General features: G+C 59.4%; 61 protein-coding genes, 2 tRNA genes and 1 other RNA gene (2 of these 64 only partly in view). 19 read left to right on the top strand and 45 right to left on the bottom strand.

The features are described 5' to 3' along the window. Positions 1–364 carry the final stretch of an MFS transporter gene (locus tag CV013_RS06655; protein WP_102154447.1) on the top strand. 1010 nt of this gene lie to the left of the window's left edge, so the window shows 364 of its 1374 coding nt (coding positions 1011–1374); its start codon lies off the left edge, out of view; the stop codon is at positions 362–364. 11 nt (positions 365–375) lie between these two features. Here CV013_RS06655 and CV013_RS06660 read toward each other — a convergent pair whose 3' ends face one another. After that, positions 376–585: a hypothetical protein gene (locus CV013_RS06660; RefSeq protein WP_102154448.1), complete on the bottom strand. Its 210-nt coding sequence runs from the start codon at positions 583–585 to the stop codon at positions 376–378. A gap of 108 nt (positions 586–693) precedes the next feature. Between CV013_RS06660 and CV013_RS06665 the strand changes: the two genes are divergently transcribed. Next, a complete protein-coding gene (locus CV013_RS06665; protein WP_223805261.1) occupies positions 694–2367 on the top strand; it encodes a thiamine pyrophosphate-binding protein in 1674 nt (557 codons plus the stop codon). Between the two features lie 66 nt (positions 2368–2433). On the opposite strand, the gene CV013_RS06670 is transcribed toward CV013_RS06665, so the two are convergent. Together CV013_RS06670 and CV013_RS06675 are read right to left on the bottom strand one after the other, a co-directional pair. Further along, positions 2434–2604, bottom strand: a complete 171-nt coding sequence (locus tag CV013_RS06670) for a CsbD family protein (protein WP_102154449.1) — start codon at positions 2602–2604, stop codon at positions 2434–2436. Between the two features lie 87 nt (positions 2605–2691). Further along, the gene (locus CV013_RS06675; protein ID WP_223805260.1) at positions 2692–3108 is read right to left on the bottom strand and encodes an EVE domain-containing protein; all 417 of its coding nucleotides are present in this window, start codon (positions 3106–3108) and stop codon (positions 2692–2694) included. A gap of 131 nt (positions 3109–3239) precedes the next feature. Between CV013_RS06675 and CV013_RS06680 the strand changes: the two genes are divergently transcribed. Genes CV013_RS06680 through CV013_RS06700 form a run of 5 tightly spaced genes read left to right on the top strand, consistent with a single transcriptional unit; the run spans position 3240 to position 8507 of the window. Further along, a complete protein-coding gene (locus tag CV013_RS06680) occupies positions 3240–4892 on the top strand; it encodes a putative bifunctional diguanylate cyclase/phosphodiesterase (protein ID WP_102154450.1) in 1653 nt (550 codons plus the stop codon). Between the two features lie 48 nt (positions 4893–4940). Continuing rightward, the gene (dapF, locus tag CV013_RS06685) at positions 4941–5753 is read left to right on the top strand and encodes a diaminopimelate epimerase (protein ID WP_102154451.1); all 813 of its coding nucleotides are present in this window, start codon (positions 4941–4943) and stop codon (positions 5751–5753) included. Continuing rightward, positions 5750–6928, top strand: coding sequence for a MiaB/RimO family radical SAM methylthiotransferase (locus tag CV013_RS06690; protein ID WP_102154452.1), 1179 nt, complete (start codon positions 5750–5752; stop codon positions 6926–6928). The genes dapF and CV013_RS06690 overlap by 4 nt, the downstream gene beginning before the upstream one ends. Continuing rightward, positions 6925–7857 carry a signal recognition particle-docking protein FtsY gene (ftsY, locus tag CV013_RS06695; RefSeq protein WP_102154453.1) on the top strand — a complete coding sequence of 311 codons (933 nt, stop codon included), beginning with the start codon at positions 6925–6927 and terminating at the stop codon, positions 7855–7857. The genes CV013_RS06690 and ftsY overlap by 4 nt, the downstream gene beginning before the upstream one ends. Beyond that, positions 7857–8507, top strand: coding sequence for an inner membrane-spanning protein YciB (locus CV013_RS06700; protein WP_102154454.1), 651 nt, complete (start codon positions 7857–7859; stop codon positions 8505–8507). Before ftsY ends, CV013_RS06700 begins: the two co-directional genes overlap by 1 nt. Positions 8508–8784: 277 nt before the next feature. Here the strand turns inward: CV013_RS06700 and CV013_RS06705 are convergent, their stop codons facing one another. The 9 genes from CV013_RS06705 to CV013_RS06745 all read right to left on the bottom strand — a co-directional run bounded on the left by CV013_RS06705 (position 8785) and on the right by CV013_RS06745 (position 17036). Next, positions 8785–10719: a potassium transporter Kup gene (locus CV013_RS06705; protein WP_408057022.1), complete on the bottom strand. Its 1935-nt coding sequence runs from the start codon at positions 10717–10719 to the stop codon at positions 8785–8787. A 109-nt stretch (positions 10720–10828) separates the two neighbouring features. Continuing rightward, entirely contained in the window at positions 10829–11470 is a 642-nt protein-coding gene (locus CV013_RS06710) for a tetratricopeptide repeat protein (protein WP_102154456.1), read from the bottom strand. Further along, the gene (locus tag CV013_RS06715; RefSeq protein WP_408057017.1) at positions 11467–11901 is read right to left on the bottom strand and encodes a cytochrome c-type biogenesis protein; all 435 of its coding nucleotides are present in this window, start codon (positions 11899–11901) and stop codon (positions 11467–11469) included. The genes CV013_RS06710 and CV013_RS06715 overlap by 4 nt, the downstream gene beginning before the upstream one ends. Then, complete coding sequence (locus CV013_RS06720; RefSeq protein WP_102154457.1) at positions 11898–12428, bottom strand: DsbE family thiol:disulfide interchange protein; 531 nt, start codon at positions 12426–12428, stop codon at positions 11898–11900. Before CV013_RS06720 ends, CV013_RS06715 begins: the two co-directional genes overlap by 4 nt. After that, positions 12425–14377, bottom strand: a complete 1953-nt coding sequence (locus CV013_RS06725) for a heme lyase CcmF/NrfE family subunit (RefSeq protein ID WP_102154458.1) — start codon at positions 14375–14377, stop codon at positions 12425–12427. Before CV013_RS06725 ends, CV013_RS06720 begins: the two co-directional genes overlap by 4 nt. Before the next feature lie 13 nt (positions 14378–14390). Further along, positions 14391–14870, bottom strand: a complete 480-nt coding sequence (ccmE, locus tag CV013_RS06730; protein WP_102154459.1) for a cytochrome c maturation protein CcmE — start codon at positions 14868–14870, stop codon at positions 14391–14393. A 136-nt stretch (positions 14871–15006) separates the two neighbouring features. Further along, complete coding sequence (gene ccmC / locus CV013_RS06735; RefSeq protein WP_102154460.1) at positions 15007–15753, bottom strand: heme ABC transporter permease CcmC; 747 nt, start codon at positions 15751–15753, stop codon at positions 15007–15009. 82 nt (positions 15754–15835) lie between these two features. Further along, complete coding sequence (locus tag CV013_RS06740; RefSeq protein WP_102154461.1) at positions 15836–16897, bottom strand: Leu/Phe/Val dehydrogenase; 1062 nt, start codon at positions 16895–16897, stop codon at positions 15836–15838. Positions 16898–16959: 62 nt separating this feature from the next. Then, a tRNA-His gene (locus tag CV013_RS06745) sits at positions 16960–17036 on the bottom strand. A gap of 180 nt (positions 17037–17216) precedes the next feature. Between CV013_RS06745 and CV013_RS06750 the strand changes: the two genes are divergently transcribed. Both CV013_RS06750 and CV013_RS06755 read left to right on the top strand, forming a co-directional pair. Further along, positions 17217–17849 carry a prolyl hydroxylase family protein gene (locus tag CV013_RS06750; protein WP_102154586.1) on the top strand — a complete coding sequence of 211 codons (633 nt, stop codon included), beginning with the start codon at positions 17217–17219 and terminating at the stop codon, positions 17847–17849. A gap of 70 nt (positions 17850–17919) precedes the next feature. Further along, positions 17920–18234, top strand: coding sequence for a TraR/DksA family transcriptional regulator (locus CV013_RS06755; RefSeq protein WP_102154462.1), 315 nt, complete (start codon positions 17920–17922; stop codon positions 18232–18234). 92 nt (positions 18235–18326) lie between these two features. Here the strand turns inward: CV013_RS06755 and rpmE are convergent, their stop codons facing one another. The 12 genes from rpmE to rpsB all read right to left on the bottom strand — a co-directional run bounded on the left by rpmE (position 18327) and on the right by rpsB (position 29601). Further along, positions 18327–18551, bottom strand: coding sequence for a 50S ribosomal protein L31 (rpmE, locus tag CV013_RS06760; protein WP_095011872.1), 225 nt, complete (start codon positions 18549–18551; stop codon positions 18327–18329). Positions 18552–18664: 113 nt separating this feature from the next. Continuing rightward, complete coding sequence (gene fabZ, locus CV013_RS06765; RefSeq protein ID WP_102154463.1) at positions 18665–19144, bottom strand: 3-hydroxyacyl-ACP dehydratase FabZ; 480 nt, start codon at positions 19142–19144, stop codon at positions 18665–18667. A gap of 19 nt (positions 19145–19163) precedes the next feature. Then, positions 19164–19835, bottom strand: coding sequence for an OmpH family outer membrane protein (locus tag CV013_RS06770; RefSeq protein ID WP_102154464.1), 672 nt, complete (start codon positions 19833–19835; stop codon positions 19164–19166). Then, complete coding sequence (gene bamA / locus CV013_RS06775; protein ID WP_102154465.1) at positions 19835–22519, bottom strand: outer membrane protein assembly factor BamA; 2685 nt, start codon at positions 22517–22519, stop codon at positions 19835–19837. Before bamA ends, CV013_RS06770 begins: the two co-directional genes overlap by 1 nt. Before the next feature lie 169 nt (positions 22520–22688). Beyond that, positions 22689–23819: an RIP metalloprotease RseP gene (gene rseP / locus CV013_RS06780; protein WP_102154466.1), complete on the bottom strand. Its 1131-nt coding sequence runs from the start codon at positions 23817–23819 to the stop codon at positions 22689–22691. A gap of 4 nt (positions 23820–23823) precedes the next feature. Then, complete coding sequence (locus CV013_RS06785) at positions 23824–24978, bottom strand: 1-deoxy-D-xylulose-5-phosphate reductoisomerase (protein WP_102154467.1); 1155 nt, start codon at positions 24976–24978, stop codon at positions 23824–23826. Beyond that, the gene (locus CV013_RS06790; RefSeq protein WP_102154468.1) at positions 24975–25697 is read right to left on the bottom strand and encodes a phosphatidate cytidylyltransferase; all 723 of its coding nucleotides are present in this window, start codon (positions 25695–25697) and stop codon (positions 24975–24977) included. Before CV013_RS06790 ends, CV013_RS06785 begins: the two co-directional genes overlap by 4 nt. Continuing rightward, positions 25684–26370, bottom strand: coding sequence for a polyprenyl diphosphate synthase (gene uppS, locus CV013_RS06795; protein WP_102154469.1), 687 nt, complete (start codon positions 26368–26370; stop codon positions 25684–25686). The genes CV013_RS06790 and uppS overlap by 14 nt, the downstream gene beginning before the upstream one ends. Positions 26371–26391: 21 nt before the next feature. Continuing rightward, positions 26392–26949, bottom strand: a complete 558-nt coding sequence (gene frr / locus CV013_RS06800; RefSeq protein WP_102154470.1) for a ribosome recycling factor — start codon at positions 26947–26949, stop codon at positions 26392–26394. Between the two features lie 2 nt (positions 26950–26951). Further along, the gene (gene pyrH, locus CV013_RS06805; protein WP_102154471.1) at positions 26952–27674 is read right to left on the bottom strand and encodes a UMP kinase; all 723 of its coding nucleotides are present in this window, start codon (positions 27672–27674) and stop codon (positions 26952–26954) included. 153 nt (positions 27675–27827) lie between these two features. After that, positions 27828–28754, bottom strand: a complete 927-nt coding sequence (gene tsf, locus CV013_RS06810; RefSeq protein WP_102154472.1) for a translation elongation factor Ts — start codon at positions 28752–28754, stop codon at positions 27828–27830. 91 nt (positions 28755–28845) lie between these two features. Beyond that, entirely contained in the window at positions 28846–29601 is a 756-nt protein-coding gene (rpsB, locus tag CV013_RS06815; protein WP_102154473.1) for a 30S ribosomal protein S2, read from the bottom strand. Between rpsB and CV013_RS15665 the strand changes: the two genes are divergently transcribed. The 3 genes from CV013_RS15665 (at position 29579) to CV013_RS06830 (ending at position 31210) form a co-directional block, all read left to right on the top strand. Continuing rightward, a complete protein-coding gene (locus tag CV013_RS15665; protein WP_123639926.1) occupies positions 29579–29875 on the top strand; it encodes a hypothetical protein in 297 nt (98 codons plus the stop codon). The genes rpsB and CV013_RS15665 overlap by 23 nt on opposite strands. 45 nt (positions 29876–29920) lie before the next feature. Further along, on the top strand, positions 29921–30691 hold the full coding sequence (locus CV013_RS06825; protein ID WP_102154475.1) for an SIMPL domain-containing protein: 771 nt from the start codon (positions 29921–29923) through the stop codon (positions 30689–30691). Between the two features lie 231 nt (positions 30692–30922). After that, a complete protein-coding gene (locus CV013_RS06830; RefSeq protein WP_102154476.1) occupies positions 30923–31210 on the top strand; it encodes a hypothetical protein in 288 nt (95 codons plus the stop codon). Here the strand turns inward: CV013_RS06830 and CV013_RS06835 are convergent. The 3 genes from CV013_RS06835 to CV013_RS06845 form a co-directional block, all read right to left on the bottom strand. Continuing rightward, positions 31176–31994, bottom strand: a complete 819-nt coding sequence (locus CV013_RS06835; RefSeq protein ID WP_102154477.1) for a CDP-alcohol phosphatidyltransferase family protein — start codon at positions 31992–31994, stop codon at positions 31176–31178. The two genes, CV013_RS06830 and CV013_RS06835, sit on opposite strands and share 35 nt — an antisense overlap. Beyond that, positions 31994–32743 carry a phosphatidylserine decarboxylase gene (locus tag CV013_RS06840; RefSeq protein WP_102154478.1) on the bottom strand — a complete coding sequence of 250 codons (750 nt, stop codon included), beginning with the start codon at positions 32741–32743 and terminating at the stop codon, positions 31994–31996. The genes CV013_RS06835 and CV013_RS06840 overlap by 1 nt, the downstream gene beginning before the upstream one ends. Before the next feature lie 65 nt (positions 32744–32808). Further along, a complete protein-coding gene (locus tag CV013_RS06845; protein ID WP_102154479.1) occupies positions 32809–33939 on the bottom strand; it encodes a beta-ketoacyl-ACP synthase III in 1131 nt (376 codons plus the stop codon). A gap of 325 nt (positions 33940–34264) precedes the next feature. Between CV013_RS06845 and CV013_RS06850 the strand changes: the two genes are divergently transcribed. Beyond that, positions 34265–34450 carry a hypothetical protein gene (locus tag CV013_RS06850; protein WP_102154480.1) on the top strand — a complete coding sequence of 62 codons (186 nt, stop codon included), beginning with the start codon at positions 34265–34267 and terminating at the stop codon, positions 34448–34450. A gap of 280 nt (positions 34451–34730) precedes the next feature. Here the strand turns inward: CV013_RS06850 and CV013_RS06855 are convergent. Continuing rightward, positions 34731–34816: transfer RNA gene (locus CV013_RS06855), tRNA-Tyr, on the bottom strand. A 156-nt stretch (positions 34817–34972) separates the two neighbouring features. On the opposite strand from CV013_RS06855, the gene rlmB reads away from it, so the two are divergent. Beyond that, positions 34973–35764, top strand: a complete 792-nt coding sequence (gene rlmB / locus CV013_RS06860; RefSeq protein ID WP_102154481.1) for a 23S rRNA (guanosine(2251)-2'-O)-methyltransferase RlmB — start codon at positions 34973–34975, stop codon at positions 35762–35764. 102 nt (positions 35765–35866) lie between these two features. Here rlmB and CV013_RS06865 read toward each other — a convergent pair whose 3' ends face one another. From CV013_RS06865 to CV013_RS06880, 4 genes are all read right to left on the bottom strand, one after another. Beyond that, a complete protein-coding gene (locus tag CV013_RS06865; RefSeq protein WP_102154482.1) occupies positions 35867–36139 on the bottom strand; it encodes an HU family DNA-binding protein in 273 nt (90 codons plus the stop codon). Positions 36140–36373: 234 nt separating this feature from the next. Continuing rightward, entirely contained in the window at positions 36374–38761 is a 2388-nt protein-coding gene (gene lon / locus CV013_RS06870; RefSeq protein WP_102154587.1) for an endopeptidase La, read from the bottom strand. A 297-nt stretch (positions 38762–39058) separates the two neighbouring features. Next, positions 39059–39400, bottom strand: coding sequence for a YbaB/EbfC family nucleoid-associated protein (locus CV013_RS06875; protein WP_102154483.1), 342 nt, complete (start codon positions 39398–39400; stop codon positions 39059–39061). Further along, entirely contained in the window at positions 39397–41235 is a 1839-nt protein-coding gene (locus CV013_RS06880) for a DNA polymerase III subunit gamma/tau (protein WP_102154484.1), read from the bottom strand. The genes CV013_RS06875 and CV013_RS06880 overlap by 4 nt, the downstream gene beginning before the upstream one ends. Positions 41236–41342: 107 nt before the next feature. On the opposite strand from CV013_RS06880, the gene CV013_RS06885 reads away from it, so the two are divergent. After that, positions 41343–41828, top strand: a complete 486-nt coding sequence (locus CV013_RS06885) for a DUF4188 domain-containing protein (RefSeq protein ID WP_102154485.1) — start codon at positions 41343–41345, stop codon at positions 41826–41828. 11 nt (positions 41829–41839) lie between these two features. Here CV013_RS06885 and ffs read toward each other — a convergent pair. The 5 genes from ffs to CV013_RS06910 form a co-directional block, all read right to left on the bottom strand. Next, positions 41840–41934: signal recognition particle sRNA small type (gene ffs, locus CV013_RS06890), an RNA gene on the bottom strand. A gap of 122 nt (positions 41935–42056) precedes the next feature. Continuing rightward, positions 42057–42335 carry an ETC complex I subunit gene (locus CV013_RS06895; RefSeq protein WP_102154486.1) on the bottom strand — a complete coding sequence of 93 codons (279 nt, stop codon included), beginning with the start codon at positions 42333–42335 and terminating at the stop codon, positions 42057–42059. A gap of 101 nt (positions 42336–42436) precedes the next feature. Further along, entirely contained in the window at positions 42437–44887 is a 2451-nt protein-coding gene (hrpB, locus tag CV013_RS06900) for an ATP-dependent helicase HrpB (RefSeq protein WP_102154487.1), read from the bottom strand. A 5-nt stretch (positions 44888–44892) separates the two neighbouring features. After that, a complete protein-coding gene (locus CV013_RS06905) occupies positions 44893–45111 on the bottom strand; it encodes a helix-turn-helix transcriptional regulator (protein ID WP_102154488.1) in 219 nt (72 codons plus the stop codon). Position 45112: 1 nt separating this feature from the next. Then, positions 45113–45529, bottom strand: a complete 417-nt coding sequence (locus tag CV013_RS06910; protein ID WP_223805259.1) for a hypothetical protein — start codon at positions 45527–45529, stop codon at positions 45113–45115. A 132-nt stretch (positions 45530–45661) separates the two neighbouring features. On the opposite strand from CV013_RS06910, the gene CV013_RS06915 reads away from it, so the two are divergent. Together CV013_RS06915 and CV013_RS06920 are read left to right on the top strand one after the other, a co-directional pair. Then, positions 45662–46174 carry a hypothetical protein gene (locus CV013_RS06915; protein ID WP_102154490.1) on the top strand — a complete coding sequence of 171 codons (513 nt, stop codon included), beginning with the start codon at positions 45662–45664 and terminating at the stop codon, positions 46172–46174. After that, positions 46158–46661 carry an ImmA/IrrE family metallo-endopeptidase gene (locus CV013_RS06920; RefSeq protein ID WP_102154491.1) on the top strand — a complete coding sequence of 168 codons (504 nt, stop codon included), beginning with the start codon at positions 46158–46160 and terminating at the stop codon, positions 46659–46661. The genes CV013_RS06915 and CV013_RS06920 overlap by 17 nt, the downstream gene beginning before the upstream one ends. 77 nt (positions 46662–46738) lie before the next feature. Here CV013_RS06920 and CV013_RS06925 read toward each other — a convergent pair whose 3' ends face one another. The 3 genes from CV013_RS06925 to CV013_RS06935 form a co-directional block, all read right to left on the bottom strand. Continuing rightward, positions 46739–47629 carry an IS1595 family transposase gene (locus CV013_RS06925; protein ID WP_102154588.1) on the bottom strand — a complete coding sequence of 297 codons (891 nt, stop codon included), beginning with the start codon at positions 47627–47629 and terminating at the stop codon, positions 46739–46741. A gap of 129 nt (positions 47630–47758) precedes the next feature. Continuing rightward, complete coding sequence (locus CV013_RS06930) at positions 47759–48388, bottom strand: peroxiredoxin (RefSeq protein ID WP_102154492.1); 630 nt, start codon at positions 48386–48388, stop codon at positions 47759–47761. 537 nt (positions 48389–48925) lie between these two features. Beyond that, positions 48926–49936, bottom strand: coding sequence for a polyprenyl synthetase family protein (locus tag CV013_RS06935; RefSeq protein ID WP_102154493.1), 1011 nt, complete (start codon positions 49934–49936; stop codon positions 48926–48928). 67 nt (positions 49937–50003) lie between these two features. On the opposite strand from CV013_RS06935, the gene CV013_RS06940 reads away from it, so the two are divergent. Then, positions 50004–50327 carry a chorismate mutase gene (locus CV013_RS06940; protein ID WP_102154494.1) on the top strand — a complete coding sequence of 108 codons (324 nt, stop codon included), beginning with the start codon at positions 50004–50006 and terminating at the stop codon, positions 50325–50327. An 88-nt stretch (positions 50328–50415) separates the two neighbouring features. Here the strand turns inward: CV013_RS06940 and CV013_RS06945 are convergent, their stop codons facing one another. The 5 genes from CV013_RS06945 to CV013_RS06970 form a co-directional block, all read right to left on the bottom strand. Further along, positions 50416–51237, bottom strand: a complete 822-nt coding sequence (locus CV013_RS06945; protein WP_123639925.1) for an SEL1-like repeat protein — start codon at positions 51235–51237, stop codon at positions 50416–50418. Positions 51238–51749: 512 nt separating this feature from the next. Continuing rightward, positions 51750–53234, bottom strand: a complete 1485-nt coding sequence (locus CV013_RS06955; protein ID WP_102154497.1) for a sensor histidine kinase — start codon at positions 53232–53234, stop codon at positions 51750–51752. Beyond that, on the bottom strand, positions 53167–53844 hold the full coding sequence (locus tag CV013_RS06960; RefSeq protein ID WP_102154498.1) for a response regulator transcription factor: 678 nt from the start codon (positions 53842–53844) through the stop codon (positions 53167–53169). The genes CV013_RS06955 and CV013_RS06960 overlap by 68 nt, the downstream gene beginning before the upstream one ends. Before the next feature lie 94 nt (positions 53845–53938). Next, on the bottom strand, positions 53939–54244 hold the full coding sequence (locus CV013_RS06965) for a PepSY domain-containing protein (protein ID WP_102154499.1): 306 nt from the start codon (positions 54242–54244) through the stop codon (positions 53939–53941). Between the two features lie 123 nt (positions 54245–54367). Further along, positions 54368–55093, bottom strand: a complete 726-nt coding sequence (locus CV013_RS06970) for an SIMPL domain-containing protein (protein ID WP_102154500.1) — start codon at positions 55091–55093, stop codon at positions 54368–54370. A gap of 99 nt (positions 55094–55192) precedes the next feature. Here CV013_RS06970 and CV013_RS06975 point away from each other — a divergent pair, with 99 nt between their 5' ends. Next, a protein-coding gene (locus CV013_RS06975; protein ID WP_102154501.1) for an ABC-F family ATP-binding cassette domain-containing protein crosses the window boundary here: on the top strand, positions 55193–55411 show its 5' end (the start). Its footprint extends 1596 nt past the window's final position; the window shows 219 of its 1815 coding nt (coding positions 1–219); its start codon is at positions 55193–55195; its stop codon lies off the right edge, out of view.

Raw genomic sequence — 55411 nt, forward strand, 5'->3', positions numbered from 1 at the left:
ATGGACTCCGGAACCGCCGGGCACACTGATGGACGTCCCCACCTTCGTCACCCATTCGATGGCAGTGCCACTGCTGCTGTGCCTGCTGGGCATTGCGATTGCCGGGGGCATGTTCGTGGTGCCGCTTTATGCGTTTCTGACCACTTTCGTCCCCAAGACTCAGACCGCGCGTACCATCGCGGCGAACAACATAGTCAATTCAGGAGCAATGGTGGTGGGATCGCTGCTGGCCACGGGCTTGAGCGCAGCCGGACTGGACATCCTGCACCATCTGCTGCTGGCCGCGGCGATGTGTATCTATTCGGCCTGGCTGGGCTGGAAACTGTACAAGGCGGAACAGCCGCCGATCGATGCAACGGCCTGAAGGCGACCCGCTTACATGAAGAAGACGAGCACCATCGCAAAACAGGCGAGATAGGTGGCTCCGAACGTGCTGACATCTCCGCGTGTCAGCGCCCAACTCTCAGTCCGGTTCAATCGCACCGGGTCCGGTTCGATTTGCCTGAAGACATGCGGTGGCAGGCTGGCCCGGAACGGGTGCCGTGCGAAATCGCTGGTCAGGACAAGAGAGCGCCGCTTCATCATGCTGTCTTAACTAAATGGTAACCATATCGCTCCCGTAAATTCAACGGTGTCGCGAGTTGGGACATTAGCCCGATTGCCCGACCCCGCACCCCTCGCTAAACCCGGATCATGATCACCAGCCAAACCTCCACCACCGCCGCCCGCCTGCTCGTCGATTGCCTGCGTGTGCAGGGATGCGACCGTGCCTTCACCGTTCCGGGGGAAAGCTTTCTGCAAGTGCTCGATGCGCTGCACGATTGCGAAGAGATCGATCTCGTCACCTGCCGTCAGGAAGGCGGCGTTACATTCATGGCCTGTGCCGATGGCACGATGACGGGGCGGCCCGGTGTGGCCTTCGTCACGCGCGGACCTGGGGCCACCAATGCCAGCATCGGGGTGCACGTGGCACATCAGGATTCGCAGCCGATGATCCTGTTCGTGGGCGACGTCGATCGTGGAATGCGTGATCGGGAGGGATTTCAGGAGGTCGACTTTCAGGCGTTCTTTGGCCCCATCTGCAAATGGGCCGCGCGGATCGACGATGCATCGCGCATCCCCGAATACATCGCCCGCGCATGGTCGGTCGCGATGTCGGGGCGCCCCGGCCCGGTCGTCCTCGCCTTACCCGAAGACATGTTGTGGGACGAAACAACCGCCACGCCCCGTCCAGCCGTCACGCGCCCCGCGCAGCCGCCCTGCCCGGATTCGCTACAGGCGCTCAATGCGCTGATTGGGGATGCCGCATCGCCGGTGGCAATCGTTGGCGGTGCAGGCTGGAATGCCAAGGCACGCGAATACTTCGCTCAGTGGGCCGAACGGATTGGCCTTCCCGTTGCAACGGCATTCCGGCGGCAGGATGCCATTCCGCCTTCCAGCCCGGTGTACGCAGGCAATCTTGGCTATGGCCCCAATCCCAAACTCGTCGAACGGGTAAAGAATGCAGACCTGATCGTCGCGGTCGGCGCACGATTGGGCGAAGCCACCACCGATGGTTACACCCTGCCGACGCCAGAACATCCCGGCCAGTTGCTTGTCCATATCCATCCCGATCCCAACGAACTGGGGCGCGTCTATCGCACCGATCTGGCGATCTGCGCCGATATGGCCGAATTCGCAGAAAGCGCGGCGCTGTGGGACGATGGCGATACGATCCCGTTCGATGCCGGGGCCGATGCTCACGCCGAATGGGTCGAATGGTCGACGCCCAAGCCGGGCGAATATGCGCTCGATCTCGCCAGCTGCGTGGGGTTCATGCGCGATCTGCTGCCCGGCGATACAGTGATCTGTAATGGCGCAGGCAACTTTTCCGGGTGGTGGCATCGGTATTGGCGATACGATGGCTTCCCCACGCAGCTCGCCCCCACGGCCGGTGCGATGGGCTATGGTGTGCCAGCCGCTGTTGCCGCCGCGCGTCGCTTGCCCGAACGCACTGTGGTCGCGTTGGCAGGCGATGGCGACTTCCTGATGAACGGGCAGGAGTTAGCGACTGCGATCCAGCACGAATGCGACATGCTGGTGATCCTCGTCGACAACGGCGCATACGGCACGATCCGCATGCATCAGGAGCGGGAGTTCCCCGGTCGCGTCTCCGGCACGGTACTGGCGAACCCCGACTTTGCCGCTCTGGCAAAGGCCTACGGCTGTTGGTCGGCGCGAGTCGAAACTACAGATGAGTTCAAATCGGCTCTCACCGAGGCAAAGGGCCTCAAAGGCGTGCGCTTGCTGCATTGCCTTATCGATGTGGAGCAACTGGCTGCCAGCGGCGCGACCGTTTCCGGGCTTCGCGCCAAGGCCAAAGCATAGGATCAGGGACATAGAAAAAGGGCCGCCCTGTTTCGGAGCGGCCCCATCCCAAACTGACAAGCGCAATCAGATCTTGTCGCCGAGCGCACCTTTCACTTTGCCCTTCACCTGTTGGGCTTCGCCCTTCAGTTCCTGAACGCGACCTTCGGCGCGGGTGTCGGGATTGCCGCTCTGCTGTTTGACGTTACCGATCGCTTCGTTGGCAATGCCTTTTGCCTTGTCTTTGAGTTCGCCCATGGCGTGCCTCCATCGTTGGTTCTGGCGACAGCACAATTGCCGTCGTTGCACCTCACCAACGGGCAACACGATCAGCAAGTTCCCACCTTAAGCACTTGCCATAGAAAGAATTTTTTCCCACTCGTCTGGCCGCAACTCGGCCACGGACAGGCGCGAAAGGCGGACCAATTCGGTCTCCTCAAGCGTTGGTTCCGACTTGATCTGTTTGAGCGTCACGGGGTTGGGTAATTTCTCAACCGGCTTCACTTTTACAGCCGCCCATTTGCCCTCCGGATCGGTCGGATCGGTGATCCCGGCAACGGAAATTTCGACGATCCCTACGATCTCTTTGCCAATGTTCGAATGATAGAAAAACGCCCGGTCGCCCACTTCCATTGCGGCGAGGTTGTTCTTCGCACGATGATTGCGAACGCCGTCCCATGTGCCTTCGCCCTCTGCAACGAGATCGTCCCAACTATAAGCATCGGGTTCGGACTTCATCAGCCAGTATCGGGCCACGCTCATTCCTTTCTAACATTCGCGCCTCCAAACCGCAGGAAACTGCTTTTCGGGCGCTTAACACTATTTTCAAACACATAAGCGATAGGTGCTCTTCCGCAACGCGAGGGTAGCACTTTGCACCCCGGAAGGAGTAAATGTCTCAGGTCGAGAATCAACCGGCCAATACAGTGGCCAGCACCGAACGCGACCCGGTCGCGCTGGGCATCGCAGTATCGGCAATCATTTTGTTTGTCGCCACTGGAGGCATGGTCCTGCCACAGGTCATCCGTTCATGGAACGGTGTCGGCACAGCGCCCGATCCGATGCTGGTATCGACGCTCCTGCTCAATATCGCTTTAGTTATTTTCGGATGGCGGCGATATTCGGAACTGACCGCCGAGATTTCCGAACGCCGCCAGGCCGAAACGCTTGCCCGACAGCTGGCAGAAATCGATCCGCTAACAGGCACACTCAACCGGCGCTCCATCGCCAAAGCAACCAATGAATTGATGGCCAGCACCGCCGCCGAAGGACGGGCACTGGCCTTCATCGTTCTCGATCTCGATAACTTCAAATCGATCAACGATTACAATGGGCACAAGGCAGGCGACCTCCTGCTCCAGACGACAGCGAAGCGCATCGAGGCATTGCTTCCTTCCAACGGCCTCACCGCCCGGCTCGGCGGGGATGAATTTGCGTGCATCGTCCCGTTCGATCCCAACAGTCCCGACCAGATCGATCAGGTGGCAACATTGCTGATCGAACGCACAGCGCAACCAATCGATTACGAAGGCGCCTCGTTAGAGATCACCGTTTCGGTCGGTTTGTCAGCCACGAGTGGCCCGCAAGCCCATCACAAGACTGCCGCCACTGCAGCGGACCTGCTGCACTACGCCGACATTGCGATGTTTCATGCCAAAAAACACGGCAAAAACCGTTACTTCTGGTTTGAGCCCGTGATGGAAACCGAACTGCGGTTTCGCGGCGAGATGGAGGTAGGCATTCGTCACGGGATAACCGCTGGCGAATTCGTGCCATATTATGAACAGCAGATCGATCTGGAAACCGGGAAGCTGGCCGGGTTCGAAATGCTGGCGCGCTGGAACTCTCCGACATTCGGGCTCGTGCGGCCTGACGTCTTCATCCCGATTGCGGAAGAAATCGGCCTGATTTCCCCGCTTAGTGAATCGCTCATCGAACAGGCGTTGCAAGATGCCAAAACGTGGGATCCCAGTCTGACCCTTTCGGTCAACATCTCCCCGGTGCAGTTACGCGATCCGTGGTTTTCCCAGCGCATTCTCAAGCTGTTGGTTAAGCACAACTTTCCCCCTCAGCGGCTCGATATCGAAATTACCGAAAGCTGCCTGCACGAAAATGTCGGGGTGGTGCGTTCGATGATTACCAGCCTGAAGAATCAGGGCGTCACCATCAGTCTGGACGATTTCGGCACGGGCTATTCGAGTTTGGCCCAGCTTCGCTCCCTCCCGTTCGACCGGATCAAGATCGACCGCAGCTTCGTAACCGAATTAAAGGACACGAATGCGAGCGCCAAAATCATCCGCGCGATCATTTCGCTGGGTGACGGACTGGAAATGCCGATTACTGCCGAAGGGATCGAGGATATCAACATTCTCAATACCCTAAAAGCAATGGGGCGGCTCAAAGGTCAGGGCTATCTGTACGGCAAGCCTGAAGATGCATCGAGCGTACATCAACGTCTTGAGCGCGAAAATCTTCTGTCCTGCAAGAAGCAACCCGAAAGCGCCGAGAGCGACAGCAGCACAGGCCCGCAACGTCGGGTTGTGTGATCCGTCCCACTGGACGGAGGGAGAAGGGACGCATAAATACGCGCAACGATGCGTATTCCTTTCACCAAAATGCACGGTCTGGGCAATGATTTCGTCGTGCTCGACGCGCGCATCGATGCCCTTCCCCCTATCGGCCCGGCCACCGCCGCCGCCATTTCCGACCGCCGTACCGGCATCGGTTGCGATCAGCTGATCGTACTTCAACCGTCCGACGTGGCCGATTTCCGGATGCGGATTTTCAATGCCGACGGCGGCGAAGTGGAGGCCTGCGGCAATGCCAGCAGAGCGGTCGCCTTACTGCATGGGGCCAAAGCCAGCGTCGAAACCGCGGGCGGCACCATTGCGATGGAACCAATGGATAACGGCGCCCGGATCGATATGGGCACGCCGCGCTTCGGGTGGGATGAGATTCCGCTCGCCTATGCGATGGATACGCTCGCTATGCCGGTCGCCTGGGAAAACCTCGAAAATCCCTGCGCGGTCAACGTCGGCAATCCGCATGTGATCTTCTTTGTCGAAGATGGCCCTTCGGTTCCGCTGGAACGTCTGGGGCCTGAAATCGAATGCGATGCGCTGTTTCCCGAACGGATCAACGTCAACGTCGCACAAGTGACCGGCCCCGCCTCGATCGATCTGCGGGTGTGGGAACGCGGCAGCGGTCTGACCCGCGCGTGCGGCACCGGTGCCTGTGCCACCGCCGTGGCGGCGATCCGTCGGGGCGTGGTCAGCGGGCGCCGGATCGCAGTCACCCTGCCGGGCGGCACCCTCGACATCGAATGGACCGAGGCAGGCCGTATCATGATGACCGGCCCGGCCACCACCAGCTTTATCGGCAGTTTCGAATGGACCGACTACGCATGAGCGCAGTCGAAGTCGTCTCGCTTGGCTGCCGCCTGAATCTTTCGGAAAGCGAGCGCATCCGCGCCTTGCTGGCGAACGAACCGCGTGAAACCGTGGTCGTCAATTCCTGCGCCGTCACCAGCGAAGCGGTGCGGCAAACACGTCAGGCAATCCGCCGTGCGCGCCGTGAGCGCCCCGATGCACGCCTGATCGTCACCGGTTGCGCGGCGGAAGTGGAGCGCGAGCAGATTGCCGCCATGCCAGAGGTGGACGGCCTGATCGCCAATGCCTCTAAGCTCGACGCACGGGCCTGGAATGCCCCCGCCGACACCACGCTCGCTCCGCGCCAGCACAGTCGCGCGTTTATCGCGGTGCAGAACGGGTGCGATCATGCCTGTACGTTCTGCGTGATCCCGCAAGGCCGTGGGCCCAGCCGGTCTCTCCCCGTTCCGCAAGTGCTGCGCCTGATCGAACACGATCTGACATCGGGCGCGCGCGAAGTCGTTCTGACCGGTGTGGATCTTACAAGTTGGGGGCACGATCTGCCGGATGCCCCCCGCCTTGGCACTCTGGTGCAGGCGATCCTCGATGCCTTTCCGCAAGTCCTGCGGCTGCGCCTGTCATCGGTCGATGGGGTGGAGATCGATCCACTGCTGGAAGAGCTGCTGGCGCAAGAGGCGCGCGTGATGCCGCATCTGCACCTGTCATTGCAGCACGGCGACGATCTGATCCTGAAACGGATGAAGCGCCGCCATTTGCGGGGGGACGCGGCGGCATTGGTCGAACGGTTGAAGGCGCAGCGACCGGACATTGCCATCGGCGCGGATCTGATCGCTGGCTTCCCCACCGAAACGGCGGCCCATCATGCGGCCAACCTTTCCATCGTGCGCGAACTGGATATCGTGCACGGGCATATATTTCCCTATTCCCCCCGCCCCGGCACCCCTGCGGCGCGAATGCCGCAAGTCGAACGGGCGGTGGTAAAAGAACGCGCGGCCGAACTGCGCGAAACAGTTGGTCTGGTCCGCAGTAAATGGCTTGCATCAAAGATCGGCAAATCAATAGAAGTCCTTGCCGAACGCGATGGATGCGGCCATGCGCCGGACTTCGCCCGGGTGCGTGTACCGCACGGCACCGCGCCCGATACCATCGCAACCGTCACCCCCACACGGGTTGAAGAAGGCCTTCTGGCATGAACGAACCCAGCTCCCCTTCGTGGACAGAGCGCGTGTTTGGCGGTTTCCGCAAAACATCCGAACGGCTGTCGAATAATCTGACGAGCGTGGTTGGCACGGCCAAACTCGACGATGCGACGCTCGACGATGTCGAAGATGCGCTGATCGTGTCCGACCTCGGCCCCGCCGCTGCGCGCCGTATCCGCGATCGGTTGGCGGAAAAGCGCTTCGGACTGGCAATCAGCGAACAGGAATTGCGCGAGGCGGTGGCCGAAGAAATCGCCGCGATCCTGCGCCCGGTGGCGAAACCGCTGGAAATCGTCGCTTTTCCCCGTCCGCAAGTCATTCTGGTGATCGGCGTCAATGGTAGCGGCAAAACCACCACAATCGCCAAGCTGGCCCACTGGCTACAGGAAGACGATTACGGCGTGATGCTGGCGGCGGGCGACACGTTCCGCGCGGCTGCCATCGGCCAGTTGGCCACATGGGCCGAACGCATCGGTGCGCCGATCGTTCGCGGACCAGAGGGCGGCGACCCGGCCTCCATCGTGTTCGACGGTGTGAAGGCGGCAACCGAACAGGGGATCGACGCGCTGATCGTCGACACTGCGGGCCGCTTGCAGAACAAGCGCGAATTAATGGACGAACTGGCCAAAATTCGCCGTGTGCTGGGCCGCCTGAATGCAGAGGCGCCGCATGACGTGATCCTCGTGCTCGACGCCACCAACGGCCAAAATGCATTGAACCAGATTGAAACATTCATGGAAGTTGCCGGTGTCACCGGACTTATTATGACTAAACTCGATGGCACTGCGCGCGGCGGTGTGCTGGTGGCTGCAGCCGAACAGTTTGGGCTGCCGATCCACGCCATTGGTGTAGGTGAAAAACTGGAGGACCTGCGTCCGTTCGATCCCGATCTGGTCGCACGCGTCATTGCTGGAGTGGCATGATGGCCGACCAACAACCTGAAAAGAAGCCTTCGGGCTGGCTGAACGTCGCGGTCGATTACGGGCCGCTGCTGGTGTTCCTGTCGGTCTATTGGTATTACGCTCCGGAAGATAAGGAAGACATGGTCGGCGTGTTGCTGGCTGTGATCCACAGCACCGGCGCGTTTATCGTTGCAGCGCTGGTGGCGCTGGCGCTGTCCAAATGGCTTACCGGCAAGATATCGCGAATGCTGATGTTGTCGACAGTTCTGATCGTCGGCTTCGGCAGCCTTACGATCCTGTTGCGCGATCCGGTCTATGTGCAGATCAAGCCGACGGTGTTGTATGTGTTTTTCGGCCTCGTCCTCATCGCAGGGTGGATGCGCGGCAAGGCCTTGCTGCAATGGCTGCTGGAGGCCGCATTCGAAGGGCTGGACGAACAGGGCTGGCTCAAGCTGAGCCGGAACTGGGGGGTGTTCTTCCTGTTTTTGGCTGCTCTCAATCAGGGGCTGGTTCATTTCCTCAGCTTTGGCGACTGGCTGTGGGCCAAGCTATGGGTCTTCATGCCGCTGACGTTCCTGTTCACGTTCAGCCAGATCCCGATGCTGCTGAAGCATGGTCTGGGCGCTGAAGGCGTGATGGAAGAGGAAGAGAACCCGCCGCCTGTGGGTTGATGTCCCATGTGGGGCGCAACTGGATGCGCCCTGCACTCCTCTGACACGGGACCGCAATTCCCCTCACCCGTCGCCCCGGACCTGATCCGGGGTCCAGCTTATCTTCCGGCACGGTGCGAGCAGAAGCGGGCCCCTGGCTCAAGGCCAGGAGGGTATTGCGAACGCGGGTATCAGCGTCGGTGTCCGGTTTATAAACCAGCCTGCAACCCCGCCCCCCTCTGTCGCTGGGAAGCCCAACCCGTGCCTCTCCACCGCACGAGAAAGCCAGCCGGGAAAGCTAGATTTCGACCTGACTGCCCAGTTCGACCACGCGATTGGTCGGCAGGCGGAAAAATTCCATCGCCGTCGCCGCATTACGCAGCATCCATGCGAAAATCTTTTCCCGCCAGATCGACATACCCGGATTCTTCGACGGCAGCAGCGTCTGTCGGCTGAGGAAGAAGCTGGTCTGCATCATATCGAACATACCGCCACACGCCTCGCACCCTTTCAGCGCGGCGGGCACATCGGTTTCTTCCATGAAGCCATAGTGCATCACCATGCGGAAGATGCCGTCGCCCACCTCGTTGATTTCGATCCGTTTGGATGGATCGACGAACGGCTTGCCCGCGATCTGCACGGTCAGGATCACCACGCGTTCGTGCAGCACCTTGTTGTGCTTGATATTATGCAGCAGCGCGCTGGGCACACCGCCAGTATTCGATGCCATGAAGATCGCCGTGCCCGGCACGCGCGTGGCGGAATTGCGTGCGCTTTTGGCGAAAATTTCTATCGGCAGCGCCACTTCACTCATCCGTTCGCGCATCAGCTTGCGACCGCGCGCCCATGTGGTGAGGAAGGTAAAGGCAATCGCGCCGACCAGCAGGGGGAACCAGCCGCCATCGGGCACCTTGGGCAGGTTCGCACCGAAGAACGCGCCATCGACCAGGAAGAACACCCCGGCGATCGGTATCGCCATCCACCATTTCCATTTCCATACCGCGATGAACAGCACCGCCATCAGGCAGGTATCGATCAGCATCGCCCCCGTCACCGCAATGCCATAGGCACTGGCGAGGTTGGAAGAATTGCGGAACGTCAGCACCAGCAGGATGACCGCGATCATCAGCACCCAGTTCACGAACGGAATGTAAATCTGGCCATGTTCGGTTTCGCTAGTGTGCAGGATCGAAAGGCGCGGCACGAAACCGAGCTGGATCGCCTGCTGCGTGACGGAGAACGCCCCCGAAATCACCGCCTGACTGGCGATGAATGTCGCACAAGTCGCCAGCAGCACCAGCGGCAGGCGGTACATATCGGGCGCCATCACGAAAAACGGGTTTTTGATCGCTTCCGCAGCGGCCGCCGCTTCCATATTCAGGATCATCGCCGCCTGCCCGAAATAGTTGAGCAGGAGGCACGGCATGACAAAGCCGAACCAGCTGATCCGCAGCGGCCCGCGCCCAAAGTGGCCCATGTCGGTATAGAGCGCTTCCGCCCCAGTTACCGCCAGCACCACCGAACCGAGCGCGAGGAAACCCAGCGTCTTGTCGGTCATGAAAAACTGCACAGCGTACCACGGGTTCAGCGCGGCGAGCACAGCAGGGTGATCGACGATATGGATGATTCCAAGGAACGCCAGCACCGAGAAATAAGTCAGCATCACCGGTGAAAACAGCTTGCCGATGGTCGTCGTCCCGCGTCGTTGCAGCAGGAACAGCGCGATCAGCAGGGTCAGCGCGATGGGGATGACGAATTCGCCCAGTCGCGCCTCTACCGTAGTAAGCCCTTCCACCGCCGACAGCACGGAAATCGCCGGCGTGATCATACTATCGCCGTAAAACAGCGCCGTCGCGAACACGCCCAGCATAACCGCGACCCAGCCATAGCTCGACCGGCCCAGTTTGTTGGAAATCAGCGCCACCAGCGCCAGCGTGCCGCCCTGCCCGTTATTGTCCGCGCGCATCAGCACGGTCACATATTGCAGCGACACCACGAATGTCATCGCCCAGAAAATCAGGCTGACGACACCCAGCAGGTGCAGCGTATCGAGTGTGAGCGGGTGTGGCCCCACAAACGTTTCGCGAAAGGCATAGATCGGGCTGGTGCCGATATCGCCAAACACGATACCGACAGCACCGACCGCCAGCTTGACCTTGGCACTGACCTTTCGATCACCGCTCTGGCCGCTGCCGTCTTCGCTGTCTGCGACCGCCTGACTCATCCGGGTAATACCCCTTCGCCGTTAACCGCGCGCCATGCATGCATGGCCAAAGGAGCGGCGCTTATCACCACTCCCATACGCTCGCAATGCAGCGACTCGGCAGCATTTTTTGGCCGGATCACTCCGTCGGCTTTCCACTGTTCATCCGCGCAATCAATGCATCGAGCATATCGAGCCTTTGTTGCAACTGTTCGCGCCATTCCGCATCGGCGGGTGCGCGGGCGATCATATCGGCCCACAGCGCACGCGCATCGGCCAGATCGCCGCCGCGAATCATCGCCACGCCAAGGAAGAACCCCGGCCCCGGACTGTCGGGTTCCAGCTTGCGCGCCTGAGCATAGGAATAGAGCGCCGCCGGGCTCAGCCGCCCATCGGCATGCTGTACCAATGCGTTGCCCAGCGCGATCCACGCCTCCGTATCGTTCGGATCGGCATCGACCCCCGATCGCAGGATGCCCGCCGCAGTGGCGAATTGCCCCTGACGGGCAAAGCCATCGGCCATCGTAACATAACTGCTGGGCGGGTTCGGCCCGAACAGCGAACGGCGCGCTTCCACCAGTGCGCCGCCGGTCTGGTCGGGGTCTTCCACGGCAGCGCGCGGCGATCCGCCAAATCCGGGCGAACCCTGCAAAGCATAACCCGCGAGGCCGAACACCAATGCCGCGGCAAACAGCGTCCATGCCGAACGCGGCAAGCGCAGTACGACAATCGCAAAACCCAGCGCCAGCACCGCCAGCAATATAATCGGCAGGTAAGTCATCCGCGCTTGCCCCCCAGCCGCCGCCACAGCACCGCAGCAGCGATCAGCAACAGTATCAGCGGCCCGGCAAACAGCGGCCAGGTCGTTTCGCTCACTTCAGGCTTGTAGCTGACGTAATCGCCATAACGGTCCATCAGCCAGCGGCGGATCGCTTCCGGGTTTTCGCCCGCCGCGATGCGCTGGCGCACTTCGCTCCGCATGTCGCCTGCCATCGAGGCATCCGAATCGGCAATCGACTGGCTCTGGCATTTCAGGCACCGCAAGGTTTCCATCAGCGCCTGCGCCTTGGCCTCCTGCGCCGGATCGTCGAGCTGGCGATAGGCATAGGGTGCAGGTGGCAGATCGTCCTGCGCCATCGCTGGCTGTGCCAGTGGCGCGAGATGAGCCAGCAGCGCCAGCGCAAACACCATCGCGGACAGCTTGCGAATCATCGTTTCGCCTCTTCCAGCTTGCTGAGCAGCAGCTGCACATCTTCAGGGCGCACGTCTCCGATATGCTGATACCGGATCACCCCGTTGCCATCGACCACGAAAGTTTCAGGCACACCCGAACTGCCGATGGATAGTTGCACTTTGCTCAGATCGTCGCGCCCGATGCGGGCATAAGGATTACCGTAACGATCCAGAAACGCGGCGACATCTTCCGGCCGGTCGCGAATCGCCACTCCCACGATTGTCGCCCCTGCTTCCTGCAAACGGGCCAGTTGCGGCGCCTCTGCCGCACAGGGGATGCACCAGCTGGCCCAGATATTCAGCAACTTGGGCTTACCATCCTTAAGATTGGCGGTCGACAAGGCGGGCCGGTCCCCGACAGCGGTGGGCAAATCGAACGAGGGCACTTCCTTGCCGATCATCGCGCTGTGCACGAAATCGTCTCTCGGCCGGGTAAGCTGCCATGCGGCAACCCCGACAAAGGCGACGAACACCGCCAGCGGCAGGAAATAACGCCAGTGTTTCACGCGCTCGCCTCCGACCGGCGCTCGACCGCCTTACGCATCACCCGCCGCCGCCGCAGATCGGTATAGACCCGGCCGATCAGCGCCAGTGCGCCGCCCAGTGCCACCATCATCCCACCGATCCAGATCAGCGTGACGAGCGGTTTCCACCACAGCCGCAACTGCCAGCGCCCTTCACCCGCTTCGCGCCCCAGCACCGCGTATAGCTGCCCGTTCCAGCGGGTAATCAATGCGCTTTCATTGGTTTCCTGTGGCGGGGACCAGAAATTGCGGGACTGCGGATCGATGGTCACCGGTTTGCCGCCGCGATAGCTGGCCTCCAGAACGCCTTCGAGTGCGGTCCAGTTCGGGCCGGCGACCGGATCGATCCGATCCAGCTTTACCGTCCACGGGCCAACTTGCGTGGTATCGCCCACTTTTACTGCGGCCAGTTTCTCCTGCGTGAATGCGGTTTCGCTGGCCATACCGAGCAGTGACACGCCGATGCCCAGGTGCGCGATCACCATGCCCCATGTCGCCAGCGGCAGCAGACGCAGCTTGCGCCCGCGCAACGGCATAACGCTGGCCACGATCACAACCACCGCCAGCGCGATGCCCAGAGTGGGCAACACAGCGATCCCCGCGAATGCGACCACTCCGGCCAGTGTCACCAGACCCAGCACCGCGATCAGGATCAGTTCGGGCCGGATCCGCTTCGCACTGTCATGCCTCCAGCGCAGCAGCGGGCCGACCGCCATCACCAACAGCATCGGCAGCGCGAAAATCGCGGACACCGGATTGAAATAAGGCGGCCCCACCGAAACCCGCACGTCGAACGCCTCCGTCAGCAGCGGATAGAGCGTGCCGAGCAGGACCACCCCCAGGATGGCCGAGAGCATCACGTTGTTGACCACCAGCGCGCCTTCGCGGCTGACCAGAGAGAAGCGTTCACCTTCGGTCACGCTGCCCGCCCGCATCGCGAACACCAGCAGCGCGCCGCCGATATAAATCGCCAGCAGAGCCAGCAGGAAGCTGCCACGTTCAGGATCGACCGCGAAGGCATGAACACTGGTGAGAATGCCTGAGCGGACGAGGAACGTGCCCACCATGCTCATCGAAAACGCCACAACGCCCAGCATGATGGTCCACGCCCGCAATGCGTCGCGCGCAGCCAGCACGCTGACCGAATGGAGCAATGCCGTCGCCGCCAGCCAGGGCATCAGGCTGGCGTTCTCGACCGGATCCCAGAACCACCAGCCGCCCCAGCCCAGTTCGTAATAGGCCCAGTAAGAACCTGCGGTGATTCCCACCGTCAGGAAAATCCACGCCCCCAGCACCCACGGGCGCATTGCACGGGCGAAGTCCGGCGTCACCTGCCGGGTGAGCAGTGCCCCCACGGCAAAGCTGAATGCCACCGACAAGCCGACATATCCAAAATACAACGTCGGCGGATGGAACGCGAGGCCGATGTCCTGTAACAACGGGTTCAGCCCCATCCCCTCCAGAGCGGGCGGGTCCAGCCGCTCAAACGGGTTCGAGCTGAACAGCAGGAAGGCATAGAACCCCAGTCCCACGAAAGCCTGCGCCGCCAGCGTCGCCATCATGGTGCGTTCCGGCAGCCGCCGCTCGATCAATGCGATCAGCGCACCCGCCATCGCCATCACCGTGACCCACAGCAGCATCGATCCTTCATGGTTGCCCCATGTTCCGGCGATCTTGAAGATCATCGGCTTCATCGAATGCGAATTCATCGCAACAAGCTTCACTGACAGGTCAGTTCGGGCAAATAACCAGGTGAGTATCAGGAAAGAAAGCGCACATAACACGCCCTGCATCGCCGCCGCAGGCCTAACTATCTGCGAAAATTCGGCTTTCTCCGCACTTTTTAAGGTGAAGATGGTGCCAAATACGAGTTGAAGCACAGCCAGCGCGGCTGCGAGCCAGAGCGCCGCAAGGCCAAGTTCTGCAATCACTTGAATGCCTTACTCATTTAGTGGTTTCTTCAATGGCCGCCTGCTTCTGCGCCGCGGTCATATCCTGCAATTCACGCGGAATATAGTTTTCGTCATGCTTGGCCAGCAGGGTGTCGGCTCTGAACGTACCGTTCGCCAGCATCCGGCCTTCGGCGACAACGCCCGACCCTTCCTGAAAGAGATCGGGGACTATCCCCTTGTACTCAACGGGAACTCTCGCATCGCCATCGCCGACGACGAAATCGATCGTCACGCCATCGGGCTTGGTCACCAGCGATCCCGCCTCGACCATCCCCCCCAACCGAACCGCCTGCCCTGCGGGTGGCGGATCGCTCACTATTTCACTGGGAACATAGAAGAAACTGGCCTGATTGCGAAGCGCCCAGGTGGCGATCAGGGCAGCCGCGACCAACACAATAACCGCCACAACAACCAGCGCAAGTCGTTGATGCTTCGCCTTTTTCAGCGGATGAGAAGTGGCTTCTTCGCTCATTTGCGTCGTACCTCCTCACGTCGCTTCTCAGCCCGTCGCATAGCCCGCCACGACCACCAGACGAGCGCAAAAGTCGCAATGATCGCAAGAGCATAAGAAGCGATCACGAAAGGCCACGGGTCCAGTCCGGCACGCATTACCAGTCTCCCTGCGCCGACCCGCGGTCGCTGTCGAGCGCTTTGCGCCGCAACCGCGCCTCGGCCTGCGCGTCAGCGAGTAAGGCTCGCATCCGCATAAGCACAACTGCTGAAAAAATAAGCGAAAACCCCAATGTCGCGGCAAGCAGAGGCCACAGGAATTCGGGTGCCATCGCAGATTTGCCCATGCTCAGGCTGGGCGGTTGGTGAATCGAATACCACCACAGAACCGAATAATGGATCACCGGCACGTTGATGACCCCTACAATCCCGAAAATCGCGGAAATTCGGCTAGATACGCCTTCCCGCGCGGTCGCTCCCGCCAGAGCGATATAGCCAAAATACAGGAACAGAAGGACCAGCATCGACGTCAGCCGCCCATCCCACTCCCACCAGGTGCCCCACGCAGGGCGCCCCCAAAGAGAGCCGGTCGCCAGACAGATAGCTGTAAACAATGCACCGGGAACCGCAGCGGCCCGCCCTGCGATGGCCGCCAGCGGATGGCGCCAGACGATTTCGGCGATGCTGGCCATCGCGATCACGCTCCACCCCGCCATGCCCAGCCATGCGGCCGGAACATGAACGAACAGGATGCGGACCGTCTCCCCCTGCAACCGCTCTGCCGGGGCCACAAACAGCCCATAAGTCAGTGAAGCACAAAGCAAAAGCGAGCCGAGCACCAGCAAGGCCGGTGTCAGCGGGCGCGCGATCGTCAGGAAGCGCTTGGGATTGGCGAAGCCGTGCATCGAATGAAGTCTGTCCTCGAGCGGATGCTTTGGCAGGCACTGCCCCTTACGACAAGGGGCACTTGCGCCCTATGTCAAAGGATCAGCGTCCGATCAGCTTTTGCGCCATGCGGTCCGCGACAACATCGGACGAAACTCCGGTGTTTTCGCTCTCCCGCCAAATTTCGCGCAGCCGCTCAGGAATTTGGGCGATTCGCGCATTGACCTCGGTCACATCGCAGGCGTGACCTTCGACACGCGCGAAATATTCGAGCGCAACCGATATGATCCCGCCTCCGTTGATGACATAATCCGGTGCGTAAAGGATACCCCGCTCGGCCAGCAACGCGCCGTGATGCGCGCGAGCGAGCTGATTGTTCGCCCCCCCCGCCACGATCGGGCACTCGAGCTTCGCAATACTCTCCTCATCGAGAATTGCGCCCAGAGCATTGGGGCTGAATACATCGCATGGCGTTGTCATGATCGCATCGGGTGCGACAGTTTCTGCGCCGATCTTATCGGCCAGCGCCTGCACCCGCACGCTATCGACATCGGCCAGGATCAGCCTGGCACCATCCTTTGCCAACAAGCGAGCGACCCCGCCCCCAACCGATCCGGTGCCCTGCAATGCCACGCGAACGCCCGCCATGCTGTCTTTGCCCAGCTTGTGCGCCACAGCAGCTTTGATGCCGAGGTAGATCCCCATCGCGGTGAATGGACCCGGATCGCCACCTGCCTGCCCTTCACCCACAGGAAGGCCTGATACGAACGATGTCCGCTGGCTCACCGCTACCATGTCCGCTTCGGTGATCCCCACGTCTTCGGCAGTAACATAACGGCCGTCCAACGCATCGACCGCATCGCCGAATGCAGCGATCAGTTCCGGTGACTTTGTGCGATCCTCGTCCGCCAGAATAACAGCCTTGCCACCGCCCATCGGCAGCCCGGCCATGGCGTTCTTGTAACTCATCCCGCGGCTTAACCGCAGAACATCGCGCAAAGCGGCTTTCGGCTCAGCATAGTGCCAAAACCGTGTTCCGCCGCCAGCGGGGCCAAGGTGGGTGGAGTGCAGCGCAATAATGGCAGTAAGCCCGGACTTCCGATCGCGAACAAGCTGAACCAGCTCGTGATCGTCATAATCGGGTTCAGTCCAGAAAGCGGTCATATCAGGCCCCTGCTCGTGCCATAGAAATCTGGCGCTGCGCGCCCGGCAACGAGGAGGGGAAATGGGGCGATCGAGGGGTCTCGAACCCCCGACCTCCGGTACCACAAACCGGCGCTCTAACCAACTGAGCTACGATCGCCATATGCCCCGGCCAATGCCGTAAAGCGGGCCACTTAGAGCCGTACACGGCCCCGTCAAGCGGGTTCCGGCACGGGCGTGCGCCTGTTGCATACGCGAAACGGTTTTGAAAGCAAAAACTGCGCCACGCCGCGCATCACGTAAGATTGTTTCGCCTGATGGTTTATTCTATCCTTCGCAGATGACCGCTCAGGGCGAATCTTCTGCTACAATTTTGCGAGCGAACGCGCCCGTCCAGATCATCCCCTCCCCCAAGCTGGAATTGTTCCAGTTGCGCGATTTTCTGCCGCTGGCGCTCTGCCATCGCCTGATTGAACTGATCGACGCCAATCGCCGCCCTTCCACAATCGCAGATGCCAATGGCGATGATTATTTCCGAACCAGCGAGACGTGCGATCTCGACCCCGACGAAGCTGCCGTACAAGATCTCGAATCGCGGCTGTATTCCCTCAACGCTATCGATCCGGCCTTTGGGGAACCTGTGCAGGGTCAACGCTATGCAGTGGGGCAGGAATTCAAAGCCCATACCGATTACTTCGAACCCAATGGGCCGGATTGGGAAAAATATTGTGCCGTCGCCGGACAGCGGACGTGGACATTCATGGTCTATCTCAACGATGTAACGGCAGGCGGCGGCACACGATTCGGCGCGATCAAAAAGACTGTTCAGCCCGAAGCCGGTAAATTGATGTGCTGGAATAATAGACGCGCCGACGGCCGCCCAAACCCGAATACCTTACATCATGGGATGAAAGTACGCGCTGGCACCAAGTATGTGATTACAAAGTGGTATCGCGAGAAGCCGTGGCTCTGAACTTGATGCAAATCAACAATTATGCCCGCTGCCGCTACCAAAAACCAAAACGAACCTGAGGGAGACACAAGTGCACAATTTTGTCGAATTGAAAGCGCAACTCGAAGATCGTCTTGCTACCCTCTTGAACCGGGTAGACGATATCGAAGACGATCTGCGCCACCCACTCGACGCCGATTCAGAAGAACAGGCCGTGGACCTGTCGGATGATGAAGCGCTGGAAGGTGTCGATTCTATATTGCGCGAAGAAATCGCTCAGGTGCGCGCTGCCCTCGCCCGGATCGAGAATGGCACATATGGCAAGTGCGCCGTTTGCGGTAAGCTAATTAGCCGCGCCCGGTTGCAAGCACGCCCGATCGCGACTCGCTGCATCGATCATGCGTGAATGCCACAGTAAGTAGCTGATAAACGAAAAAGGGCGGCCCCGTCGGACCGCCCTCCCCAATAGCCCGAAGGCCACTGAAACTATGGCAAGCGTTACTTCTTGAGGCTGAGACCGCCAAAACGCTTGTTGAATGCCGCCACACGACCGCCTTCCTGAATCTGCTGCTTACCGCCGGTCCACGCCGGGTGGCTGGTCGGGTCGATATCGAGCGTGAGCGTGTCGCCCTCGGCGCCCCATGTCGAGCGGGTCTGGAACTCGGTCCCGTCGGTCATCTTGACGGTGATCGTGTGATAGTCGGGATGCGTATCGGCCTTCATGGCATAAATCCTTGCTAGCTCGAGCCCGGTTCCGACCGGGCGCGCTGTGTGCGGGAAAGGCGGGCGCCTAGCGGCAAGGCCGCATATTTGCAAGCCCTTCCCCGTCTACCGGGTCATTCGGGGGGATCGGCAATCATCGCTGTGAATTCACATTCACAGGTCGTTTTTCCTTCAACGCTGGCGATACCTTTGAATTTATAGACCCGGCTACGCTTCTGGAGGAACGAAACATTCAAATCCAGCAAGCAGCCCGGTTCCACAGGAGCACGAAATTTCGCGCCATCGACGCCCATGAAGTAAACCAGCTTCCCGGTACCCGCCAGTTCGAGCGTTTCTATTCCGAGAATCGCCGCAGCCTGCGCCAGGGCTTCAATCTGAAGCACGCCCGGCATAATCGGCCGACCAGGGAAATGACCCTGAAAATACTCCTCGTTGAAACTCACCGCCTTCACCGCGTGAATTTCCTCGCCGAGAGTGATCGATCTTACCCGATCGACCAGCAAAAGAGGATAGCGATGAGGCAGCGCATTGAGGACGCGGCGGATATCGAAAGCAGTTTCGCTCGCGGTTTCAGGCGCGATTTCAGTACTCATTGTGCTGCCCCGTGATCCCTTAACGGCCCGTCGTGGCCGGCTGCTGTTGCTGCTGCTGGCCCTGTGCGGCCTGTTGCTGCGCCTGCTGTTCACGCACTTCGCGCGGCACCCAGCCCTGAGGCGGCACGAGTTGTGCAGTCGGCAGAAGGGTGTTGAGTTCGTTCAGCACATCTTGCGTGATATTGTAGGCACCATCGGCATAGATGATCGCACCCTGAGTTGGGTCGAGGATCAGAGAAACGCCTTTCTTCGAGGCAGCGTTCTTCACGGCCTGATCCAGCTTGTCTTCAATCTGCTCGGTCACATACGCCCGGCTCAGCGCGACCGGAGCCAGAATCTGCTGCAATTCCTGCTGACCGGATTGATTGATCTGCTGGATGGTCTGTGCCTGCTGCGCCAGAGCAGGATTCTTCGGATTCGCCTTCTGGTCAGTGTTGAACTTCGTCACCAGCGGGTTCAGCTGATCGGCGATCTGTTTGCGGCGCGCTTCGGCCTGATCGATCTGCGCCTTGTATGTGGTGCCGCGCTGCTGTTCAGCAGTCTTAAAAGCATTCGAGTTTGCAACAACGGCAGGCAGGCTGACGACACCGATCCCTTTGATCGTGTCAGCAGCGGCAGGTGCCGCGGCGATCGGGGCAATTGCAGCAGTGGCTACGCCAATGGCGAGAAGAGGCTTGAGAAGAGTTTTCATCAGAATTGAGTTCCTACGTTGAAGGAGAACGTCTTGGTATCATCGCCATCGACCTTTCTCAGGACTTTGGCGAGGTCGATCCGCAGCGGACCGAAGGGGGAATTCCAGTTCACGCCGATACCGATTGAAATGCGCGGGCTAGATGAATTGCCGAGGAAGACTTCGCGGAATGGCGAAATAGGCGACGTCATTTGAGCCGTATTGGGTGATCCATCAGGTGCCGTTGGACTGGTTACAGACGTCGTAGTTTTAGTGCCGTCAGTATTGGTCACAGTCTGGAGGTAAAGCTGATTGCCGTCAGAATCGCGCACCGGGAAGCTGCATCCATCGGGATAGCCACAGCTTTGCAACGCCGGGGTTCGCACACTCCAAAGCGCACCGATATCCATGAAGATCGAGGGGCGCAGGCCCATTTCCTTCATACCGCTGCCCAGCGGGATTTCCAACTCGGCCCGCCCGATGTAGTAGGCATTACCGCCCAGTGCATCATCGGACACCTTATCGCGATCGGTAACGACCGTCGTGCCCCCATTACCATCACTAATAATTGGCTGACGAAGCACACGTGGACCAATGCCCCGAATATCGAAACCGCGCATTTGAGGTTCGCCAAGGAAGAAACGGTCGGTCAGATTTACATCGTCTCCGTTCATTCCCTTGATTGCGCCACCTTCGGCAGAGAGCGAGAAAATAAAGCCACTGCCAAGAGGCCAGTAACGCGCCGCCTTACCACTAACACGAGCATAGTGGACCGAACCGCCTACCCCCGCATATTCACCAGTAAGCGATACACTGGTACCACGTGTGGGACGATAACCATTATCGAGGTTATTGTATCCCAACGTCAAGCCAACGATGGAGCTCGTACGCGTCCCTAGTGCTTCACAAAGATAACGGCCTGCCAGCAGCGGATCGCACTCGAACGCAGGCGGATTCTGCCGATCCGTAAAGAACCGATTCTTGTCCAGCGAAACGTCGTCATAATTGAAAGTATAACTACCAACCAGCGACATATATTCAGTCAGGGGAACACCAACCCGCAGCGAGGCCCCCGTTGTCGCCTGCTTAAAGGTCGTGTTACGATTACTACTAAGATAATTGAAGCTATTGTAGTCTTTTCTGTAAATATTTATGCCAGTCGAAATATTGCGATCAAACACATAAGGTTCGGTAAAGCTCAGATTGACACTGCGTGAATACCTCGACCAGTTGACCCCGGCACCTACCGTCTGACCGCGCCCGCGGAAGTTCCGCTGCTGGATCGAAGCGGCCAGGATAAAGCTCTCGATCGACGAGAAACCGGCTGACAACTGCAACTGTCCAGTCGGCTGTTCTTCAATGTTAGCTTCGAGCAGAATTTTGTCAGGAGCGCTTCCCTGCTTCTGGTCAATCTCGAAATTTTCCTGAAAATATCCGAGCGACTTAATACGCGCAGCCGAGCGCTTGACCTGCAGCGAGTTGAACGCATCACCTTCCGCAACACGGAATTCGCGACGTACAACCTTGTCTTGGGTCAGAGTGTTGCCGTTGACATCGACCCGCTCAACATAAACACGCGGTGCTTCCTTGATGACGTACGTGACGTCCATCGTCAGGTCGTCTTTATTACGGCGGAATTCGGGATCTACCTGGGCAAACGCATAGCCGAAAGTGCCGGCCAGTTCAGAAAACTGATCGACCATATCTTCGACTTGTTTGGCGTTATACCAATCGCCAGCGTGCATCGGCAGTCGCTTGGTCATCGCTTCGCTATCAAAATCGCGCAATTGGCTTTCGACCTTCACATCGCCGAACTTGTAGCGTTTTCCTTCTTCCACCACGTAAGTGATGATGAAGTCTTTCTTGTCCGGGGTCAGCTCCGCAACAGCGGAAACCACGCGAAAATCTGCATACCCGTTGGTAAGATAGAACTGGCGCAATTTCTGTTGATCGAACGCCAGACGATCGGGATCGTAGCTGGTTTTGGAGCTAAAGAAACGCGTGAAGCGCGTCTGCTTCGTCAACATTTCGCTACGCAACTCTCCGTCGGAGAACGCTTCGTTGCCGATAATGTTGATCTGGCGAACTTTGGACTTCGGCCCTTCGTTGATCTCGAACACGACGTCGACGCGATTCTGGCTCAACTGCACCATTTTCGGTTCGACCGAAGCTGCGAAGCGTCCTTGCCGCTTATACAGTTCGATGATGCGGGCCACATCGGCACGCACTTTCGATCGTGTGAATATCTGCCTCGGCGACAGTTTGATTTCCGGCAAAATCTTATCGTTCTTGATGCGTTTGTTGCCTTCAAGAATGATGCGGTTGATGACCGGGTTTTCCGTGATCTTGATAGTCACGATACCGTTATTGTTCTGAATGGAATAATCACTGAACAATTCGGTCGCGGCCAGATCCTTCAACGCCTGGTCGGCTGCTGCCGCTGAATATGGCTGCCCCACACGCAAACGAATATACGACAATATCGTATTGGGTTCGAGCCGTTCGGCCCCCACCACATTAATCTCCGTAATCGATTGCGTGGGCGCCGATTGATCAGCGGGGATCAAGGGGCCGTCCTGCGCCCCCACATCCTGTGCGTATGCCGCAGCGGGAATTCCGCCCAGCACCGTGCCACACATCAAAGCCAGCGCCAGCTTTCCAAAACCTGAGCCAACTCTTGAATCAGCCACTTCCCGTCCACTCATCAACGTGGAACTCCCGTCATAAAAATTGTGCGCGGCCAGTCCGCCCCCACTTCACCGAAATCTTGCGTCGGATGAACAGCGGAGTATCGCCGCCCTGTGCCCGATAGCGCGTTCTCGATCAAGCGAAGGAACAAGCCTATACCCGCGCATACTCCAGCATGACCCGTTACTAGCGTCCGAAAATCGGAAGCGAGATCAGATCGTTTATCGTCACGAACAGCATCAAGGCGAGCACCAGCGCCACACCGGCACGAAACGCGATTTCCTGTCCTCGGGCGTCCACTGGCTTCCGACGGACTGCTTCAACCGCGTAGAATGCCAGATGCCCTCCGTCGAGAGCAGGGATTGGCAACAGGTTGATGAATGCCAAATTAAGCGAGACGAATGCTACAAACGCCACAAACGCCTGCGGCCCAAGGCTCAGCTGCTCACCCGACCATTTAGCCATCTTCACCGGGCCGCCCAGTTCCTGGACAGAACGCTGACCACTAAAAATCTGGCCAATCCCAGTGACCATCATGCCAACCATACTGGCACTTTCTTTAACGGCGAGTCGGACAGCCACGAAAGGACCCGCCGGTCGGTAGGTCACCGGGCTGGAATAAATACCCAGACGACCAATCCGTGATTCATTGCCGAACCGATCGGTGACGACCGTTTCCGCGATTGTGACAGGGATCCGCACCAGATCACCATCGCGCTGGACGCCCAGAACAATGTTCTCTCCGGGATGCATCATCACTCGGTCAGTGATATCGCGAAATTGACTGACTGGGTCATCATCAATGCTGACAATCTTGTCACCCACACGCACACCGGCGGCCTGAGCCGCAGATTCCGGCGAGAACTGCTCAACCTTATTGGTCTGACCTGGATCCGCTTGCACCGGCTCCCCGACAACCATGAAAAAGCCGGCAAAGATCGCCAGTGCGACCAAGAGATTAGTAATCGGCCCGGCCGCCACAATCAGTGCACGATGCCTCAACGGAGCAAGCTGAAATGCACCGTTCCGTTCATCGGGACTCACCGCGGACAATGTCCGGGCATCGGGAATACTCGCCGGACTCATATCCCCCTTGAATTGGACATATCCTCCGAGGGGTAATAATGACAGCCGCCAACGCGTTCCGCTTCGGTCAGTAAATCCCAATACCTCGCGACCAAAGCCAACGGAGAAAACTTCGGCTTTCACCTCAAGCCAGCGCGCCACCAGATAATGACCAAATTCATGAACCGTTACCAAGGGCCCCAACAGCAGCAGGAAGCCAACAATATAGAGCCAGAAAGGCGGGCTAGACATCAATTCAGACGTGCTCCATCAATTCGTTCGCCCATACCCGCGCATTGGCATCGATCTCCAGTACTTCTTCCAGAGACGTCGGCCCGCGAGGTATCGAACGCTGCAAGGTTCTTTCAACTACTACGGTAATGTGGCTGAACGCAATCTTGCCAGCAAGGAAAGCCGCAACTGCTGCCTCATTCGCAGCATTGAGAACGGCGGGCGCGGCACCACCCGATTGCGCCGCTTCGCGCGCCAGCCTTGTCGCCGGAAAACGCTCTTCGTCCGGGGCAAAAAAACTCAATTCCCCAATCGCCGCCAAATCGAGCGATGCCATCGGCGTTTCCATCCGCTCTGGCCAGGCAAGGCAATTGGCGATCGGTACACGCATATCGCTTGGCCCAAGCTGCGCGAGCGTTGACCCATCGCGATACTCCACCATCGAATGGACCACGCTTTGCGGATGCACTAAAATGCGGAGTTGATCGAGTTCGACCGGGAACAGATGATATGCCTCGATGAATTCAAGGCCCTTATTCATCATCGTGGCCGAATCGATGGTGATCTTAGCGCCCATGTCCCAATTGGGATGGCGAAGGGCCTGTTCGCGCGTGGCGGTGGCCAGTTGATCCTGGCTCCATGCGCGGAAAGGACCGCCACTCGCAGTCAATGTAATCGATCGGATATCGACAAAACGATTTCCAGAAAGACACTGAAAAATAGCGTTGTGCTCGCTGTCGGTCGGCAAAACGGTCGCCTTGTGCCTCTCAACCGCGCTCATGAGAATGTCGCCTGCGGAAACCAATGCCTCCTTATTGGCCAGCGCAATTGTTCCACCGCGCGCAACAGCCGCCATTACCGGCGCCAACCCGGCACATCCGACAATCGCTGCCACAGTCATATCGACAGGTCGCGCAGAAGCCTCACACAATGCCGCCGCGCCGCCCGCGGTTGCGATACCAGTTCCAGAAAGCGCTTCACGCAATTGCGGCAGATGGCGCTCATCAGCAACGACCGCGATATCCGCATCAAATTCACGCGCCAGCGCAGCAAGCTCGGCAACGCGGCTGTTGGCAGTCAGCGCCACAACCTTCCACGCACCGCGATTTCGCCGAAGCAGATCCAGCGTCGAAGCTCCGATTGATCCCGTTGCTCCCAGAATCGAAATCGAACGAGTCACAGGAGATTCCGGGTGAGCGTCAACACGAAGAATACAGCAATCAATCCGTCGACTCGATCTAACACGCCGCCATGACCGGGTATAAGGCGCCCGGAATCCTTCAGCCCTGCGCGACGTTTCATCCAGCTTTCAAAAAAATCGCCGGCTTGGGCAAGTACAGCGACAACTGTGCCGAGAATCAGTGCGCCGACCACGCTTTTCCATCCGAAGACTCCCTCATTACTCACGAAATAGGAATCGGCCCAGTTATAGCCGACGACCAGATAGACAATCGACGCCCCCAATATTCCACCTGCCAGACCTGCCCATGTTTTTGATGGACTGATCCGCGGCGCTATTTTCGGGCCGCCAAGCGCCCGGCCCATGAAATAGGCCCCGACATCAACTGCGATAATCGGCACGATAAAGCCTGCAGCAAAGAAGATCGGCAGATAGAGGGCCCGAAGCTGCACCATGCCTAGTGCGGCCACGCCAATGTAAATCACACCGAAGAACACCCACAGCACTTCACTTGCAGGCGACCGACCGGCCCCTTTTACCAGACCATTCCACTCCCACAACGCAGCCAGCGCAACCAATGCGACGAACGCCAGCCAGACCCAGCTCCCCAGCATCAGGGCAATCCCGGCAATGACGACCATCACTATGGCTGAAACGACCCGCGCCCCGAGGTCGGCGTTTTTTGCCTGTGAGCCGACATTCGCTTCACCGTCCGCCATATCGACGCTCCCTCCCGGCAAATTCGTCGAGCGCATGCTGCAAGTCCTGCGGAGTAAAGTCCGGCCAAAGAGTATCGACGAACATCATTTCAGCATACGCCGACTGCCATAACAGGAAGTTAGAGAGGCGGACCTCTCCGCTCGTCCGGATAAGCAGATCGAGCGGAGGGAGTTGAGCGGTATCGAGATGGGCTGCGATACTCTCGGTCGTAATTTCACCCTCGTCCGCTGCCGATGCTGCCGCACGAGCAATTTCCTGTTGCGACCCATAATTGAGCGCCACTGCCAATGTGCGCGATCCGTTCGCAGTCCGCGCCAACGCATCTTCCAGCATTTCGACGATGTCGGGCGCCAGACTGCGCCAGTCACCGATAATATGCAGCCTGACATCGTTGGCGAGAAATTCGGGCAGGTCCGATCTGACGAACTTTCGCATCAGGTTCATCAAATCACCGACCTCTTCTTCAGGTCGTTTCCAGTTTTCGGAACTGAAAGCATACAGCGTCAGACACTCGATCGAAGTGTCTTTGAGCGAGCGCACCAGCTTGCGAACCGCTTCCACGCCGCGCTGGTGCCCGATGGCGCGCGGCAGATGCCGACGTTTTGCCCAGCGCCCATTACCATCCATAATGATGGCGACGTGGCGCGCTTCGGGTTTCTGGTCGGTGGTCATTGGGTGAAGATCATGCCGCAATCACTGCGTCATGATCTCCTTTTCCTTGTTAGCGGCCGCCGCATCGGTCTCAGCAACATATTTGTCAGTCAGCTTCTGAACTTCTTCTTCAGCCCGCTTGCGCTCGTCCTCAGAGATTTCCTTTTTCTTTTCGTCATCTTTGAGCGCTTCCATGCCATCGCGCCGAACGTTGCGAATCGCAACTTTGGCTTTTTCGGCATATTGCCCCGCCAGCTTGGCAAGATCGCGGCGACGCTCTTCCGTCAGATCGGGAATCGGCAGTCGAATAGTTTGCCCATCGATCATCGGGTTCAGCCCAAGGTTGGCATGGGCAATGCCCTTCTCAACCGCGGTCAGGTTTGACCTGTCCCACACCTGCACGCTTAACATCCGTGGTTCAGGTGCAGACACCGTCGCAACCTGATTGAGCGGCATCATCGCGCCGTACACTTCGCACACCACAGGATCGAGCAGTGCCACGTTGGCGCGCCCGGTCCGCAGGCCCGACAGATCGCTTTTCAATGATTCCACCGCGCCGTTCATACGGCGCTCGATATCGGCTTTATCGTACTTGGCCATTGTCAGGCTTCCTCTTGCACTATCGTCTGAACGCCCTTGCCTTGCAGCACTCGCGCAAGGTTGCCTTTCTCGCGGATCGAAAACACCACGATCGGGATGCCATTGTCGCGGCACAAAGCAACTGCGGACGCGTCCATAACTTTAAGATTATCTGCCAGCACCTTGCTATAACCGACAGTTTCAAAACGCTTTGCTTCGGGATCTTTCTTGGGATCGCAATTATAGACCCCATCGACACTGGTGCCCTTCAGCAATGCATCGCAACGCATTTCTGCCGCGCGGAGTGCCGCACCGGAATCGGTGGTGAAATATGGCGCGCCGACACCGGCAGCAAATATAACCACACGCCCTTTTTCGAGGTGACGTTCAGCCCGACGACGGATCACTGGCTCGCAAACCTGATCCATCTGGATCGCCGACTGTACGCGAGTGGGTACACCAAGCTGCTCCAAGGCGCTCTGCATGGCGAGCGCATTCATCACCGTTGCAAGCATGCCCATATAATCTGCTTGCGCGCGATCCATACCCTGTGCAGCCCCAGCCATTCCGCGAAAAATATTACCGCCACCGATAACAAGGCAGATTTCCAGACCGGTTTCCTTCGCCGCCTTCACTTCTTTCGCCAACTCACTGACGAACGAAGGATCGATCCCAAATTGCTGATCGCCCATCAGCACCTCACCCGAAAGTTTGAGGAGGACGCGCTTGATCTTGGGAAGAGGCATGGAAGCAGAGTCTCGCGAATGATCGGGTAAACGGTGCGTCCTTATAGGCCAGCACCTTCTTGCGGCAAGGGAGAAGGCTTCAAACCAAGCTCAAATGCAAAGGCCGCCCAATCCAGAAGAATCGAGCGGCCCACACATTATATCTTGAAAGGGTCAGCCAGCGACTGCGGCAGCCACTTCGGCGGCGAAATCGCTTTCTTCCTTTTCGATACCTTCTCCGAGCTGGAAGCGGACATAATCCTTGAGCACGATCGCGCTGCCGGCATCCTTGCCCGCTTTGGCAATGACATCGGCGATCGCGGTCTTGTTATCCATTACGAAGATCTGGCTGAGAAGAGCGTTCTCCTTAGCGAACTTCTTAATCGCACCGTCGACCATCTTTTCCTGCACTTCGGCAGGCTTGCCGCTTTCGGCAGCTTTTTCAGCAGCGATCTTGCGTTCGCGCTCGATCACTTCGGCGTCGAGGCCATCAGCATCGAGAGCCTGCGGGAAAGCGGCCGCAATGTGCATCGCAAGCTGCTTGCCGAGCGGTTCGAGAACATCGGCGGGCGCTTCGCTTTCCAGAGCGACCAGAACACCGATCTTGCCAAGCCCTTCACCGGCGGCATTGTGCATGTAAGGCACGATCACGCCGTTGGTGACGGAAACCGACTTCATGCGACGAACCTGCTGGTTTTCACCGATGGTCGCCACATTGTCAGTCAGCTTTTCAGCGACTGTGCCACCGTCAGGGTAAGCGGCAGCCTTCAGCGCTTCGACATCGTCGCTGGCCTGTTCCAGAGCGACCTGAGTAGTCTTACGCACGAAGTCCTGGAACTTGTCGTTCTTGGCGACGAAGTCGGTTTCCGAGTTGACTTCGACGGCAACACCCTTGGTGCCTTCGACCGCCACGCCGACGAGACCTTCCGCAGCGGTGCGGCTCGATTTCTTGGCAGCGGTTGCAAGACCCTTGGCGCGCAGTGCGTCGACAGCAGCTTCGATGTCGCCATTGGCTTCTTCGAGAGCCTTTTTGGCATCCATCATGCCCGCGCCGGTCTTTTCGCGCAGGGCTTTCACGTCAGCGGCAGTGAATGCAGCCATGTTCAATTCCTTCTTTGCAAATCAAAAGCGAGCACCGGGCCGAACCATTTCGATCCGCCCGGCGCCTCGATTCCGCGATAGGAAGCGCGTGTTACGCTTCTGCGGCGGCTTCTGCCGGCGGCGTATCCATCGCACCGAAATCGGCACCCGAGTCGGTCACGGCCGCACCTTTGCCTGCAGTTGCTGCTTCAGCAAAAGCATCGCAATACAGGCGCACAGCGCGACTTGCATCGTCGTTGCCCGGAACAGGGAACGCGATACCCGACGGATCGACGTTGGTGTCGAGCACGGCAATCACCGGGATGCCGAGTACGCCGGCTTCCTTGATCGCGAGATCTTCCTTGTTCGCATCAATCACGATCATGACATCGGGAATGCCGCCCATGTCACGAATGCCGCCAAGCGACATTTCCAGCTTGTCCCGCTCACGGGTGAGCTGAAGAACTTCTTTCTTGGTGAAGCCGCTCGTATCGCCCGAAAGCTGCTCTTCAAGAGTCTTGAGGCGCTTGATCGACTGCGAAATCGTCTTCCAGTTGGTGAGCATGCCGCCCAGCCAGCGGTGATTCACGAAATGCTGGCCACTGGCGCGAGCTGCGTGCGCGATCGGTTCCTGAGCCTGACGCTTGGTGCCGACAAACAGGACCTTGCCGCCCGAACGAACAGTGTCCTGCACGAAGTCGAGTGCACGCGCCATGAGCGGCACGGTCTGCGACAGGTCGATAATGTGAACGCCGTTCCGCGCGCCGAAAATATACGGCTTCATGCGCGGGTTCCAGCGGTGGGTCTGGTGGCCGAAGTGTGCGCCGGCCTCAATCAGTTGCTGCATGGTGACGGTAGGAGCCGCCATGGTCATTTCCTTTCCGGTTGTGCCTCTGGAAAGCTGGAACCTGTGCGGAGAGCCCGCTGCAGGCACCGGTATGTGCGCCTTCCATGTGGATTTGCCCCCAACCTGCCCGACCACGAATACGGTCGAACTGCCGGAAGACCGCGCGCCCTTACCGCTATGTTATACGAAAATCCAGCCCTCTTCGCATCCTGCACAAATGCCGCTGCCGGAGCAGCGTTCGAGCACGCACGGTCATGAACGGTTCATCGACATAAATGCACATCTCATCGCATGATGAGGCAGGATCAGTGGTCGCGCGCACCATAGCAGGGAGAATTAAATGGCTACTTCGAATGGGTTCCTCTCGGCAATCGCCAACAACAACCGGATCGCATTGCTCTGCGCCAGCGTGGTGCTGGCAGGCGGTATAACCATCGGCTCGGTATCGCTAGCGAACGGGATGGTGGCAATGAAGCGCGCCGATCGGGAGGTCACCGTCCGCGGTGTTGCTCAACGTAACGTAACCGCCAACCGCGCATCGTGGTCGGTCAATTATTCCGAGGCAGCTTACGATCTGTCGGAGGCTCTTTCCGCCGTCGACCGGGATTCCGTGACTATTCGCAAATATCTGGCGAAGCAGGGATTCGAGGATGCGATGACCAAACCGAGCAGCGCCAATATCTCTGTCACGGACGAATATCGTGACGGGAAATATACGGGTCGAAAGGTATATACGGTTCGCCGTACAATTTCCTTCACCACGTCAAAGGTGGCACAAGTTCAGGCGGTGCAGGCGAACAAGGACGAACTGGCTCAGGGCGGGCTGGTAGTGGATGACGTAAACGCCAGCTATGAATATACCGAGCTCGACAAGGTTAAGCCCGAAATGATCGCAGAGGCGACCAAGGATGCCCGTCGCGCAGCCGAGAAATTCGCCAACGATTCGGGATCGTCGGTTGGTGGCATCAAGAGCGCCACGCAGGGATATTTCTCCGTTTCGAGCAGGGAAGCTCCCAGCGGAGACGAAGAATATGGCAGTTCCGGCCAGACCGCGAGCAGCCCGGATCAGCGAGTTCGGGTCGTAACGACTATCGACTACTATCTCGACTAGCCCCCAACGATCTCTATTTGCGTGATTTTTCTGAGCGCGGCGAGAGAGAGACCTCTCGCCGCGCATTCACTGTATCGTAAAAAAATGAACGCCTGTCGCTCAAATCGCTTGACGACTGGAACAAAACAGGAACATATATCCACAACGGCGGAACGAAAGCCACTTTACTCTGTTATCGACACGTTATCCACAGGCTACCCGCAGCATTGTGGACCAGCAAGGAAAAACGCCATGATCGCCAGCTTGCTCACTATTCTGTTTGCTGCATCGGCCACGTTTGCCGCTCTCATCCTGATTGATGGGTTTTTGCGCGGGCGAAGTGCCTGGCATCGTTTGCATGCCGAATTAAAGACAGCAGACGCCTGGCAGGTTGCGGTTGTTCGACTGGAACAACAGGTTCAGATCGACCTGAACAATCAGAGTACACAACCTGTGCGAGCTATCATGGGAAATACCGGAAGAATGGTCCGGCGCGGCACACGTGTTATACGGCAGACTCAGCATCGCGCTGCCGCCTGATGCGGGCGTAGCGAAACACCGTGAATGGCATCAAGGCAAGATAGCCGGTGCAAATTGCAATCAGCGTCCACCACGGTTCCATCAGCAGGGCAGCGAATACCATCCCGACGACTGCGATAACTTCAAGACGCACATTTCGCCGCGGCCTTAATGAAGTCCAGCTCAAAGTTGCCATATTGGAAATCATCAAAAAAGCGATCAGCGCTGTCCATCCCGCCACGGCCACCGGGTGACGGAAATCCTCCAGACCGGTGGCCATCCATAAATATATCGGCAGAAAGGCCAGCCCTGCCCCAACCGGCGCTGGCACACCTGTTAGAAAGCCCGCCGATTTGTGCGGCTGCTCATCGACATCGATCATGGCGTTGAAGCGGGCCAGCCGCAATGCACAGCAAATGGCGAATGCAAGGCTGGCAAACCACCCAAGTCGCGGCAGGTCTTCCAGTGACCACAGAAATAGAATCAGCGCAGGCGCCATGCCGAAACTCAGCGAATCTGCCAGACTGTCCAGTTCTGCGCCGAAGCGTGATTGCGCCTTGAGCAAGCGTGCGATGCGCCCGTCGATCCCATCGAGCAGACCCGCCACGAGAACCGCCAGAATCGCTTCCTTCCACATCCCGGCGATTGCGAAACGAATACCGGTAAGCCCTGAACATAGAGCGGCAGCGGTGATCGCGTTCGGTACAACGGCACGCAAAGCCAAACCGGATGCCCGCCCCCCCCGCATCAGCGACATTTCATCCTCAGCCGCCTTCGGGCCAACGCGGGGACGATCGTCTCCCATTACTGGCTGACACCCTCGATCAGCGGCTGAGTACCAATATCGGCAAGCACAGTTTCACCCGCAATAACGGTTTGGCCCAAAACAACGCGAGGTGAAGTTCCGGTCGGAAGGTACACATCAACCCGGCTACCGAACCGAATCAAGCCCACACGTTGCCCCACGGCAATCATGTCGCCGGGCTTCACGAACGGTACAATTCTCCGTGCGACCAAGCCAGCAATCTGCGTAAAACCAATACTGACGCCGTCAGGCCGCTCGACCAAAAGATGCTGCCGCTCGTTCTCCTCACTCGCCTTGTCCAGGTCGGCATTCATGAACTTGCCTGGCATATAGACCATGCGCCGCACAGTACCGCCAATCGGTGACCGGTTAATGTGGACATCGAAGACGCTCATGAAAATCGACACGCGCGTGACCGGGCCTGCGGGAAGCCCTGTAGTGCCGCTGCCATCGTCACCCACCAGTTCCGCTGGAGGCTCCACCTGAGTGATCAACGACACCATACCATCGGCAGGGGAGACAATATATTTGTCATCCTGCGGCACGACCCTTTCAGGGTCGCGGAAAAAGGCAAGCACACCCAATGTCAAAAACGCCATCGGCCAGGCGATCGTTTCCCAGGCGAGAAACGCAGTCACCAAACTCGCGGCAGCGGTAATGAGGGCGAACTTGCGTCCTTCGGGATGGATCGAGGGCCATTGCCAACCCGCTTCACCCCGGCCCTGATTGTCGAGAATATCTCCGGCCATGCGACGTCACTTAGGCGGTGCGCGCGCCAGTCACAAGCGAAACCGGCGCAAACGCCGCCCTGCGATCAGTCAGTTTTTCTCACAAAGACCGTCCCAACGGAATAACCCGCGCCGAAACTACAGATCAGTCCGGTATCTCCGCCAACAAGGTCGGAATTGTGTTTGTGAAATGCGATAATCGATCCTGCGCTAGACGTATTTGCATAGGTATCGAGCACGGTCGGGCTTTCATCGCCATCAGCTTCGTGTCCCAGCACTCGGTGCGCGATCAACCTATTCATCCCGGCATTGGCCTGATGCAGCCAGAGGCGCCGCAACGAATGCGGATCGATCTGCAAGCGCTCCGTCTCTTGCAGGATCAGTGCCGAAACCATCGGAACCACTTCCTTGAACACCTTGCGTCCTTCCTGCACGAATAGCTTGTCTGGATCAGATGCCGTTTCAGGAGCGGCTCTGTTGAGAAAGCCAAAGTTGTTGCGGATGTTGTTCGAAAACACCGTTTTCAGCTTGGTGCCGAGAATTTCCCAATGGTTCTCCGGCGCGATGGCCGCGTCTTCCACCAGAACAGCCGTCGCCACATCGCCGAAAATGAAATGGCTGTCCCGATCGCGCCAATTAAGATGCCCGCTGGTAATTTCCGGGCTTACCACCAGAACACTGCGTGCATTTCCCGCGCGAACATAATCCGCAGCGGTCTGGATGCCGAACGTTGCCGACGAACAGGCAACATTCATATCGAACCCGAAACCGTCGATACCCAATGCCTGCTGAATCTCGATTGCCATTGCCGGATAGGGGCGCTGCATATTAGACGCAGCGCATAACACCGCATCGACATCGGCCGGGGCTCGCCCTGCAGCCTCCAACGCTTGTTGCGCCGCCTTAACGCCAATTTCCGCCATGATCGAAAGCTGTTCGTTATCGCGCTCCGCGATGCGAGGGCACATAATCTCCGGGTCGAGGATCGAAGCCTTGTCGATTACGTGCCGGGCCTTGATCCCACTCGCCTTTTCGATGAACTCAACCGAACTGGGCTGGAGCGGGTCAATATCTCCCATGCCAATAGCGGCGGCATGTGCTTCGTTATACCTAGCGACATATTCGTTGAAGCTCTCGACAAGTTCGGCGTTCGAGATGCTTTCCGGCGGAGTGTAGAGCCCGGTGGCAGCGATAACAGGTCGGTTTGTCCAGTTCATCCCGCGAGGGTTAGGCCTGCAAAAATCCCAGAGCAAGACCCTCTGCATGCCAGATAACAGGATCGCGAATCCACCCGTCAGATCCCCAAATCTGTCATTCAATCGCATCGTATCTGGTGAAAAATGGCACTTTTGGGGCAAGCCTGTCTTTTTTTTGCCCAAATTCCTATATCAACGGCATGTTGATTTTATTTAGTTTTTCCCACTTCCGGCAGATTTTTGGGTGACTGATCGCTAATTTTGCAATCGACAAATCGTGCGACTGTCGGCAAACCGGCGCCGCCTCGCAGCCTCTGCGTGCGAGTGAAGACAAGGGGATTACCTAATGAAGAAGTCGATTCTCGCAGTTTCGGGCCTTGCTCTGGCCCTGACCCTTTCGGCCTGTGGCAAGAAGGAAGAAGCTCCGGTTGATACCGCTTCGGCTGTCGCCAGCGACGTCGCCAGCGACACCGCGAGCGATGCCGCTTCGATGGCTCCGGCCAGCGATGCCGCCAGCGAAGCTGCCAAGTAAGTTCTATCCGACCGGTTACCTGTAGCGATTTGGCAAACAGGTAACCGGTCGATAGTTCGTCAGAAGCGCGACTGCCGAACTTTATTGCTGCACCATGCAATGACACGGTGCCAGCCAAGCGTATATACCTGCAATATTACGGCAATAATTAGATTTGCCGCCCCACCCCCGGAAAATCCGACAACTGAGATTCGCCCGCCTACCAATAGCGCGGACGTAAACCGGTGCGCTTGTGCGGGTCGCGCCCACCGCAAAGCCATTCGTCACTGCGATGAAGAAGTGGTGGACAGGGCTGGATTCGAACCAGCGTACGCTTGCGCGGGCAGATTTACAGTCTGCTGCCTTTAACCACTCGGCCACCTGTCCACACAGGGCATCGTTTCTGGCGATGAAAAAAGCCCCCGCATCGGGGGCTGCCAGCCGAGAGGCGCCCCAATGGCGAACCCTTGCTTGCCTGTCAATGGGGCGGGTGGCAGGAGGCGCGATAAGTTTCCACATCATCGCATCGTACAAGGAGAAAAAATGGCCAAGGGTGATCGAAAGCGCGCTATGCGTGGCCGCGCGGGCCGGATGCAGGGCGGGCGTGGATCGGGGCGCGCCGGTGCCGGGCAAGTTCGCCTGTGGGGCCGCCACGCTGTCGAAGCAGCGCTGATGAATCCCGAACGGCAACACCGCAAGCTGTGGGCCACGAGGGAGGGCATCGAGTCTCTTGACGGGGAGCTGCCAGCAGACTTCCCGGTTGAATATGCCGATGCCCATGACCTGGCTCGTCTGGTAGCCCGGGATGCGCCCCATCAGGGGCTCGTGCTTGAATGCGCGCCTTTGGAGGACGTATTTCTGGCCGATGTTATTGCTGAATCCGAAGGCCCTGTGCTGGTTCTCGATCAGGTGACCGATCCGCACAATGTTGGGGCAATACTGCGATCGGCAGCAGCCTTCAGTGCAGCGGCAATCGTTACACAGGATCGCCATGCACCGGGAGAGTCGGGCGTGTTGGCCAAATCGGCCTCGGGTGCATTGGAAATCGTGCCATGGGTCCGTGTCGTCAATCTGGCGCGGACGCTCGACGAACTGGCAGAAGCAGGCTTCTGGCGGATTGGGCTGGCAGGTGAAACAGACGCGACCTTAGCAGAAGCACTTCCAGCCGGACGAGTCGCTTTGGTGTTGGGCGCGGAAGGCGAAGGGATGCGTCAGAATATCGCCGCCCATTGCGACGCACTCGCCAGACTGCCAATTTCCGATGCAATGGAAAGCCTGAACGTGTCCAATGCTGCCGCCATCGCCCTTTACGCGGTCGCGGCGCGATCTACTTGAGGTAATGTTGCGCGCCATTGGCAAGTCGGCCCAATGGAACAAAAAAGGCGCAGCAACTCCATCGGAAGTTGCTGCGCCTCTATTCGCGAAGGAGAGGAACAGTTAGTTGACCGAATCCTTCAAACCCTTACCTGCCTTGAACTTAGGCTGATTAGAGGCCTTGATCGTCATAGGCTCCCCAGTGCGCGGATTGCGCCCGGTCGATGCCTTGCGGCGCGCCACAGTGAAAGTGCCAAATCCGACCAGACGGACCTCGTCGCCGTTCTTCAGAGCTTTGGTGATGGAATCGAATACCGCTTCGACTGCACTGGCCGCATCGCCTTTCGAAAGACCGGCAGTTTCCGCAACTGTGCCGATCAGATCATTCTTGTTCATCCGCTAAACCCCCAATGAATTTCCTGTCGCAGTACCGTCGCAATATCGACAGCAAAGGAATCGCTCACGCGAAGCCGCGAAGTTGAGAGATTTTTTGTCCGTGAGTCAAAGACAAATGGGCCTTTGATCTATTGTTCGTCTCACTTTACGCCCATTCAGACGATACAGGAATGGAGCAACCTCTGTCCCTCCCACGGATCGCCGGGAGCACATGCTGCGCTCCTCGGAGAGCGCTCAATGCGGTCGCGCAACTTCTCCGGATGATGGCACTGGCTGGCTGGCAAGATCATCCGCCTCACTCCAGTCGATCGATTCGAGTGGAGAAACCAATGCCAGCTCCAGCACCCGATCGACATGGGAAACCGGAATGATCTCCAGCCCGTCTGTGATGGTCTGCGGAATTTCCACCAGATCTTTCACATTCTCCTCGGGGATCAACACAGTTTTGATTCCGCCACGAAGCGCCGCAAGCAGCTTTTCCTTCAGCCCACCGATTGCCAGCACCCGGCCACGCAATGTGACCTCCCCAGTCATCGCTACATCTGGCCGCACCGCAACTCCGCTCAGCGTCGAAACGATTGAGGTGACCATGCCGACGCCCGCGCTCGGCCCGTCTTTGGGGACAGCGCCTTCGGGCAAGTGGATGTGGATATTGCGACGCTGGAATATCGACGGCTTAATGCCATAGGCAGGCGCGCGCGCCTTCACGAAGCTGAACGCAGCGGCAACGCTCTCGTTCATCACTTCGCCCAGTTTGCCGGTGGTTTTGATCTCACCCTTGCCCGGCGTGGTAACGCTTTCGATGGTCAGCAGTTCGCCGCCCACTTCGGTCCACGCCAGACCGGTGACTGCCCCGACCTGCGCCTCTTCTTCGCTCATACCGTGTTTGAACTTACGAACCCCGGCAAATTCACCAAGGTTGTCAGGCGTAACGATGACGCTTTCCGCTTTTTTCTCAATAATTTTGCGGAGACTTTTACGGGCCAGTCGCGCAATTTCGCGTTCCAGTGTACGCACGCCCGCCTCGCGAGTGTAGTAACGGATCAGATCGCGCATCGCGGCTTCCGTTACAGCGAACTCACCCTCTTTCAGGCCGTGCGCGTCGATCTGTTTGGGCAGCAGATGACGGGTGGCAATTTCCACCTTTTCATCTTCAGTGTAGCCTTCAAGACGGATAATCTCCATCCGATCGAGCAGCGGCTGCGGCAGATTGAGGCTATTGGCTGTCGTCACGAACATGATATCCGACAGGTCGAGATCGAGTTCCAGATAGTGATCCTGGAACTTGCTGTTCTGTTCCGGGTCAAGCACTTCGAGCAGCGCCGACGCCGGATCACCGCGGAAATCCTGCCCTAGTTTGTCGATTTCGTCGAGCAGGAACAGGGGATTGCTGGCCCCTGCCTTCTTGAGATTGGACACGATCTTGCCCGGCAGCGAGCCGATGTAGGTGCGCCTGTGGCCGCGGATTTCGGCTTCGTCGCGCACACCGCCCAGCGACTGACGGACAAATTCGCGCCCGGTTGCCTTGGCAATCGATTTGCCGAGCGAAGTCTTCCCGACACCCGGCGGGCCGACGAGGCACAGGATCGGCCCCTTCAGCTTATTGGTGCGCGCCTGAACCGCGAGGTATTCGATGATCCGGTCTTTCACCTTTTCCAAGGCATAGTGATCGGCATCGAGCACGGCCTGCGCCTTGCCAATATCCTTGTTGATCCGGCTCTTCTTACCCCACGGCAGACCGAGCAACACATCGAGATAGTTGCGGATTACGGTCGCTTCCGCGCTCATTGGCTGCATGGTCTTGAGCTTTTTCAGCTCGCTGTCTGCTTTCGCGCGGGCTTCCTTGCTCAACTTGGTTTTAGCGATCTTCTCGGTCAGCTCAGCAATTTCATCGCCATCTTCACCGTCGCCGCCACCCAGCTCGCTCTGAATCGCCTTCAGCTGTTCGTTGAGGTAATATTCGCGCTGAGTCTTTTCCATTTGCCGCTTCACACGACCGCGAATTTTGCGCTCCACCTGAAGGACAGACAGTTCGCCTTCCATGAAGGACATCACCATTCCGAGCCGTTTGAGCGGATCGCGTTCGGTCAAAACAGCTTGTTTGTCCGATACTTTGGCGCCGACCGCAGCAGCAATTGTGTCCGCCAGTTCCCCGGCGTCGTCAATCTCCGCCAGTTCCGCACCGGCACCTTCGCCAATCTTCTTGTTCAGTTTGGCATATTCGCCGAATTGTTCGACGACCTGTCGCATCATGGCCACGACTTCGCTGCCCGCCGCAGTTTCCGGCTCTGTAATGGCTACGTCCGCCAGATAATACCCGCCTTCGCGGCGTATAGACACCAATTCCGCGCGCGCGCCGCCTTCGACAAGCACGCGCACAGTGCCGTCGGGCATTTTAAGAAGTTGCAGCACCTGCGCCACCACGCCGACATCGTACAGATCGTCCTGAACGGGATCGTCGCAACCAGGTTCGAGCTGCGCGACAAGAACGATATCCTTGTCGCCCTCCATCGCCGCTTCCAGTGCAGCCACCGATTTATCGCGGCCAACGAACAGCGAAACCACTTGTCCGGGGAAGACAACAATATCGCGAAGAGGAAGGAGCGGGAAAGAATGAGTCATAAAAACAATCCATTTGCGATGTGGATTCGGGTCGGAACACATCGGTTTTGCAGGATATGGGTGCACCACCGGCCGCTCGCAATGGCGTAACAAGCCTTAGCTGTGGAAGTGGCGCTGTTGACCTGATGTTATGGAGGGCGCTCTCGCGGCCGCGCTGGTTTCACAGATCAGCGCGCTGAGCGGAATCATCGGCGCAACCGGCAGGGCCATCGCGCGCATTGTCATTGAGAACACTCCCGCCCCTGCCTCCCGAACCACCGTCGGGAAGGCAGGAGGCGCGAGCGGGGCGAAAGGGAGTCAGCCCATGCCCGGCAGGTTGAAACCGGGCGGCAGGCCCATACCCGACTGAATTTTCTGCATTTCATCGTTAGCCACACGATCCGCTTTACCGCGCGCATCGTTGAATGCAGCTGTCACGAGATCTTCCAGCATCCCTTTTTCTTCCAGCTTCATCAAGCTGTCGTCGATCGAGACACCCATGATGCGCCCTTTGGCCGAACAGCGGATTTTCACCAGCCCGCCACCGGCGGAACCTTCCACTTCGATTGCATCGAGTTTTGCCTGAGCATCGCCCATTTGCTGCTGTATCGTCTCAGCCGCCTTCTGTGCGGCCTGGATCATTTCTTCCATCGATTTCATGCGGATTTGCTCCAGTTTCGTGTGCCGTGCTCGTCATCTTCGAGCATCTCGGCATCGGGAAATGCGGCCAGAGTGGCCTGAACCAGCGGGTGCGCGCGCAAGCGTTCGGCGGCGGCGGCACGGGCTGCCTCGTCACGCTCGACCAGCGTCGGCTGCGCGCCAGCAGCCGCTTCGCCTTCAACACGCTCAACTTCCCAACGGCTGCCGGTCACATCGAACAGTGCCTGTCGCAGTTCGCTCGAGAGATCGTCCGTAAATCCAGCAGATTGCGTATAAATCAGCTTGCCGTGCCCGATCGCAACCGGGCGCACCTGCATCCGTACACGCGTACCGAGATGTAAGTGGCGGGCTTCGATCTGATCGACCAACTGCGCCCAATCGTATTGGGCAACCGGCGCGGTTGCTCCCGCGTCCCCAGCAGAAACCGCAGGAGCAGAGGCACTTATGCCGTTTGCGGCCAGCTCTTCCAGCTTCTTTACGAGCGAACCCGGATCGGGCATCTCGCCCGCATGAAGCGTGCGAAGCAGCGCCATTTGCGCCGCGACCAGCGGATCGGGCGCGGAACGCACCTCTTCGTATCCCTTGAGCAGCAATTGCCACAGGCGGTGGAGCTGGCCCGCAGCCAGCCGCCCTGCCCAGTCCTCAATCGCTGCGCGCTCTTCCGCCGTCGGGGCATCGGCCCCGCTGCCGCCGACCTGCTCCACAGTGATGCGGTTGGTCAGGTCCATCAGCCCGCGCATCAGCGCAAGTGGCTCAACTCCCAGCGCATATTGATCGGCCAGCGCCGCCATCAGACCTTTGGCGTCGCCTTCCAACATGCATGCGAACAAGCGTCGCTGCGCGCCCTTGTCGGCGAGACCGAGCATGTTACGCACCCGCTCCGCGGTGACTTTACCATCGGTATCGAGATCGGCGTGGGCAATTGCCTGATCGAGGATCGACAACCCATCCCGGACCGATCCTTCGGCGGCGGAAGCGATCATGTGCAGCGCCTCTGGCTCCGCCTCCACCCCTTCCTGACGGCACACGCTGGCAAAGTGATCCTGCAACAGCTCTGCCGGAATGCGCCGCAGGTCGAACCGCTGGGTACGGCTGAGGACAGTGACCGGCAGCTTCTCGACTTCGGTCGTCGCAAACAGAAACTTCACATGCGGCGGTGGTTCCTCAAGCGTTTTCAGCAACGCATTGAAGGCGTTACGCGACAGCATATGCACTTCGTCGATGATGTAGATCTTGTAGCGCGCCGACACCGCCGCATAGCGCACGGCCTCGATAATCTCGCGGACATCGTCGACCCCGGTGTTGCTGGCGGCATCCATTTCGATCACGTCGATATGGCGCCCTTCGGCAATTGCCTGGCACGGTTCGCATACGCCGCACGGATCGATAGTCGGCCCGCCGTTGCCATCGGGGCCTATACAATTCAATGCCTTGGCAATCAGGCGCGCAGTGGAGGTCTTGCCCACCCCGCGCACCCCGGTCATCAGAAACGCATGCGCCAGCCGGTCGCGTTTGATCGCATTGGCCAGCGTGCGGACCATCGGTTCCTGACCGATTAACTCACTGAAAGTTTGAGGCCGATACTTCCGCGCCAGCACGCGATAGGGCTGCGATGCCTCAGGCGGCGATAGTGCGGGCGACGGAGCGGGTGCGGTATCGCCAGCCGGAGACGATGTAGAAGGCGCGGAAGAAGCCGCCTTTTCAGGAGGTTGCACAGGAGCATCGCCAAATAGAGCGTTCTGCCCTGCCGCCTCCAGCTCAGTGGCAGACGGATTCGCCGCCTCTTCGTCGGTCTGCCACGGGAGGCCTTCGGTATCGTCCGGTGAATCACCCATGTTCGACTAGGTAGGCGTTCGGGCACCGCTTGTCATGCATGTGCGATGCATTTGTGTGTTATGGTGTTGCGGGCCACAAAGCGAGCAATCGAGGGGGAGAAAAGGTTATGAAAATCAATGCGGAACGCCTGACCGCCAGCCATAGCGACGCGGTGACGGTGTTCATCATCGGAATGCGGATCAACAGATTGTTTGCATTGAACAAATGGCTCCCTGTCGCGCGGTCTATGGGGCCGATGGTGGCGGAGCTGGCCGCCGATCCCGACAGTGGATTTCTGGGGGCGGAGACGATGCGGCAGGGATTTCGCACCGTATTGCTGGTACAATACTGGCGCGATTTCAATAGCTTGGAGAGCTATGCCCGCGACCGCGATCGCAAACACTGGCCCGCATGGACCGCGTTCAACAAGGCGGTCGGGTCTGATGGAACAGTCGGAATTTTCCACGAAACCTACGTAGTTTCAAAGGGATGCTACGAATCAATATACAACAACATGCCCGCGTGGGGCCTCGGCGCCGCGAGCGGGCTGGCCCCGGCAACCGGATCGCGCAACGCCGCGCGCAGCCGCATGAGCGCGGCCACAACCACCTGAAACAATTGAGGAAATAAGGAGCCGAGCGACCCGCTGCAATCTACCTGGGCTGCTTCCTTCCGGACCTGACCCGGTGAGCAAACGCGAACGTCCACCCGACTCCCGGCCCGGCATATGGCGGGGTTGGGCGCGGTTTTCAAGCCATTCGTAGCGCGCAAAAACAGGTGAAAAGGCGATAACGCGCCAAACCGCCAAAAACGCCCCTGGTTACTTTATGTAACGACGAGGTTACTTAAAGTTATCAGCATAAGCCTGAATTTTCAGGGTCTTATTCGGGGTCGCATGGACGCGGGCGGCGATGCCGTATTTTTCGGCATAGGCCACCGCCTCTTCCTTGCTGGCGAAGCGCAATTGCACTTGTGCCTGTGTATCGCCGCTGCCGGTCCAGCCCATCAGCGGATCGGCCTTGCGCGCTTCGGATTGCTCGAATTCGAGAATCCATTGATCGGTCAATGCCTTGCCAGATTGCATGGCGTTCTTCGGGCGTTGGTAGATGCTTGCAGACATAGACAATCCTTAGGCCACCTTTTCGCTCTGGAAAAGAGATTCACCACGAAAACACACACAGCCGCATCGATTTTACACTGAGCGCGCGCAAAACGCCGGATTCACTGCCGATTGAATGCATTTTTGGTTTTGAGGCTGGGTTTTTCGGTCCACGGCTGATCGGGCCAGCGATGTTTGGGATAGCGGCCCTTCATATCTTTCGCGACATCGGCCCAGCTTCCACGCCAGAATCCGGGCAGGTCGCGGGTGGCCTGAATCGGGCGCCCCGCCGGGCTGGTCAGTTTGAGCAGCAGCGGCGTGTCGCCAACCATCGGATGTGCCTCCAGCCCGAACAACGCCTGCACCCGCACTTCCACCGCCGGGGCGTCGTCGCCGGTGTAGTCGATGGCATGGCTGGTGCCGGCGGGCGAAGTGAATTCGCGCGGGGCCACCCGGTCGAGCCGCTGGCGCGCATCCCAGTCGAGCAGGCCGAGCAGAGCATCGGCCACCCGCCCTTTCGCCAGATCGAGATCGCGCCGCCCGTCGAGCAGCGGAGCCAGCCACAGCGGCGCTGTTTCGCGCAAGGTGGCATCGCTCAGCGCCTCCACCCCGGCATAGCGGGCACGGGCGCGCAGTGCGGGCGGGACGATTGCCGACAGGTCTTCCACCGCCTTTTCCACAAGCATATCGACAACTGCCGCCGGATCGGGTTGCGGGTCTGGCCCGCTGGCGAGCACGATCGCGCCCAGCCGCCGTTCCAACCGCGCCTCCACCCGCCCCTCCCCCGCATTCCAGTTGAGCACGGAGCGGCGCGCGATCCGATCCGCCAGCGCGCCCTCCACCTCCGCCGTGTCGAGCGCGATGGCAGCGGTGATCCGCGCGCCTTTCGCCTGCCCCTGCGCGTCACCGATGGCGAGCCATTCGGCGCGCGCCAGCGGGCTGGCCGGATCGAGCACGAAACCGCGCCCGCCCGCCGACAGCCAGTGTTCGCCCGATGCGCCGCGCCGCCGGGCAACGAAGTCGGGCCGCGCCAGCGCCAGATAGATGCCGGGATTGTCCGCTGCTCCGTCGCGCCGATCCACTCCACCGCCGCCTACGCCAACAATCCCCGCCGCCTTGCGCGCCCAGCCTTGCGCCAGCTTGCGCGAGGCGGCGGCCCGAGCACCGCGATCCGCGTTCCAGCGCGACAAACGAGCCAGCAGATCTTCCCCGCGCCCGCCCAGCCCGCGTTCCTGCAACAACAGAGCGATCTTCGCCGCATCGCCGCCACACCCGTCCCGCGCGCCCAGCAGCACCATCGCCGCTTCCACCGGGGCCATTGGCATTGCCGATAGCTGCTGCCCGAACGCCGTCAGCCGCCCGCCGTCGTCAATCGCGCCCAGCCCCATCAGCGCCCCCCGCGCCGCGGCCAGCGATGCATCGGGCGGCGGATCGAGCCAGGGGAGCGATGCGGGATCGGCGGTGCCCCATTTGGCCAGCGCCAGCACCAGCGGTGCCAGATCGGCAGTGAGCATCTCTGGCGGATCGAACGCGGGCCTGCCGGCATGGGCCGCCTCTTCCCACAAACGGTAAGCGACGCCCGGCCCCTGCCGCGCGGCGCGGCCTGCGCGCTGCGCTGCGGCGGCCTGACTGGCGCGGTGCGTAACTAGGTGTGTCGTCCCCGCCGCACGGTCGAATTCGGCACGGCGGGAGAGGCCGGAATCGACCACCACCGAAACCCCATCCAGCGTCAGCGAGGTTTCGGCAATCGCCGTCGCCAGCACGATCCGCCGCCGCCCATCGGGATCGCGCCGGATCGCCGCGCGCTGCTGCGCCGGATGCACTTGCCCGTGCAGCGGTAGGATCAGCGCATCGGGCAAGCGGGTATCGAGCCGTTCGCGCACCCGCTCTATTTCCCCCACACCGGGCAGGAAGGCGAGCACATCGCCGGTTTCGGCGCGCCATGCCGCCACTACCGCATCGGCCATCGCATCGTCGACCCGCACATCGGGGCGCGAGCCGAGCCATTCGATCCGCAAGGGATGGGCCTTGCCCGCACTTTCGATCACCGGGGCATCGGGGCCGAGCAACCCGGCAAACCGCGCCCCGTCGATAGTGGCGGACATCACCAGCACCCGCAGGTCTTCGCGCAGCACCGCCTGACTTTCCAGCGCCAGCGCCAGCCCCAGATCGCCATCCAGATGCCGTTCGTGCGCTTCGTCGAACAGCACAGCGGACACCCCGCTCAGTTCCGGGTCTTCCACCAGCCGGTTGACGAGGATCGCCTCTGTCACCACCAGCACGCGGGTGCGGGCCGATGTCCTGCTGTCCAGCCGGGTGAGATAGCCGACGGTTTCGCCCGCCTGTTCGCCCAGCAATTCGGCCATCCGTTCCGCTGCCGCCCGCGCGGCCACCCGGCGCGGGCTGGTCAGGATAATCTGCCCGCTGCACCAGTCCTCGCCCAGCAAAGCCGGTGCGACCGCCGTGGTTTTGCCCGCCCCCGGCGGCGCGATCAGCACCGCCCCGCTGTGCCCGCGCAGGGCCGCCAGCAGATCGGGCAACACATCATGGATCGGCAGGCGCGCAGCGGCCATCGCGATCAGTCCCCTTCCCAGCCGAACACGTCTTCCAGCCCCACGCCGAAATGGCGCGCGATGCGGAAACTGGTTTCGAGGCTGGGCGAATAGCGGCCCTGTTCGATAGCGATAATCGTCTGGCGCGTGACGCCCACGATATCGCCCAGCGCGGCCTGGCTCAGCCCGCCGTGTTCTTCGCGCAACTGGCGCACGCGGTTGGTGATCGGAGGGCGTTTCGACATATCAGACCATGCGGCGCAGCAGGTAAACCTGCGCCGCGTAATCGGCAAGCTGCGCCGCGATCAGCGCGAACATGGCATGGTGGAACAACATATTGCCGTTAGGTATCAACAGGTAAGCCCCGCCCGCCAGCACCACGCCCACGGCCAGCACAGTGCCCGACCAGCGCCCCGCCCGATCGGCCACCAGCCGCTCCCGCTCATCCGCACCCGAATTCGCCTCCCGCGGAGTGGCGATGGCCAGCATCACCTGCACCAGCACCGATGCGACCACCACCAGCAACACATAAGGCACCAGCGCCACCGTAACCGGCGCCCCCGGATCGGCCGCGACCGCATTAAAATAATACAGCCCCGACAACAGCATAACCGCCATCATGGCCCACGCAGACTTTTCCCTGAACGACATAGACGACGACATCGCGAATCTCCTGATCGATGTAAGATATTTTTTACATCAATGGCGCGGAGATGGGGCGATGTCAAATATTTTGGACATTATCCCCTTCGCATAGGTAATTGACTCTCAATGTAGCGCCGCTAGTTTACGACCATGACAAAGGGGTGGTGGACCGCATTCGCGTCGGTCAGTCTAGCGATCAATGGCCTTTTCATCGGCGGGTTTGTTTACCTGCTGTGGGCCTATGGACGAAATTTGAAAGCCATCGAAAACAGCCAATTCATGTGCTTGGCTGATCGCAAGGGCTTCGACAGCATCGCCGCCGCTGAAATGATTGGGCGGTTAGATCAGGTCACTTTCCTGCTGAGCATGGGAGGGCTTCTATTCGCTTTGTTCGCTTTCATGGGCTTTTGGATGATTAGGCGCGAGGTGCTGGACACCGCAGAGCGGGTGGCAGGGGAGGCTGCTAGGGAGGCGGCGCAAGTCTATTATGCAAAACAGCCGCAGCCAGAACAAAAAGATGACAAACAGGACAAATTGTCCTATATCTTAGGAAAGGTCTGGCCCTTCAATAAGCCGCCTCGGGGTAGGCAATTCGACCCCGCTCAGGTGTCAACGGAAGGGGCAGAGGAGCAACTAGGAGATAGCGATGAAAAGCCTAAGTGATGCTCTCGCTATCATTCGAGAGCACCAAAAGAAGTTGCCTATCCAAACAGTAGACCTGGCTCGCGACCTTGGTTTGCGGGTGTTCAAGGTGCCAAATTGGCCAAACGATCTTTCTGGAATGATCAGGAAGAACGATGAGAACGAAGGCGGTTTCGACATTTTTGTAAATGCGGCGCATCCGTATGTGCGGCGTCGTTTCACCATCGCTCATGAGATCGCTCACGCAGTTTTGCATCCCCAGCTTATTGGCAACGGGATCACTGATGATGCGCTCTATAGGTCTGGCCTCTCCAATACTGTGGAGGCGCAAGCCAATAGGTTAGCAGCCGACATTTTGATGCCGCGTGATCAGCTTAATGAGCTAATCAAATCGGGCATCACAGACATTGATGTGCTGTCAGGCAAGTTCGAAGTCTCTACGCAGGCAATGGCAATCCGCCTAAATGTTCCCCAGCACGATGCAGAGTCTCGACGTGAATTTGCGTGAGGCCATAGAGCAGGGCAAACTCGACCAGTTCATAGCCGAACATGGGGGCGAAACCGGCGACCGAGAGGCTTTTAAAGCTACTCTGCGCTCAATGGCCGGAAAGTCGAAAGAAGCTCCGGCAGCATCGCCTCCGGACGATTGCGACGATTGAAGCGATACTCGGCTTCCTTGGCATATTTCCAAAGGTGCTTGCCGCTCACATGAATGTGAGTGCCATTGATCGACCGCTTTAGTTGCGACCAGAAACCTTCGATGGTTTGGACGTGAGCGCCAGTGTCGCTGATATAGCTGCCAACATTGTGATTTACCCGGTCGTGGCGATAACCTTCCTCTCCTAGCTTTGCGTAGCTGTGGAGGTGGTCCGTATTAACCGTGGAGCCTTCGGCCACGTGTGCCTTGATAGCAGGGACCAGCGTAGCGCGCTTCACATCGGGAACTACGGTGGTCACGACATCGCCCCCGCGCTCTACCATGCCGAGAACGACAGTCTTGTTCGAAAGGTTGCGGCCCTGCTTGCCGGTGCGGGCAACGCCCCCGATTAGAGTTTCATCGATTTCGACCTCTTTGCCTTCACCGCCAATCGGTGTCTCTCCGTCAACATCGGCCATGTGCTTGCGGATAAGGTCAGCCATGCGCCATGCGGTCTTGTAAGTGACGCCTAGCTGGCGCTGCAATTCCTTCGCAGCCACGCCATTGCGCGTCGTGGTGAATAGGAAGATCGCATAGAACCACGATTGCAGCGGGGTGCGGGTCTTTTCGAACGGGGTGCCAACGGTCGGGTGAAGATGGTGGCCACACCATTGGCACGAATAAGCGCGCTCCGCTTTAATGCGATACCAGTTCGAAGAACGTTCGCAGGAAGGGCATTCGAAGCCCTGCCCAAACCGAACCTCAAAAAGATGGTTCAGGCACGTCTCATCATCAGGAAAACATTTGAAGAATTGGGAGATAGTTTGGGGCTTCGTCATGCCCATTTTATGCCATATCCGGTTACGTATGGCAAGGGGATAATGTCCAATATTTTGGACATCACCCCTTTGCTGGTCGCAAGGGGGTGATGCCCTTTTTAAGGTTGGATATTTGACGAGGCACGCAAGCTAGTCGATCTTGACCATCCGCAGGTATGGGCGAAGCGTGGTGAAGCCTTGCGGGAAGCGGGATTTTGCATCCTCGTCGGAGACCGACGGCGGAATGATGGCATCCTTGCCTTCGCGCCAGTCCGCCGGAGTTGCGACCCCATGCTTGTCACTGAATTGCAAGGCATCGATCGCCCGCAGGATTTCGTCGAAGTTGCGGCCAACACTCATCGGATAGGTCATCATAAGGCGGATCTTCTTGTCCGGATCGATGATGAAGACCGACCGAACAGCAGCCGTTTCGCTCTGGTCCGGGTGAATCATGTCGTACAACTTCGCGATTTTCAGATCGGCGTCCGCCACGATCGGGAACACGAGGTTGGTGTTCTGCGTGTCGTTGACGTCCTCGATCCACTTCACGTGCTCTTCGGCCGTGTCGGTTGAGAGGCCGAGAGGCTTGACGTTGCGTTTGTCGAATTCAGTGGCGAGCTGCGCGGTGCGGCCCATTTCAGTGGTGCATACGGGGGTAAAATCAGCCGGGTGGCTGAAGAAAAACACCCAACTGTCACCAGCCCAATTGTGAAGGTTAATTTCACCGTTCTGCGTATCTACGGTGAAGTCGGGGGCAATATCTCCGATATGTAAGCTCATATGAATTTCCTCGGTTGGGGTTGATGCAAGTGGTGTAGCCCGCCCTTCCGCAACTGGCCAATTCAAATAACCGATTTCTGTAAACGTCAAATTAAAAGGAGGCGAATGTCGCGCAAATCTGGCTTCTTCAGTAGCGAACCGCCCAACACATTTTCATATTATCTTTAATTGTGTGATGCAAGAAGTAGGATTGTCCAGATCTTGAGCGGCAGCCCGATATCACAGGCGACAAGGGCTATGACCCCGACACTATCCGCGCTGACCGCATAGACAGGACGAGCAATGCCGCCGCTGCGGGCAGACCACACGCCACGTGACAATTGATTATGGCCGGATATTCTACCGGCAGCGCGAACACCCAGCACAACACACATCAATACGATACCGGCATTGCTTGATTTGGAGCGCTTCCGCCCCACCCTCGCGCATCACACACGACAGACCATCCAGCCTTGTCCTGCGATCCGGCGTAACCGCCCGCCGTTTAGCGGGGCTTTCAGCGGTTCGGGCTTGCCGGTTCGCTTAAATGGGAAGCCCTCAATACCCTCGCGCGACGGCGAATTGGGCGGCTTCGGCCATTGCGGCGCGGGCGCGGTTTTCGGGGAAGATCGACAGGGCATCGATGGCGCGCTGCGCGAAATGGCGGGCGCGTTCGCGGGTGTCGGCCACGGCATCGTATCGGGCGATCAGGGCCACCGCCTCTTCCAGCGCGTCGTCGCCTTCGCGTTGCCCGCTGATCGCTGCTTTCCAGAACTTGCGTTCGGCATCGGTGCCGCGGGCATAGGCGAGGATCACCGGCAGGGTCATCTTGCCTTCGCGGAAATCGTCGCCCCGATCCTTGCCCATCGTGGCGGCATCGGAATCGTAATCGATGGCATCGTCCACCAGCTGAAACGCGATGCCCAGATTGCGGCCATAGTCATCCAGCGCCTGTTCCTTCGCATCGTCGCATTCGGCCACGACCGCGGCGATGCGGCTGGCGGCGGCGAACAGCGCGGCAGTTTTCGCGCCGATAATCGCCAGATAGCGTTCCTCGCTCGTTTCGATCTGGCGCTGCGCGGTGAGCTGATCGACCTCGCCCTCGGCAATGATCGCGCTGGCGCCGGAGAGGATTTTCAGCACTTTCAGGCTGCCGTCTTCCACCATCAGTTCGAACGCGCGGCTGAACAGGAAATCGCCCACCAGCACAGTGGCCGGATTGCCAAAGATGATGTTGGCCGCCGCCTTGCCCCGGCGCAGGTCGCTGCCGTCCACCACATCGTCGTGCAGCAGCGTGGCGGTGTGGATGAATTCGACCGATGCGGCCAGCTTGTGATGGCGATTGCCCTGATATCCCACCAGTTCCGCCCCGGCGAGCGTCAGCATCGGGCGCAGACGCTTGCCGCCGCCCGAAATCAGGTGCCCGGCCAGCGCGGGGATCAGGGGAATCTTGCTCTGCATCCGTTCGAGGATGACGGAATTGACCGCATTCATACCCGGCGTGGTCAGTGCCAGCATCGGTGCCAGCGAGGCGTCGGGACGCGGTAACGGAACGATCTCGGCGCTCATGGCGCCCCCATGCGTTGCACAGGCCCGCTTGGCAAGCGCGGAATCGCCGCTATCGTGCGCCGCGACTATGACCGATGCAACTTCACAACCAACGCCCGCGCCCACCCCGGCGCCCGATGCCACTCTGGCCGCGTACCGCAAATCGATCGACAATTTCGATGCCGCGCTGATTCACATTCTGGCCGAACGGTTTCGGATCACGCAGGCAGTGGGCGCTTACAAGGCGCAGCACGCCCTGCCCCCCGCCGATCCGGGGCGGGAAGATGCGCAGATCGCCCGCCTGCGCGCGCTGGCCGAAGACGCCCAGCTCGACCCCGAATTCAGCGAGAAATTCCTCCGCTTCATCATCGACGAAGTGATTCGCCACCACGAACGCGCGCGCGAGGGGTGATGGATGGGGTTGGCCAGTGGCGGCCGACTGTCCGCCTCTCTGGCAACAAAAAAATAACTAGCCGCCGTTCAACCCAGCAGTTTCCTGGTTATTCGACATAGTCCGCGGCGAGACGGAACATACGCACGACACTCAGGCGAAACGACTGGCGCGCGTCATACTCTTCGACAGAAGCCAGACGGGGCATGTCTTCGCACCTTGCCCGAAACTGCACCGTTTTTGCATCTTCGGCGCAGCGCGCAAGCCAGTTTGCCGACCGCTTCACCGCCCGCTGGTGTATCGCCTGCGCCCGATTGCATTGCGCTGGCATGTTGTCGCTGCACCCCATCGCAAAGGCGAGATAGGCGATATATTCGGGGCGCCAGTCCTCCTCGGGCACCCCCGCTGCATCCGCATCGGGAACATTGTTGCCAAGCAGTTCGCATCCGTTCCCATCGATAAACGGCTCGCCGCGCGGAAAGCATGCTTTCGCGAAATAACTGAATGCCCGATCGGGCCGGGGCGCCACCGACAGGCCCTTCTGATAGATGATGCCGAGATATTTACAGGCATATGGGGCGATGCCGACATCTGTCGATTCACACACCCGCTCCATCTTCTGCTTCGATTTGCCGTAATCGCGCAGCTTCGCATTCAGAAAATAGATTTTGCCCGCTTCATAGCAGCCGCCCACCTGAAAGCCCGCGGCGCAAGACGCGTCATATGCAGCAAGAGCGGCCTCAGCATTTCCACGTTCTTCCGCCCTGACGCCAGCTCGCCAGCAACTGTCGACATTCGCGTCCTTCGTGCACGGAGAGAGAGGCTGCACAGTCCTCAGCGCTTTGTCACTTTTCGTCGGCTGCGCGTCAGCGGGCCCCGAAACCACCGCCAGACCCATCACCATAATCAAGGCCGCCCAAATCGACCGCATGCCATTCTCCCAGTTGCGACAGGCGCACAGATATCGGCGCGCTTTCACCAGACATTCCGTGCGACCGCGCCAACAGAAAGTTTCCCATATACGCGTTGAGCCGCGCAAACACGCCCATATAAAAACGCGATGGCGATTTCCATTTCCAGATGAATCGCCGGGGTATGTAAAGCGGCCTCTCTCTGATTTAGGATCGGGCCCCAAATCACCGCTGCAGTTGCACCGGCCGTTCCCGTCGATCCGGTCGCAGTTGAATATCCTCTGTGCAAATGGACCTGATGGCAGGCATCTGCCACCATCCTGACGGTACTTTCGAATGTTGGCCTAAGTGTCGGATCGCTGGATGAGCGGACTCCGGGCCGCTGAACGCGCAAGCGACGCATTGCCTTGCTGCCAGCCATTGGGCCGCGTCCTGCGCCGCCTCGCGCTATTCAGGCGATACCCGCCCGATATGCAGAAACGGTTTTCAGAAGCCGATCCCCGCAACCGGGGACTGAACCATCCTCACCCCTTCACGACGCACGTGGCAGAGCAAGCTGCACCAGCAGGCCGCCCAGATCGGCGCTTTCGCCCAGTGTGACTTTGCCGCCGTAAATCGCCACTACGTCGCGCACGATGGCGAGGCCCAGCCCGGTGCCCGGTTTATCGGTGTCGAGCCGCGCGCCTCGACCGAATATGCGCGAGCGGTCGGCTTCGGGAATGCCGGCGCCGTCGTCTTCCACCCAGATGGTGCACAGCTTCTTGTCGGCTGGCTCTGCATCGACTGTCACGAACACACTGCCACCGCCGTATTTCGCGGCATTTTCCACCAGATTGCCGAGCAGTTCGTCCAGATCCTGCCGCTCGATCGCCACTGTCGCCGCGCGGTTGCCCGCCAGATCGAAGCGGACATCGGGATATAGCCGCTCCACCGCGCGCTGCACCGCTGCCGCGCTTTCGTGCACCGGGGTATGCGCGTGGCCCACCGCGCGCCGCCCCACTGCGCGGGCGCGGGCAAGGTGGTGATCGACATGGCGGCGCATCGTGCCGGATTCGCGGATCACGGTATCGGCCAGATCGGGCGCCTTGGCCGTGGCGGCATTGTTGATGACAGTGAGCGGCGTTTTCAGCGCATGCGCCAGATTGCCCGCATGGGTGCGCGCCTCTTCCGCCTGCTTTTCCGAATGGGCGAGCAAAGCGTTCAGCTCATCCACCAGCGGCTGAACCTCCAGCGGCAGCGGATCGGTCACGCGGTTGGTGCCGGTGGTTCGCATATGCTGGATCGCCAGTCGCACCCGCCGCAGCGGATTGAGCCCGTACCAGATCTGCATAGCCGCCATCATAATCAGGCCGAGGCCGAGGATTACGAAACTCCAGATCAGGATAGAGCGGATCTTGGCCAGTTGCGCGTCCACCTCACCGCGGCTGGCGGCGACAGCGAACCACCACTTCGTCTTGCTGCCCGGCAACACGACAGAGCGTTCGGCAATCCGCAGCGGTTCGCCTTCGAACTGGTCGGAATTGTAGATGTGAATGTTGGTGTCGGTATAGCTGGTATCGACCTTCAGCGTGCGATCCCACAGGCTGCGGCTGGGATAGGCCTCGTGCCCCTTACCGCTGATCTGCCAGTACAGCCCGCTGTTGGGTTCCATAAACCGCTGATCGCCGAGCGGGCGGCTGAAATAGACTTCGCCCAGATTGTCGATCTCGGTCGATGCAATCATCGCGGTCAGCATATAATTGAGCTGATCGTCGAAGTTCTTTTCGACCATGTCGGTCAGCGTGCGATCGAGCGCGAAGCCACCGCCCAGCAGCAGGATGGTGATCCACCCTGCCGCGATCAGCATCATCCGGGTCGCCAGACTGCCGGTGTGGCGTTTGTACACGCCAGTGGCCGCCGGTGCGCCGACCGCCGCGTCTCCCGTTACGCTGTCCGCCGTTGGCGGAGCGTCAGGCGCGCGGCTGGTCTGCGGGATCGTCGAGGCTGTAGCCGAGTCCACGGATCGTCGTGATGACATCTGCACCCAGTTTCTTGCGGATGCGGGTAACGAAAACCTCGATCGTATTCGAATCGCGGTCGAAATCCTGATCGTAGATATGTTCGATCAATTCGGTGCGGCTGACCACCTTGCCCTTGTGATGCATGAGGTAGCTGAGCAACTTGTATTCCTGCGCGGTCAGCTTGACCGGCTCGCCCGCCAGAGTGACCCGGCCCGAACGGGTATCGAGCCGCACCTGCCCGGCGGTCAGTTCCGAACTGGTATTGCCACTCGCCCGGCGGATCAGTGCGCGCAGGCGGGCGATCAGTTCTTCGGTCTGGAATGGCTTGGCCAGATAATCGTCGGCCCCGGCATCGAGCCCGGCGACCTTATCCGACCATGAATCGCGCGCGGTCAGCACCAGCACGGGGAAATCGCGCCCTTCCTTGCGCCACATGCCCAGCACGGTCAGCCCGTCGATCTCCGGCAGGCCCAGATCGAGCACGACCGCGTCGTAATCCTCCGTCGAACCGAGAAAGTGGCCATCTTCCCCGTCGGTCGAAAGGTCCACGGCATAGCCGTTTTGTTCAAGGGTCGATTTAAGCTGCTGGCCGAGTGTCGGTTCGTCCTCGACGATCAGGATACGCATATCTGGCTTGTCCCCGGTAAAATCATGCCACGGATGTGGGCTATCGGCGTCAACGCGTCAACTCGATGGGGTTTCCCACTGTCCGCTATCCTGTTCACCGCGAGCGGTTCAGCACACGCCCCGTGCGCGCATCGACATCGACGAACACCACGTGGCCATCCCTGATGAACTTCAGGCGATAGGCCAGCGCCGTCGAATCGTAGGAGAAACCCAGATATTCGTATCCGCGCATCTGCGGCAGAATGCGCGCCTCTATATCGCGCGACCGCATGATATTGCCGGCCCGCATTTCCTTGCGCGCGGCTCCCTGATCGGTTCGCTGGGCAATGGCAGGCGCCCCCGTTGCGACAAGAGCAAGCAAGGCGACTGCGGAGAGACAGGCAGATACGATCGGTTTCATGGTGCCTAACTGCCTGCCACAGAGCCATTGAACAAGGTGTGAATGTCAGCCTGCCCGATGGTTCAGGCATCGAAGCGATGCGGGTACAGGCGAGCCAAGGCCTGCCTGCACCCGATTGCCCTGTTATCGTGTCATCTCAAAGCTGGCCGATACCGTTACCGATGTGCCGACAAGGCCGGGCTCGACCGGTGTCGGAGATCCCGATGCATCCTGAGCAACCGCCATCTCTTTCATCATCGGCATCGGGCGATTGTTCATTACCGCCTCGCCCACCTGCAGCAACCGAACACCGGAATAGCCGGCCCACTGGGCATATTCCTGCGCCTGCTTCTGTAATTCAGCGAAAGCCGCCTTGCGCGCCTGCGCCTTGGCAGCGGCATCGTCTTCAATCGAAAAATCCGGTCCGCTGATATCGTTGGCCCCGGCTGCGACCAGCGCATCGAGCACCGGCCCGGCGCGCTTCACATCGCGCAACGTCACATTGACGCGGTTCGACGCGCGATAGCCTTTGAACACCTGCTGACGTTTGACCTGATCGTAATCGTAATCGGCATTCAGTCCGATGCCCGCCGTCTGGATATCTTTGGCATCGATGCCCAGCGACTTGATCCGTTTGACGACTGCATCCATCGCCGTGGCATTCGCCTGCATCGCGGCGACAGCGGTCGGCGCGTTGCTGTTCACACCAGCGCCGATCTGCACGATGTCGGGCTTTGACTGAACGGATTTGGTGACGGACAGGTCGACCACCGGCCCTTGTGCCTGCACTTGCACATCGGCAGCGCTGGCCTGCGAAGCAACGGCGGCGGCACCCAATGCCATTGCGGCGGGAAGCAACATGCGATTCATCGATAATTCTCCTTTTCCCTCTCTCTCCTGCACATTGGGGATTACGCGCCAGTGAACCGGCTTGTTCCGCACCCTTCGCACCGCTAGTGCGCGCAGCATATGGCATTACCTCCGATTTTGAGCTGGGAAGGGCTCGGGCTGCAACAGGGCGGCCGCTGGCTGTTCGGTGGCCCCGGCACCGATGGGATCGATCTGCACATCGGCCCGCGCGACCGGCTGGCGCTGATCGGCCGCAATGGCGCAGGCAAGACCACGCTGTTCCGCCTGATCGACAACCGGATCGAAGCCGACCGCGGCATTCGCAAGGTCAAACCCGGC

Origin of the sequence: Tsuneonella flava, from assembly GCF_002870965.1 — a bacterium.
In the GTDB taxonomy this organism is placed as follows: Bacteria; Pseudomonadota; Alphaproteobacteria; order Sphingomonadales; family Sphingomonadaceae; genus Tsuneonella; species Tsuneonella flava.

Bases quoted from the DNA above. Each gene is read 5' to 3' on its own strand.
- CV013_RS06660 (WP_102154448.1), bottom strand. From the start codon at position 585: ATGATGAAGCGGCGCTCTCTTGTCCTGACCAGCGATTTCGCACGGCAC.
- CV013_RS06665 (WP_223805261.1), top strand. From the start codon at position 694: ATGATCACCAGCCAAACCTCCACCACCGCCGCCCGCCTGCTCGTCGAT.
- CV013_RS06670 (WP_102154449.1), bottom strand. From the start codon at position 2,604: ATGGGCGAACTCAAAGACAAGGCAAAAGGCATTGCCAACGAAGCGATC.
- CV013_RS06675 (WP_223805260.1), bottom strand. From the start codon at position 3,108: ATGAGCGTGGCCCGATACTGGCTGATGAAGTCCGAACCCGATGCTTAT.
- CV013_RS06680 (WP_102154450.1), top strand. From the start codon at position 3,240: ATGTCTCAGGTCGAGAATCAACCGGCCAATACAGTGGCCAGCACCGAA.
- dapF (WP_102154451.1), top strand. From the start codon at position 4,941: ATGCGTATTCCTTTCACCAAAATGCACGGTCTGGGCAATGATTTCGTC.
- CV013_RS06690 (WP_102154452.1), top strand. From the start codon at position 5,750: ATGAGCGCAGTCGAAGTCGTCTCGCTTGGCTGCCGCCTGAATCTTTCG.
- ftsY (WP_102154453.1), top strand. From the start codon at position 6,925: ATGAACGAACCCAGCTCCCCTTCGTGGACAGAGCGCGTGTTTGGCGGT.
- CV013_RS06700 (WP_102154454.1), top strand. From the start codon at position 7,857: ATGGCCGACCAACAACCTGAAAAGAAGCCTTCGGGCTGGCTGAACGTC.
- CV013_RS06710 (WP_102154456.1), bottom strand. From the start codon at position 11,470: ATGACTTACCTGCCGATTATATTGCTGGCGGTGCTGGCGCTGGGTTTT.
- CV013_RS06715 (WP_408057017.1), bottom strand. From the start codon at position 11,901: ATGATTCGCAAGCTGTCCGCGATGGTGTTTGCGCTGGCGCTGCTGGCT.
- ccmE (WP_102154459.1), bottom strand. From the start codon at position 14,870: ATGAGCGAAGAAGCCACTTCTCATCCGCTGAAAAAGGCGAAGCATCAA.
- ccmC (WP_102154460.1), bottom strand. From the start codon at position 15,753: ATGCACGGCTTCGCCAATCCCAAGCGCTTCCTGACGATCGCGCGCCCG.
- CV013_RS06740 (WP_102154461.1), bottom strand. From the start codon at position 16,897: ATGACCGCTTTCTGGACTGAACCCGATTATGACGATCACGAGCTGGTT.
- CV013_RS06750 (WP_102154586.1), top strand. From the start codon at position 17,217: ATGACCGCTCAGGGCGAATCTTCTGCTACAATTTTGCGAGCGAACGCG.
- rpmE (WP_095011872.1), bottom strand. From the start codon at position 18,551: ATGAAGGCCGATACGCATCCCGACTATCACACGATCACCGTCAAGATG.
- fabZ (WP_102154463.1), bottom strand. From the start codon at position 19,144: ATGAGTACTGAAATCGCGCCTGAAACCGCGAGCGAAACTGCTTTCGAT.
- CV013_RS06770 (WP_102154464.1), bottom strand. From the start codon at position 19,835: ATGAAAACTCTTCTCAAGCCTCTTCTCGCCATTGGCGTAGCCACTGCT.
- bamA (WP_102154465.1), bottom strand. From the start codon at position 22,519: ATGAGTGGACGGGAAGTGGCTGATTCAAGAGTTGGCTCAGGTTTTGGA.
- rseP (WP_102154466.1), bottom strand. From the start codon at position 23,819: ATGTCTAGCCCGCCTTTCTGGCTCTATATTGTTGGCTTCCTGCTGCTG.
- CV013_RS06790 (WP_102154468.1), bottom strand. From the start codon at position 25,697: ATGGCGGACGGTGAAGCGAATGTCGGCTCACAGGCAAAAAACGCCGAC.
- uppS (WP_102154469.1), bottom strand. From the start codon at position 26,370: ATGACCACCGACCAGAAACCCGAAGCGCGCCACGTCGCCATCATTATG.
- frr (WP_102154470.1), bottom strand. From the start codon at position 26,949: ATGGCCAAGTACGATAAAGCCGATATCGAGCGCCGTATGAACGGCGCG.
- pyrH (WP_102154471.1), bottom strand. From the start codon at position 27,674: ATGCCTCTTCCCAAGATCAAGCGCGTCCTCCTCAAACTTTCGGGTGAG.
- tsf (WP_102154472.1), bottom strand. From the start codon at position 28,754: ATGGCTGCATTCACTGCCGCTGACGTGAAAGCCCTGCGCGAAAAGACC.
- CV013_RS15665 (WP_123639926.1), top strand. From the start codon at position 29,579: ATGGTGACGGTAGGAGCCGCCATGGTCATTTCCTTTCCGGTTGTGCCT.
- rpsB (WP_102154473.1), bottom strand. From the start codon at position 29,601: ATGGCGGCTCCTACCGTCACCATGCAGCAACTGATTGAGGCCGGCGCA.
- CV013_RS06825 (WP_102154475.1), top strand. From the start codon at position 29,921: ATGGCTACTTCGAATGGGTTCCTCTCGGCAATCGCCAACAACAACCGG.
- CV013_RS06830 (WP_102154476.1), top strand. From the start codon at position 30,923: ATGATCGCCAGCTTGCTCACTATTCTGTTTGCTGCATCGGCCACGTTT.
- CV013_RS06835 (WP_102154477.1), bottom strand. From the start codon at position 31,994: ATGGGAGACGATCGTCCCCGCGTTGGCCCGAAGGCGGCTGAGGATGAA.
- CV013_RS06840 (WP_102154478.1), bottom strand. From the start codon at position 32,743: ATGGCCGGAGATATTCTCGACAATCAGGGCCGGGGTGAAGCGGGTTGG.
- CV013_RS06845 (WP_102154479.1), bottom strand. From the start codon at position 33,939: ATGAACTGGACAAACCGACCTGTTATCGCTGCCACCGGGCTCTACACT.
- CV013_RS06850 (WP_102154480.1), top strand. From the start codon at position 34,265: ATGAAGAAGTCGATTCTCGCAGTTTCGGGCCTTGCTCTGGCCCTGACC.
- rlmB (WP_102154481.1), top strand. From the start codon at position 34,973: ATGGCCAAGGGTGATCGAAAGCGCGCTATGCGTGGCCGCGCGGGCCGG.
- CV013_RS06865 (WP_102154482.1), bottom strand. From the start codon at position 36,139: ATGAACAAGAATGATCTGATCGGCACAGTTGCGGAAACTGCCGGTCTT.
- lon (WP_102154587.1), bottom strand. From the start codon at position 38,761: ATGACTCATTCTTTCCCGCTCCTTCCTCTTCGCGATATTGTTGTCTTC.
- CV013_RS06875 (WP_102154483.1), bottom strand. From the start codon at position 39,400: ATGAAATCGATGGAAGAAATGATCCAGGCCGCACAGAAGGCGGCTGAG.
- CV013_RS06880 (WP_102154484.1), bottom strand. From the start codon at position 41,235: ATGGGTGATTCACCGGACGATACCGAAGGCCTCCCGTGGCAGACCGAC.
- CV013_RS06885 (WP_102154485.1), top strand. From the start codon at position 41,343: ATGAAAATCAATGCGGAACGCCTGACCGCCAGCCATAGCGACGCGGTG.
- CV013_RS06895 (WP_102154486.1), bottom strand. From the start codon at position 42,335: ATGTCTGCAAGCATCTACCAACGCCCGAAGAACGCCATGCAATCTGGC.
- hrpB (WP_102154487.1), bottom strand. From the start codon at position 44,887: ATGGCCGCTGCGCGCCTGCCGATCCATGATGTGTTGCCCGATCTGCTG.
- CV013_RS06905 (WP_102154488.1), bottom strand. From the start codon at position 45,111: ATGTCGAAACGCCCTCCGATCACCAACCGCGTGCGCCAGTTGCGCGAA.
- CV013_RS06910 (WP_223805259.1), bottom strand. From the start codon at position 45,529: ATGTCGTCGTCTATGTCGTTCAGGGAAAAGTCTGCGTGGGCCATGATG.
- CV013_RS06915 (WP_102154490.1), top strand. From the start codon at position 45,662: ATGACAAAGGGGTGGTGGACCGCATTCGCGTCGGTCAGTCTAGCGATC.
- CV013_RS06920 (WP_102154491.1), top strand. From the start codon at position 46,158: ATGAAAAGCCTAAGTGATGCTCTCGCTATCATTCGAGAGCACCAAAAG.
- CV013_RS06925 (WP_102154588.1), bottom strand. From the start codon at position 47,629: ATGACGAAGCCCCAAACTATCTCCCAATTCTTCAAATGTTTTCCTGAT.
- CV013_RS06930 (WP_102154492.1), bottom strand. From the start codon at position 48,388: ATGAGCTTACATATCGGAGATATTGCCCCCGACTTCACCGTAGATACG.
- CV013_RS06935 (WP_102154493.1), bottom strand. From the start codon at position 49,936: ATGAGCGCCGAGATCGTTCCGTTACCGCGTCCCGACGCCTCGCTGGCA.
- CV013_RS06940 (WP_102154494.1), top strand. From the start codon at position 50,004: ATGACCGATGCAACTTCACAACCAACGCCCGCGCCCACCCCGGCGCCC.
- CV013_RS06945 (WP_123639925.1), bottom strand. From the start codon at position 51,237: ATGCGGTCGATTTGGGCGGCCTTGATTATGGTGATGGGTCTGGCGGTG.
- CV013_RS06955 (WP_102154497.1), bottom strand. From the start codon at position 53,234: ATGTCATCACGACGATCCGTGGACTCGGCTACAGCCTCGACGATCCCG.
- CV013_RS06960 (WP_102154498.1), bottom strand. From the start codon at position 53,844: ATGCGTATCCTGATCGTCGAGGACGAACCGACACTCGGCCAGCAGCTT.
- CV013_RS06965 (WP_102154499.1), bottom strand. From the start codon at position 54,244: ATGAAACCGATCGTATCTGCCTGTCTCTCCGCAGTCGCCTTGCTTGCT.
- CV013_RS06970 (WP_102154500.1), bottom strand. From the start codon at position 55,093: ATGAATCGCATGTTGCTTCCCGCCGCAATGGCATTGGGTGCCGCCGCC.